31 protein-coding genes (2 of these 31 only partly in view) are annotated in these 57671 nt (G+C 43.5%); 4 read left to right on the forward strand and 27 right to left on the reverse strand.

The window, feature by feature from the left end:
* The 21 genes from BW980_RS06380 to galB form a co-directional block, all read right to left on the reverse strand.
* Positions 1 to 703, reverse strand: the 5' portion of a protein-coding gene (locus BW980_RS06380; protein WP_083690386.1) for a sulfatase family protein. 785 nt of this gene lie to the left of the window's left edge; the window shows 703 of its 1488 coding nt (coding positions 1-703); its start codon is at positions 701 to 703; its stop codon lies beyond the left edge, outside the window.
* A 37-nt stretch (positions 704 to 740) separates the two neighbouring features.
* Positions 741 to 2252: an alpha/beta hydrolase family protein gene (locus BW980_RS06385; protein ID WP_076454102.1), complete on the reverse strand. Its 1512-nt coding sequence runs from the start codon at positions 2250 to 2252 to the stop codon at positions 741 to 743.
* Between the two features lie 21 nt (positions 2253 to 2273).
* The gene (locus BW980_RS06390) at positions 2274 to 3815 is read right to left on the reverse strand and encodes a sulfatase family protein (protein WP_083690387.1); all 1542 of its coding nucleotides are present in this window, start codon (positions 3813 to 3815) and stop codon (positions 2274 to 2276) included.
* Between the two features lie 49 nt (positions 3816 to 3864).
* A complete protein-coding gene (locus BW980_RS06395) occupies positions 3865 to 5475 on the reverse strand; it encodes an arylsulfatase (RefSeq protein ID WP_076454104.1) in 1611 nt (536 codons plus the stop codon).
* Positions 5476 to 7038, reverse strand: coding sequence for a sialate O-acetylesterase (locus BW980_RS06400; RefSeq protein ID WP_076454105.1), 1563 nt, complete (start codon positions 7036 to 7038; stop codon positions 5476 to 5478). It abuts the gene before it with no gap.
* 59 nt (positions 7039 to 7097) lie between these two features.
* Entirely contained in the window at positions 7098 to 9092 is a 1995-nt protein-coding gene (locus tag BW980_RS06405) for a sulfatase family protein (protein WP_083690388.1), read from the reverse strand.
* A 221-nt stretch (positions 9093 to 9313) separates the two neighbouring features.
* Positions 9314 to 10987 carry a T9SS type A sorting domain-containing protein gene (locus BW980_RS06415; protein ID WP_076454106.1) on the reverse strand — a complete coding sequence of 558 codons (1674 nt, stop codon included), beginning with the start codon at positions 10985 to 10987 and terminating at the stop codon, positions 9314 to 9316.
* A gap of 180 nt (positions 10988 to 11167) precedes the next feature.
* Entirely contained in the window at positions 11168 to 13648 is a 2481-nt protein-coding gene (locus BW980_RS06420; protein WP_076454107.1) for a hypothetical protein, read from the reverse strand.
* 47 nt (positions 13649 to 13695) lie between these two features.
* A complete protein-coding gene (locus BW980_RS06425; RefSeq protein WP_076454108.1) occupies positions 13696 to 15228 on the reverse strand; it encodes an alpha-L-fucosidase in 1533 nt (510 codons plus the stop codon).
* A complete protein-coding gene (locus tag BW980_RS06430) occupies positions 15225 to 16883 on the reverse strand; it encodes an apiosidase-like domain-containing protein (protein ID WP_076454732.1) in 1659 nt (552 codons plus the stop codon). The genes BW980_RS06425 and BW980_RS06430 overlap by 4 nt, the downstream gene beginning before the upstream one ends.
* A gap of 20 nt (positions 16884 to 16903) precedes the next feature.
* Positions 16904 to 19558 carry a WD40/YVTN/BNR-like repeat-containing protein gene (locus tag BW980_RS06435; protein WP_076454109.1) on the reverse strand — a complete coding sequence of 885 codons (2655 nt, stop codon included), beginning with the start codon at positions 19556 to 19558 and terminating at the stop codon, positions 16904 to 16906.
* A 37-nt stretch (positions 19559 to 19595) separates the two neighbouring features.
* On the reverse strand, positions 19596 to 20579 hold the full coding sequence (locus tag BW980_RS06440) for a family 43 glycosylhydrolase (protein WP_076454110.1): 984 nt from the start codon (positions 20577 to 20579) through the stop codon (positions 19596 to 19598).
* A 22-nt stretch (positions 20580 to 20601) separates the two neighbouring features.
* A complete protein-coding gene (locus BW980_RS06445) occupies positions 20602 to 23226 on the reverse strand; it encodes a WD40/YVTN/BNR-like repeat-containing protein (RefSeq protein ID WP_076454111.1) in 2625 nt (874 codons plus the stop codon).
* A gap of 33 nt (positions 23227 to 23259) precedes the next feature.
* Positions 23260 to 24531, reverse strand: coding sequence for a family 16 glycosylhydrolase (locus BW980_RS06450; RefSeq protein WP_245799980.1), 1272 nt, complete (start codon positions 24529 to 24531; stop codon positions 23260 to 23262).
* A 60-nt stretch (positions 24532 to 24591) separates the two neighbouring features.
* Positions 24592 to 26400: an alkaline phosphatase D family protein gene (locus BW980_RS06455; protein ID WP_076454113.1), complete on the reverse strand. Its 1809-nt coding sequence runs from the start codon at positions 26398 to 26400 to the stop codon at positions 24592 to 24594.
* Positions 26401 to 26425: 25 nt separating this feature from the next.
* On the reverse strand, positions 26426 to 28048 hold the full coding sequence (locus BW980_RS06460; RefSeq protein ID WP_175609864.1) for a sulfatase-like hydrolase/transferase: 1623 nt from the start codon (positions 28046 to 28048) through the stop codon (positions 26426 to 26428).
* 37 nt (positions 28049 to 28085) lie between these two features.
* The gene (locus tag BW980_RS06465) at positions 28086 to 29654 is read right to left on the reverse strand and encodes a sulfatase family protein (RefSeq protein WP_076454114.1); all 1569 of its coding nucleotides are present in this window, start codon (positions 29652 to 29654) and stop codon (positions 28086 to 28088) included.
* Positions 29655 to 29658: 4 nt separating this feature from the next.
* On the reverse strand, positions 29659 to 31047 hold the full coding sequence (locus tag BW980_RS06470) for a glycoside hydrolase family 28 protein (RefSeq protein WP_076454115.1): 1389 nt from the start codon (positions 31045 to 31047) through the stop codon (positions 29659 to 29661).
* A 1-nt stretch (position 31048) separates the two neighbouring features.
* Positions 31049 to 32452, reverse strand: a complete 1404-nt coding sequence (locus tag BW980_RS06475; RefSeq protein WP_076454116.1) for a glycoside hydrolase family 28 protein — start codon at positions 32450 to 32452, stop codon at positions 31049 to 31051.
* The gene (locus BW980_RS06480) at positions 32449 to 33747 is read right to left on the reverse strand and encodes a sulfatase-like hydrolase/transferase (protein WP_076454117.1); all 1299 of its coding nucleotides are present in this window, start codon (positions 33745 to 33747) and stop codon (positions 32449 to 32451) included. The genes BW980_RS06475 and BW980_RS06480 overlap by 4 nt, the downstream gene beginning before the upstream one ends.
* A gap of 70 nt (positions 33748 to 33817) precedes the next feature.
* Positions 33818 to 36295 (reverse strand): beta-galactosidase GalB, encoded by a 2478-nt coding sequence (galB, locus tag BW980_RS06485; protein ID WP_076454118.1) that lies wholly within the window; start codon positions 36293 to 36295, stop codon positions 33818 to 33820.
* A 363-nt stretch (positions 36296 to 36658) separates the two neighbouring features.
* Here galB and BW980_RS06490 point away from each other — a divergent pair, with 363 nt between their 5' ends.
* The gene (locus BW980_RS06490) at positions 36659 to 38215 is read left to right on the forward strand and encodes an alpha-L-fucosidase (RefSeq protein ID WP_076454119.1); all 1557 of its coding nucleotides are present in this window, start codon (positions 36659 to 36661) and stop codon (positions 38213 to 38215) included.
* 207 nt (positions 38216 to 38422) lie between these two features.
* Here BW980_RS06490 and BW980_RS06495 read toward each other — a convergent pair whose 3' ends face one another.
* Complete coding sequence (locus tag BW980_RS06495; protein ID WP_076454120.1) at positions 38423 to 39940, reverse strand: sulfatase family protein; 1518 nt, start codon at positions 39938 to 39940, stop codon at positions 38423 to 38425.
* A gap of 166 nt (positions 39941 to 40106) precedes the next feature.
* Entirely contained in the window at positions 40107 to 44273 is a 4167-nt protein-coding gene (locus BW980_RS06500) for a two-component regulator propeller domain-containing protein (RefSeq protein ID WP_245799981.1), read from the reverse strand.
* A 620-nt stretch (positions 44274 to 44893) separates the two neighbouring features.
* Here BW980_RS06500 and BW980_RS06510 point away from each other — a divergent pair.
* From BW980_RS06510 to BW980_RS06520, 3 genes are read left to right on the forward strand one after another with little or no spacing between them, the layout of a single operon-like run.
* Entirely contained in the window at positions 44894 to 48028 is a 3135-nt protein-coding gene (locus tag BW980_RS06510) for a SusC/RagA family TonB-linked outer membrane protein (protein ID WP_083690427.1), read from the forward strand.
* Positions 48029 to 48039: 11 nt separating this feature from the next.
* Positions 48040 to 49950 (forward strand): RagB/SusD family nutrient uptake outer membrane protein, encoded by a 1911-nt coding sequence (locus BW980_RS06515; RefSeq protein ID WP_076454124.1) that lies wholly within the window; start codon positions 48040 to 48042, stop codon positions 49948 to 49950.
* Positions 49951 to 49970: 20 nt separating this feature from the next.
* Entirely contained in the window at positions 49971 to 51974 is a 2004-nt protein-coding gene (locus BW980_RS06520; RefSeq protein WP_076454125.1) for a SwmB domain-containing protein, read from the forward strand.
* 538 nt (positions 51975 to 52512) lie between these two features.
* Here the strand turns inward: BW980_RS06520 and BW980_RS06525 are convergent.
* The 4 genes in view from BW980_RS06525 to BW980_RS06540 are tightly spaced (at most 59 nt apart) and all read right to left on the reverse strand, a layout consistent with a single transcriptional unit that may run on beyond the window.
* Positions 52513 to 53616 (reverse strand): aldose epimerase family protein, encoded by a 1104-nt coding sequence (locus tag BW980_RS06525; protein ID WP_083690391.1) that lies wholly within the window; start codon positions 53614 to 53616, stop codon positions 52513 to 52515.
* Between the two features lie 59 nt (positions 53617 to 53675).
* Positions 53676 to 55367: a sulfatase-like hydrolase/transferase gene (locus tag BW980_RS06530; protein ID WP_076454126.1), complete on the reverse strand. Its 1692-nt coding sequence runs from the start codon at positions 55365 to 55367 to the stop codon at positions 53676 to 53678.
* A 33-nt stretch (positions 55368 to 55400) separates the two neighbouring features.
* Positions 55401 to 56792 carry a sulfatase-like hydrolase/transferase gene (locus BW980_RS06535; RefSeq protein ID WP_083690392.1) on the reverse strand — a complete coding sequence of 464 codons (1392 nt, stop codon included), beginning with the start codon at positions 56790 to 56792 and terminating at the stop codon, positions 55401 to 55403.
* 19 nt (positions 56793 to 56811) lie between these two features.
* Positions 56812 to 57671, reverse strand: the 3' portion of a protein-coding gene (locus BW980_RS06540; RefSeq protein ID WP_076454127.1) for an alpha-L-fucosidase. 652 nt of this gene lie beyond the right edge of the window; only the last 860 of its 1512 coding nucleotides appear in the window; the start codon falls outside the window, past its right edge — the gene reads right to left on this strand; the stop codon is at positions 56812 to 56814.

A 57671-nucleotide genomic window follows, 5' to 3' on the forward strand; every position in this document is an offset into this window, starting at 1 on the left:
TGTTGGCCAATATGGGGCCGGCTAAGGAAGGGTTCCAGTGGGAATCACCGATACCGTCGCGATTCCGTATTCTATTATCTTCTTCGTATTCGGTCTGTTCAAAAGGAATGTGTACCAATTGGGAATCGGCTTGTAGTTTCATCCATTCCCCATTTTCATAATAGATATAGGGTTTGTTCTGTATGCCTTGGGGCAATTCTATAGAGTAATCGAAACCGAAGCGCTGGGCGCCTCCCTCGGTCTTTGAATAATCATCGGGGGCGCCGTTCCAAACGCCGCCCAATCCCCATTTTCCGAAGAATGCGGTGTTATAGCCCGCCTTTTTAGCGATACGGGATAGGGTCGTGGCATTATCGCCAATACCGTCGTTGGTCAACGGGGACCATACGCCCCAAGGGCTATTTGTGTTTCTGTACGGGTAATTGCCGGTCATCATTGAATATCGGGTAGGGGCACATAGGGAAGCGGGGGAGTGGGCATCGGAAAACCGCATGCCTTGCCGAATGAGCTTGTCGATATTGGGGGTTGGAACCACGGGGTCTTTGCCCGTTCTTTCTTTGTGGTAAAAACCAATATCGCCAAGACCGATATCATCGGCCATTACGATTACAATATTAGGGTGGTCTTGAGCGTTCAGGAAACCGTTAATTCCCGTAAGGAAAACGAGAAAGCATATGCTTCGTATTAATGTAAATCGATTCATAGTGTTTTATATTTTGAAACAGTGTTTTGGTTTGGTCTTATTTATTTTGACCTAAGTAATCTTGAACGGTAGGTGTCCAAATACGGTTATAAGCCTTTACTTCTCTTTGATTATAGAAGCGGGCCTCACTATCGGAAACTAGGGAATGGGCCAATTTTCTTAGGCTTTCTGGGTCGGTTCTAGGCCAATGGCCAGTTTCTATGCGTTGTACCATAGTTTCAATAGCCGCTAGCCATTCGGACAAACTAAAACTGCAATGTCCCCACCTATTTACATAAACCAAGCGGAAAAAATCAGAGTAACCATTAGCCCTTACTAATTCCTTATAACCTTGGGCCATAGTTGGGTATACTAGTGCATCTCCGCTGGTATTTATTCTCAAAAGGGGCACTTTAGGCTTTCCTAAATGTGTACGACCAGGCGAGCTCCACCATTTTACAGCTTTAGGGTCGGCTTTTATTCGGTCGAATGAATTGATTTTTTTTAAATCTTTCTTTAGGTCTATTTTTGCTTCGTCGTATAATTTATGGACAGCAACTTTGTATAAGGTGTCCCCATTTGCAAATGATTCTTGATAATCTACTCCGGTATTCCATCGTAGTTGACCGGGAGCCGCTTGCTCTAACATGCTGGTACCAAAAGTTTGTTTGGAAGGAAGTAGTTTTAAGAGACTTTGATACATGCTTTCTTGTAAGTCCCTTACATTGTTGGGATCCGGTTCCGGAATAGGTGCTTTTCCCGGACCACCCCAGGCAGGCCACTGTCCAATAGTTATTGCAAGTGCAATGCGCGCCCGTCCTTTGGGTGTTTTTTGGGCCTCTTTAATGGCTTTCTGCCATTGCTTGCCAATATTGGATATTTCAGGTTCTGTGAGCGGAAGGTTCACAATGGGAAGGTCAGGAGCAATAAGGGCTTTCAATACGAATAACCCATCTAAGTGTGTATTGGCCATCCACGGACTGGTAGATGCACACCCCGCAATAGCTCCATCTATGCGGTCTGGATGCATTTCGGCCATGGCCAATGTAACAGTCCCCCCTCCGGAACATCCTAACTGTATGGTCTTCTTTGGTTTACCAAAAACGGATTCAAAAATATCCAAAACGGATATGAGATCATGAATCTCATGGGCGGGGTCATAATTCTTTAATCTTTCGGGTCTTCGTGCGGTTCCTGATAAAGCATATCCTTTTTTTAGCAACAAGAGATTTCTTTGTGAATCTGCCGATCTTCTATAATCCAAATCGTTAAGAAGTATGCCGTTCCAGTTATTGGGAACACGGATTAAAAATTCTGTTCCTCTGATAGGAATACTATCCTTAATCTCTGTATAATCGCCACTAGAAGCATTTTGTAATGGAATATTGGATAGGTCTGGCATATGCCAATTTTGAGCCGGTTGAATCTGAGCATTCATGGTCTGTGACATGGTGATTAATTGTAGAATAACAATGGCCCAAGTGATGATAAGCTTGATATTGGGTAAGGTTTTTATTTGTACAACGTACAAAAGTTTCCTCTCATGTTTTAAGTTATATTGGTTTCTCATAATTCTATTTTTTAAGTTGTTTTATTGTCTCTCTTCAATAGGTTTTAAATGCTCTGTTTCATATCCATTAAAGTAATAAGGGTAGTTGTCCCAAGGTGATTTTCCATGTATTCTAGGGTCGTTTGTCTTTTTTAAATAGGTGAATAAATCCGCTTTCAGCTCAATGCATAGATTTGTGTAAGCTTCGTCTTTGGCTAGGTTATGTAATTGATAGGGGTCTTCCCTTACATTGTAAAGCTCTATTTCAGGGCGTTTTTCAAGGGATAGCCCTGCGTAATATTTTACAGAGTCTTGGTCTTTGTTTGCAATTAAATATTCGCGGGATGGGCTGGCATCGATATCTCCGTAAAAACCTTGGTGGGGAGAGTCAAAATCAGGATTACCGGCGGGCCATCTATCGGGTTCAAAATTTACGATATATAACCAATCTCCTTTTCGTATAGTACGTATAGGGTAGGGCATACCACCAGGGCGGCAGTAAGTGTGGCGTTCCAAAGCTGTAAAGACACGGTCTCTTTTGGGGTCTACTTGCCCGCTTTTATTGGATAGTAAAACATCTAGAAAACTATTTCCCGTAATATCCGTGGGAATGGCAATACCTGCCGCTTCCAATATAGTGGGGGCAAAATCCGTGAAGCTTATAAAATCATCAATGCGGTTGCCTCCTTTAATTTTATTGCCCCAACATATGGCTAAAGGCATATGTGTGCCGTAATCATAACATGTACTTTTAGCTCGGGGGAAAGGCATTCCATTATCCGCTGTAACAATTATAATAGTGTTGTCCAATTCTCCTGCTTTTTCCAAAGCTTTGATCATACGCCCCAAGTGTGAATCAAACCATTCTATTTCGTTGTAATAATCGGCAATATCATTGCGTACTAAATCATTATTGGGTAAAAAACCGGGAACCTCTATTTTAGAAATATCCTTGCCCGCTCTGGCACCGCTTCCCGGATGATATGCACGATGGGCTTCGTGTGAACCATACCAAAAAAAGAACGGTTTATCATCATCTTTTTCAGAGAGAAAAGCCTTGAAGTTTTCGGCGTAGTCTTTATTCGACATGTTTTTCGGAGCATCCATTTTGATGTCGTTAAACTCAGGGGCTAATGGAAGTGTTTGGTAGGGTTCTTTTTTGTTGGCAGGCATATATCCTTTGCCTGAGTGTCCTGTGCTATACCCATTTTGCGATAATAGCGTCGAAAAAGTGGTATATTTTTTTGGTAATCCTCCAAACAATAATCCGCCTTCTTCTAGTTCCCAAATATTACGTCCCGTTAAAATAGCGGCACGTGATGGAGCACAAGAAGACACGTTGGTATAGGCATTGTTGAATACAACACCATTTTTGGCTACTCGGTCAATATTAGGGGTGTAAAGTTCCGCAGTTCCTTGATAAGACGTATGTTTAAACGATTGATCATCAGCAATACAAAAAAGAATGTTCGGTTTTTTATCTGTTTCTTGTTGAAAGCCAAAAACGGGATTCATCGAGGTAATGAAAAACAAAATTAAACTCGAAAGCGATGCAGTGGTTGTTTTTTTATGTGAAGAGATCATAGTATTTTTTTAAAATTGGTTCTTGCAATTCTACATTTAATGGATCATGCTACTTTCTCCTCGTTACTTTTACCCGTCTTGCCCATTCATTCCATCTATTTATCATGGTGTTGAGTCTATTGTGATATTTGCTAGCTAAATCATTCAATTCTGTAGGGTCATTTTTTAAATTATAAAGTTCCCATTTTTTTGCATTTTTATCTTTTGACCATGCTATTTTCCAATTCCCTTTTCTATAAGCTTTATTGGTGCCATGTTCTACGAACCATTCATCTCTATTTAATCTCTTATTATACAACACGGGCATTAAGCTTAGACCTTCCATGGGTTTAATGTTATTTCCTTTATACCTTAAGGGGTACTCGGATCCGGTGACATCTAATATTGTTGGCATTATATCTATAATACTGGCAACATCTTTTTTTATCGGGTTTGTATTTCTCAAACCTTCCGGCCAATGCATAATAAAAGGGGTGGCAACACCACCTTGATGACCTGACTTCTTATACTTTCGATAGGGAGTGTTACTTAGGTTCGCCCAGCCAGGGCCGTAACTCATATATGATGTTGCAGGACCGGGCATACTGTTCTGATTATTTCCAGGGCTTACCTTTTTGCCCTCTAGTGTTACTGAAATTTCTCGCTCGGTCACCCAATTCTCAACACCATCTAAGGTCTCGGCACAACCACCATTGTCAGATAAAAAAAGAATTAGGGTATTGTTCAATATTTCTTCTTTTTCAAGCTTATTTATAATTCTTCCAATGCCTTGGTCCATATTATCAATTTGGGCGGCATAGGTTTTCATCCGCTGCAATTCCCATTCTTTGTTTTTAATGTTTTCCCAAGCGGAAGCACGTGGATCTCGAGGACTCAACTTTGTATTTTCGGGTACAATACCGTTCTTTTTCATTCGCTCCAATCGTTCTTTTCTTAGTACATCCCATCCTTGATCAAAAACGCCATCGTATTTTTTAATGTCTTTTGGTAAAGCATGTAAAGGCCAATGTGGTGCTGTGTAGGCCACATAAAAGAAGAAGGGTACATGCGGTTTTTCTTGAAGATGCCTATCTATGAAAGTAACGGTAGAATCAGAAATAGCATCCGTGTAATAAAAACCGTCCTCTGGTTTGAGTTTTATAGGGTCGTTATTATAACTAAGGGTGTATGGGTCAAAATAACTGCCCACTCCCTTAATGGTACCAAAAAAGGTGTCAAACCCCCTCTGTTTTGGCCAGTTATGAGTATCATCGTTAGTGTTGTTGTCTGCCACATGCCACTTTCCCGTCATATAGGTTGCGTAGCCTTTGGATTGCAATACTTCGCCAATGGTTACGGCATGTTCACTTAAATCTCCATGTCCGTGACCTACCATTCCACCAACTCCGGCCTGATGTGGATAAAGCCCGGTAAGTAGCGCCGCCCTTGTAGGACAGCATCGGGCATTGTTATAAAATTGGGTAAAGCGCACCCCGTTTTGGGCCAATCGGTCTAAATGAGGTGTCTTAATTTCTCCTCCGTAGCAACCAATATCGGAAAATCCCATATCGTCTGCCATAATTAGTATGACGTTTGGTTTGTTCTTTTTAGTTTGCTGGGCAGATAAACGTAAGCTGATACTACATATGAAAGCAGCGACTAAGAGTAGAATTTTTTTCATTTATTTCTTGAATTGATCGTAGTTATATCGTTTTGGTGCCAAATAATTGTCTTCCGAAGAAACGGGCCATGTATCTGTACGGAAACAAGCTACCGGTAAATCATTCTTGTCATAGAGATTGGCAACGGGCATATCTGCCCACGCATAACGAACCGCTACAGGTTTTTCAATTTTATCCGAATACACTTCAACTTTATCTTTTCCTATTATTGTTGCTTCCGCCCAAACAAATTTTTGGTCCACTCCGGCAATTGAAAACCCTTTTACCGTGTTGGAATTGAAAGTATACAGACCTTTGTCAATATGACTAAATGAGATAACTATTTTGTTGTCCTTAATTTTCATCGTTCTGTAACGAGGGGTCTGTCCTTCTATATCGTAACCATATGCTTGGTCCAAAGCCAACCTTGCCAATCTGTTTCCTATTGTTTGTTTATTACGGTAGTGAATGTTGTTTCTTTCGCCTAAATCCATTGAAACCACTTCACCGGTATTAGGAAGTGAAAGCGTTTTGGATTGCCCTTCGCGCAATTGGGCCCAAGAACTTGTTGTTGGTTTTGTATCCTTCTCTTTCATACTGGCTATTTGGATCCAATAGAAAGGAAAATCCCCTTGTTTCCAACGCTTTCTCCATGAGTTGATGAGGATAGGAAATAGTTTGCTATACTGATGCCCTCGGCCTAAATTCCCCTCACCCTGACACCAAATAACACCTTTAATTCCATAACCGATCACTGGGTTAATAACGCCGTTAAAACCATTTCCAGGTCTATTTTGGGCTGTTCTGATGTCTCTGGGAGGCCGCATTTTTTGACCAGGTTTTCCTGCGGCTTCCCATGCTTTGTATTCCTTGGTGTAGTCGTTAAGCATTTGATCTGTAAAGACACTTACTCTCCAGTCCCAATCTTTTAAAAACTCTGGGTGTTCGTAGTTTTCTTCTATGGCTTCTCGAGGAATCCAAGTTTCTAATGATGAAGCGCCCCATGATGCATTGATCAAACCAATAGGTACATTTAATGCTTTGTGCAACTTGCGACCAAAAAAGTATCCTGCAGCTGAAAACTTGGGGATGGTTTTAGGGGAACAGGCCACCCATGTAGAATCTTTTATTTCCGATTGTTTCTCAGGTGAACCTACTAAAGGAATACTAAACAGTCTTATTTCTGGATAATCTGCCGATAGTACTTCTATTTCGGCATCGTTAGAGTTTTCTACGCTCCATTGCATATTAGATTGACCGGTACAGATCCAAACCTCACCAATTAAAATATCTTCAAAAGTAATTTTGTTTTTACCTTGGACGGTCAAGGAATACGGTCCTCCAGCCTTTAGGGCATCTAGTTTTACACGCCAATCTCCATTTTTATCGGCCACCGTTTGATATGAACTACCTGCAAAGGATATGGTAATTTTTTCTCCAACGGATGCAGTACCCCAAATAGGGTTGTTTTGGTTGCGCTGGAGCACCATATGGCTACCAAAAATATGAGCTACTTTAATTTGGCCCTGCATTAAACAGGTACTTGAAAGAAAAATATAGATTAAAATCAAATTTCTGTTCATGGCTTAATTTTGTGAGTTTTGTAAAAATCCTTGACCCTCCAATTTGTTAATCTTGGCGATTACGGCTTTGGGTTCTTTGATTTCTCCAGTTTAGCATCGTAAGCTTTCATTTTGATAATTAATTCCTTTGCTTTTTTCGGGTTTGTGGCTATAAGGTTGTTCTGTTCGGAAGCGTCTTGTTTTATATCGTATAATTTATCTACTAAATCATCACCTTTTAAATTTGCGGCATTCTTTATTCTATGGCCTTTGTATAAAAATTTATAATCACCATAGCGTATACCGTCAATTGTGCTAGTATTGGCGGAGTAGAAGTACATTTCTTTTCTAGGTGATTTGTTGGTCTTTCCACTGAAAAAATGTGACATGTCGTAACCATCAAACACTTTATTTTTAGGTAAGGAAATACCTGCGTAATTCGCTATGGTGGGGAATAGATCCAATGAGGAGACTATCTCGTCACTAGTTGAATTGGCCTCTATTTCTCCCGGAGCCCAGATAATGGCGGGCACACGTTGGCCACCTTCATAGGTAGTAAATTTTCTGCCTTTAAGAGGTCTCGCAGACCCATGTCTGTTTGGGCCGTTGTCTGAGGTGAAAATAACCACCGTATTCTTATCTAAACCGTTCTTTTTTAGGGTGTTTAGAATTTCGCCTACACTCCAGTCAATTTCTTGTAGCGCATCGTAATATGGGGTAGTCCCGCTACTTCCTTTAAATTTGTCACCAACAAAGACGGGCACATGGGGAAATGAATGTGCCAAGTATAGGAAAAATGGTTTTTCTTTATTTTTTTCAATAAATGATATGGCTTCTTTGGTATATCTTTCGGTAAGTGTTGTTTGATTGGTGGGGTATTCAATAATCTCATTGCCTCGCATTAGTGGAGGTTTGTTTTTAAGGTCTTCTTCAGGCACATTTGTTAGGTTTTTTTCTACCCTTCTGATATCTGAAAGCATCTGTTCTTGCGTGTAGTTATCGTTGAATAGTATATCTTTTGAAATATCAATACCTGGGGCAATAGACATATTGTTACTATAGGGTATTCCATAATAACTGTCAAACCCTTGATTTAGGGGCAAATATTCTTTATCATGCCCTAAGTGCCATTTTCCCACTAATGCTGTTTGATACTCCTTTTCTTTTAGTAACTCTGCAATGGTTACCTCATCAGGGGGTAGTCCTCCTTCATTGGGTTTTGGAAATAATACTCGGGGAACACCAACACGTTTAGGCATCCTACCCGTTAATAAAGCGGCTCTTGATGGAGAGCAGACGGATGAGGCCACATAGAAGCTAGTAAGTTTTAGACCTTCTTTGGCCATACGGTCAATATTTGGGGTCTGTAGGTTTCTAGAACCAAAACAGCTTAAATCTTCATACCCTTGATCATCGGTAAAGATGATAATAATGTTTTTTGACTGTGTTTCCATCTGTGTTGAGGAAAATGGGAAAGGAATGTGTGCCAATTTGGAATCGGCTTGTAGTTTCATGCATTCCCGATTTACACAATTGATATGGGGTTTGTTCTTTATGCCCTGGGGCAATTCTATGGAATAATCGAAGCCGAAGCGCTGGGTGACTTCTTCGGTCTTTGAGTAAGCATCGGGGGCACCGTTCCAAACGCCGCCGAACCCCCATTTTCTGAAGGATGTGGTATTATAGTCCGCCTTTTTAGTATTACGGGATAGGGGTGTGGCATTAATGACGATACCGTCGTTGATCAACGGAGACCATACGCCCCAAGGGCTATTTGTGTTTCTGTAGGAGTAATTACCGGGCGTTATTGAATCTCGGGTAGGGGCACATAGGGAAGCGGGGGAGTGGGCATCGGAAAACCACATGCCTTGCCGAATGAGCTTGTTGCTATTGAGGGGTGGATCCAAGGAGGCTTTGCCCCTTCTTTCTTTGCGGTATAGACCAATATCGCCAAGACCGATATCATCGGCCATTGCGATTACAATATCAGGGTGGTCTTCGGCTTTCAGGAAACCGCTAATTCCCGCAAGGAAAACTAGAAAACATAATTTTCGTATTAATGTAAATCGATTCATAGTGTTCTATATTTTGAAACAGTGCTTTGGTCCTTACTATTTTTTGTGTTTCCCCTTCTTAGTAGGTTTTAAATAGTCCTTTTTCAAAACCTTCAATAAAACGTGTAATAGCCCCAAGATTTTTTTTCTTGTATCTTGGGGCATTTGTTTTCCAACACCTTTATTCGCCTAGGCATCTTCTACAATGTCATTGTAATTCGATGTTGTCAACCAACTCTGGATTAGATTTTATTAGAGCGGTCTATGATCAATTTTTGCGATTTTTTATTTCCATGCTTTGTTTTGACTATCAACACGTATATACCTGGGGTAAACTCCCTTACGTCAATGGTTTTATTCGGTATTTTTTCAGATTTTATAACTTTTAGTACTTGTCCTGATACGGTCAGGATTACAACGGAGTAATCGGTAAGTTCCGTAGTAAGGGTTATGGTGTTTTTTGCCGGGTTTGGATAAAACAGTGTTTCTTCGTTAACAACCTCGTTTTTAGAAGCCTTGTTTTCTTCTTCGATAACGATTGGCTTTTGCAACCGAATAGGGGCTTTGTCAAAATTGACATCCAAAATATCAACATTGGTCTTTACAATGTTCTGGCCTGCTTTGATTAGCACATTTCCCGTTCCTTCATCATTTCCACCAAAGGATATTTTTTTAGTGTTTGCATTGCCACCAATAAAATTGTTCAACTTGATTGCACCTCCCTTTTTGACTCCGATTTTTATATTTTCTCCCTCATTGATCGTGATGTACTTTGCAATTTTTGTAGAAGAATTGAAGGTGTTTCCGGCAATGTAGATGTTTCTAGGGCCATATGCATGTACATCTCGTTTACAATCTTTGTTAATGTGCCCTGTTTTCGCACATTTGGTATTCGCCCTCCTTTCATTACTTCCGTATACATTATATGTCCATGTTTTGTACGTATCGGAGGGCCGTGACTGGGTTACCCTTTTATGTCCCTCGGTACCGTTTATATGGATGTAGGTATATGGTCGGGATACCGTATTGGACATGGAGAAGGTATTGTTGTAAATTTCGATGTTCTTGGTAAACTGTTCCATATGAATAGGTTGGCAGCCTCCTCCTGCATCATCCGTCATACCCGCGAATGTATTCCTTCGTATAATCACATCTTTTGTTTGAACCATTGCGATATGAAATTGTTTGCTCTTTTCAAACGTACAATTTTCAATGATCGAGCCGTTTAAGCTTGTGCTTTCGGTATACCTTCTTCCCGTGCCATCACCACTGTCTTCCCTATCGTTTCCATTATCCGATGAAATGGCGGTCTCATAACCTTTCTTAAAGATACAGCCATCAATCAGTACTTTATCAACACTTAAAACGACTTCTCCTCCTCGTTTGTTCGTGTTCCGATTAAAAATTTGGACAGGCATAAATTCTATGTTCGAAAAAATACAGTTTTTTAAAACCAAGCCATCGGTAGCGTAAGCGGTAATCGCAGTAATGGCATTCCAGAGGGAATTGGTGAATTCTACATTTTTAAATTGATGTCCCTTGCTCTTATTAAAGCGAAATATAGTATTGCCCCAACTTTTTTGGTTTTTTCCTCCATCTAGGGTCAGGTCTGATATTTTATAATTATTGCCCTTAGCATCGATTAAGGCCCCTTTTTTAGAGGTGAGTTGAAGTATGGTTTTGTTTTTGCCGCTTCCCTTTAAGATTAATCCATCATTTTCCAAAGTCATGGTTTTGGAAAATTTATACACTCCTTCGGGAAAGATTATTTTTTTTGTTACACCATCATTTCCCCATGCAATAATCTGGTCTATATCGTTAACATCGGCGGTTTCGGTTTGGGCCCAGCCATGATATATATTTCCTAGGAATAATAGTACTGCCGTAGCCAATCTAATTTGTTTTAAATTATGCATAATCTAATTTGTTTTTGAGTTTTGTTAATTACTGTTAGCGATCAAGCACTGTTCCTTGATCATAAATTGTTGAGATTTTTACAGATTCATTTAATTTGGGTTTATAGGTTCATAGATTTGTTTACATGATTCTATCGTAAGTTTTGGGGACTATACTATTATTTGAAATGTTTGTAGAGTTTAACCTTTGTTCGCTGCAAGCTTAGAGAAAGCAATAATCAGTTTCCCTTCCTTTGTTTTTCCAAGGAGTTTTCCTGCAAAATTCATATCCGTAATTCCATTTCCAGAGCCGTCAAATTCCACGATGAGGTCCTTTCCTTTTTTTTTGGTTTTTATAACTTTTGAGCCCTTTCCAAAATCGACTTCCTCTGAAGCGCCGAATCGTAAAGAGGTAAGGTCGATATCGTTTTGGGCGTCAAAATCCGCTTCTGAATGTATCAGGACCCTTATTTTTTTTGTTGATGGGCCTATCTTCTGTTTGTTCAAGAGTTGAATGCGTTTGTGTACGGTAAGGGGAACAATGATGTTTTTTGAACTGTGTTTATCCCTGGCCAAATCATCTGCTTTTGGGACGTCTATTACGGCAAGGGAAAGATGGGGGGCCCTCCCGTATTCATCTTGTAATATATGCGGGCGCTCTAGTTTGTACCAATGGGTTCGCGTACCGTCTTCATAGGAAGTATTGTCAGGCGTATAGGCCGTACCGGGGTTGAATTTCCAATGGATGCCGTCGGGTGAGCGCAGGTAAATGGCGCGATAGTCCCAAAATGCATTGATGATCATATGGTACTGTACTTCATCTTTCCAAAGTACCGGGTCTTCGTAATTGGAGTTTCTATATTTTTCGGGAATAATGGGGTTGTATCGAATCTGGTCGGTCAGTACGGTATAGGGGCCGAGTGGGTCGTCTGTGACACTGCGCATCATTTCCCCGGCCTTGGTTACAAATAGAAAGCGGCCATCTTTTAACTGAACGCCTGACAAGTTGCGGTAATACCGGTATGAAAGTTTTTCGTCTTCATTGCTGCTTTTCCAATCGACGGTCATGGTTCCCAAACGCTTCCATGGGCCGTTCATGGTCTTGGAGGTGAACAGGGTCGCTTCCCAATCTATCAAGGAATACAGCATATATGTGCCGTCGTTCAATAGAATTATATCGGGATTATGGCCTAGTCCATTATGAAAACCATAGGCGGTATCTTCTTTTACTTTGTAGGGTCCGGTCGGTGTTTCGGAGATCACATGGGCCACCGTTGAGTTGGGCCATTCCCAATGGCCTTTGGTTGCGTTTGCGGGCCATCGGGTAACCAGCATATGGTATTTGTTGTCTTGGTCTTTTACCGGTCTGCCGCCCCAATAGCTCCACTCGGGATCTTCTATACCGTTATCAGGGTCACGGGGCAAAACGCCTTCTGCCCCCCAAAGATCGCTTCGTAGGTCTTTATGTATGGGTATAGGTAGAATAAGGTCGCTAAACGAAGTGCCGGATACCGCTTTTACTTTGGCCCTTAGCAGTTGTGAGGCTTTACTCTTATTTCCTGAATGATCGTGGGCGAAGACCACATACGAGTTATAGTCCTCTTTTTTCGGAGTAAAATCAACATATTGGGTACTCGTAAGATCATGGGCAATCTGGCGAAGCTGATTGCCTTCGGAATCTCCTCTGTAAACCGAATAATAGGCCACATCAACATCGATACTTTTGTTCCACTCCAGTTTAATTTCAGTGTCAAGGGCCTTAATTTTTAGGGCAGTTGGAGGTGCGGGTGCGTCACTGTCTATTTTTTTAAGGAGCACTTTGTTAGAACCCGCAGATTCTGAAGTGTCGAGGCGGGTTACGACATAGCTATATGACATACCGTTGATAAGGTCTGTATCGGTAAAACTAAGATCAGCGGTCGTGGTCAGTTTGTTGTACGCTTCGCTTTTTCCTCTGCTTCGGTAAACCGAAAACTTGCTGTCTGAATGCGCTTTTTTATCCGTCCAATCCAAACGGATGCCGTCGGCCACTATTTTTCCCGAAAGGCTAGGACCTTCTTTTTCGGGAGCTTTTACGCTAAGGTTGACATAATCTAGAAAAACTTTAACGTCTTCACTGGAATAAAATACGACCCGAACACGGGGAGGTCCCGCCATTACGTCTTTTTGGGTTATGGTATAGGTGCCTGAAAAATGTTCAACGGTTTTGTCCGACCCTATGAGTTTTACTTTCTCGGCTAAGATGCGCTCTTGTTCACCGAAGAATAGGAGTAAGGAAAGGGAACCCTTGCTGATGTATTCCAAATCGGCCCCAAGGCTCCAGTTCAATTCATCGCCCACCTTTAGGTCTTGATAACCAGGGGTGGTGTTCAAGGGCTTGGAATCGATATAGGCATAATCGAAAGAGCTAAAATAGCGACCGGCGAAAAGACCCATAGAATGTCCTTCTTTTTGAGGTTCCATAGAGGGGGTCCAGAATGGGGATTGCAATCCGAGGCGCCAAGAACCGGACTGTATCAAATTAAAATCACCATCGTTTACATTGGGGTAGGGGGCGTTGTCCCCAAGGAGAACAATTTGTGCCGATAAGCCCAAATGGCAAAAAAGAAGCAAAACAATTGACAGAAAAGTATATGCAGGGGTACTTTTTTCTTTTTTCCGATGGTGATTTAGATGTCTCATTTTCTGTGTTACTATATTAGTGTTCTATTACTTTTGAGCGAGAAAATTTAACGGCGCTCAATTTTTAGCACATAGGCAAAATTGCAGGGTTTTTGTTTCGGAAATTGAACGACAAGCCCTTCCACTTTCTGTTCCCATTTGATGCTTTCATTGCATCCCAACATTGAAATATTTTTGATGTCTCCGGGATAGAGTTTCCCCTTGCTGCCTAATGTTCTAATGGTAATTTGTTTCCCTGGCCATTCCATACAGATAGCGTACAAATTTTTTCCGTTTTGGGTAAACCGAATATCTTCTGAAGTGTATTTAGGAATCAATTCCCCCCGGTTTTTTCCTTGTCCGTGATGGCCGGGATTGGTTACTTCCGTAGGTCCTTCGCCATAAAATATCCAGGGCATGGTGTTGTAGATGGCTTCCCCGTTTATTTTCAACCAATCACCCATGGCATATAGTTCCTTTTTGGTTTCCTCTGGAAAACTACCATCTGCTTTTGGGGGCACGTTTAGAAGCATTCTGCCATTCTTACTGGTCATATCAATTAACATATCAATCAATGTTCCAGCCTCTTTAACCTTGTTTGCCGGATTATAAAACCAAGGACTAGGCCATTCAAAGTGGCGTTGCATATTAATATCCGCCATCCATGGGTCGTATTGCATTCCCAGCAGGTTCCCATCTTCGATATCGCGAATTCCTATTCCCGGTGGAATATCATGGGTCTTATAAAATACTTCTACTTCTTTGCCTAATTCTAGTCCCTTATTGAAATAATCACGGATCAATTTTTGCTGATAACTTTCCGGTACACTGATCAGTTCATTATCACCTTCCGGTAACAGGCGGCCACGGTCTGTGTACTTTTTTAATTCGCCTTTCACGGTTCCCCCAAAGCCGGTATCAAACCAAATCATGTCCGGTTCGTATTTGTTGATAGCTTCTGAAATACGGTCAAACCAAGCCTGGAAAATGACTTCTGCTGTTCGGCCTTTATTTGCAGTGGCGTATTTTGAATTGTCTTCGTAGGGGTCGAGATAAGTTGAGTTTTCCTTGGATAATCGGCCCCACATACGGCTCCAAAAATCACCCGTATGGAAAGAGGATATTATAGGCATATTACGTTTACGGAGTTCTTTTGCCAGGCTTCCGTATATGTCTACTTTAGGTCCTTTATTTAGGGAATTCCAATCGGTAATATCGCTATCCCAATTTACGACCCCGCTACCGTGCCATGCTACGGGCCCGCCGAACTGGGCGCCTGCATCCTGTATCAAATCGACCCATTTTTTAGCATCGAAATTTTCGCCTTTCCAAGCATCAACAGCTTCAAGGACGGTCATTTCGGGGTTTTTTGAAGCTACTTGTACCGTCTGTGGCCCCCAGTGGAAATAGATTCCGAATTTCATTCCATAAAGCCAATCGGGCGTAGTGTGCTTTTGCAAAGACGACCAATCCGCTTGATAGGGTGTAGCGGATTTTTCGTTTTTTTTAGGTGCGTTTTGGGAAAAGCCAATTACCGATGTTACGAAAAAAAGAAGGCAGGTGCATAATTTAAAAGGGAAAGAGGGGGCTAAAGGTTTCATTTGTTTTTCGGTTTTAAGTTGCGAATGATAAGAATGGCATCGGCCTCGTACCGCCAGGGGCGGTAATCCCAAAAACCAAGTTCCTTCATATTGTATTTTTCTTCGGGAGTCAATTCACCCGTAAGGGTATTGAACCATTGTTGGGTGGCGTTTTCGTAGTCGAACTCTTTTGAAATTTGAACCTTGGCCGAGGTGTAGTGATTTTCCTTTGGGGTATATATTAAAATGATGCCATCCTTTTCATTGGTCAAATTGTATCCGCTACCATTGTATCTGGCATTAGGTTCAAAATTCTCGAAAGGTGCGGAATCAAATAGTTTTCGCATGTGGGTGAAATATTCGAAATGGGGTTTTTTAAAATCATCAGGTTGTTCAAAAGGGTTGTGTATTAGTGCGTTCCATGAGGACCCTTGCCAATAATAGGTGGTGTATCCGCCTGCGAACAGACACATATAGTTTCTTCGTAAACATACTTCGGCATTTACGTAAGCTCCCGGAAAGACCACGTAGGGCGATTCTTCATATCCCCCGTGTTCGATATTGAAAATAGGTTTATTGGGGAAGTCGTTTCGGGCATTCAACATATTCTGGTACAGGGTGTGTTGCCAGTTTTGCATCGAAATAAAATCGACTTCATCGGCATGGTTTCTACAGAAGCCATAATCATGGACGGATACCAGCCTATCGTAAGAATCAAGGTTTCTAGTTCGTTCAATACGTTCTGAAATATAGGCGGCAGTGGCCCTTGTTTTGTGCAGGGCTTCCTTTGAAACGTCCCAGATGATATTCGGAAAAGCCTGGTAGCGTTTTATGATATAGTCATAATACCTATTGTCGGCCTCAGATTCCATTTCCGGCCACGATACCAGTTTGTTCCAGACGTAGATCATAAGGTGACTAACGATTTCTTGATCGTGCATTTCCGAGATGACTTTGTCAAAATGTTTAAAAAAGTCAATGTTTAGCGAACTGTAGTCCGGATTGGAATTAGACCCCAGAAAAGGAAAAATATCTTCACGCCCCCCATATTCGTGCTCGGGATGCTCGGCCAGACGTTCGTCTTTTGGCCAAGATACGTCGTATGAATACACGTTCATGACCACCTGATTGAAACGGTATTCGTTTAATAAGGACAAGAGGTGCTTGGTCTTGGCCATGTCTTCTTTCCCGTAATCGAGAGCAAAGAGCCAATCGCATTCAAAAGCCAGGTTAAAGTAATGTGAACCGTCTTCATAGAACAAATGCCGTGGGTTGTCTTTGTTCAGTACAATGCCCCCATGACGCTCGGTTTTTTGATTTTTGACCACGGTAATCTTTCCTTTTTTTCCGTTCAAAGCCTTTAGTTCGGAAGTTATTATATAGGATTTATCGCCCATGATGCCACTGGAGTATCGTAACACCCATGTGCCCTTGCCATTGTAAAATAGGGGAATCTGCTGTGTTTGTTTTCCATCTGTCACTTGGGCGGTGGCCACAAGCTCAAAAGGGGCCTTTGTTTTTTTGTTTACAGGGAAGACCACATCGATAACCTCCCACTGCTGGCATTGTATACCGGTACTTGGTTTTGGGTCGGTATAGGTTTTAGACTGCGATATGCCCGTGATAGGAAGCAGTAACACATAGCAGAAAGCAAAAAGGTTTCTAAATAGCTTCATTTCGATTCTTGTTTTTGTTGTTATTGGGCCCATCCGTCTGTGCTGCCGTTCAAGTAGCTTATGAACCAACCGCTGCCCCATCCGGCACACCAAAGCACATCTTTGTTATAGGGGTCGGGTTTAACATCAACCATCTTGTCAGGTTGGCCCAGACCTTTATTGATTTTTTTCCAGCTTTTACCGTCATCTGTGCTGAGGTAAATACCCGGATTCATGAATTTACCGGACATGCTTACCTGTTGTCCCGCAACACTGAGAACGATAAGTTTCGGATCAAGGGGAGAGGTTTCGGCCTGCCAGACAAAAGGAGCCTTAAATATTTGTTGCCAGGTTTTACCGTTGTCCGTGCTGCGCCAAACTCCGCCTTCTTCATAAGTGCCACTACGTTGTCCGGTAGAAATGAGTATATCTTTGGTATTGCGATCTATGAAAACATTGTTCACCGAATTTATAACGGATGGAATGGTCATCTTTACCCAATTGCTCCCTTTGTCCTTGGAAATATAGAGCCCCCCGTTTTTATCGTTCAGGGCGGCATAAAGGGTTTCCGGTTGATCAGGATGCATAATGATACGCCTAACACTTGCATTTTTATGAAAACCGGTATTGCTCAATTCCCAAGTATGGCCTCCGTCAAAGGATCGATAGAAACCATAGCCGCCTTTGGTGAGTTTTTCAGGTTTTCCTCCGCCTATTTCCGAAATTTTTCGCGAAGTCGAGCAGAAATACATGGTATCGGGGCTATTCGGGTCGATCAATAGGGAGTTCTGCGGGGCCAGACCTTGCCATGAGTTATTGTCGGCTTCAAAAATCGTAGCGATATTCGTCCAAGTTTTTCCGCCATCGGTAGTCTTGCGCAATTTACCGCGGTGTTCTTGGCGCCATGACAAAATGAAAATAGTATTTGGATCATTTGGATGCACGGCTACGGTAGATATGGAGTGGGCCCCATGATTACCGCTATGGTCATGCACCTGTCCTTCAATTTGCTCTACGGCTACGGCTTGCTTATCGGGCCACCCTTCTAAATCCGTAGTTTGCCATAATCCGTGCTCGCCGCTACAGAGCAATCTTCTGTTTTTAATACCTGTTTCTAAAAGCATAAACCTTCCCGGAAGATTACTGCCCCCTCGGCCGATCCATTTGTTACTGCCCGGTGAGGTCTCATAATCATCTATTTGCTGCCAGGTCATGCCCTTGTCCGTTGACCGTAGGGTTTGTTGGTCTATACCGATATAAAGGTTTCCATTAGGGGCTATTGACATCATTCGGTTGCCTGAGGAACCCGCAATCCCGTCCATATAGGTCTGTAGGTGGGCAAACTCGATATTGGTTCCGGTGGGGTTGTTCCTGCTTTTCCAATAGTCCAGATCCTTGTTTCCTTTCCAATACGCACCGTATCTGGCACAGGTAATCCAGGTTTTTCCGCCATCTAAGCTTCGCCATACGTCACCTGGGCCGAAGGTAAAGTCGTGTTTGCGATTGTAGCTTACATAGATTTCGTCTTTGTTCAAGGGGTTGACCACCAATCGATTGAAAACCGGAAGTGTTTTTGAGGGCAAGGTGGTGAACTTTTTCTTCGATTCCGACTTTGAGGTTCCGAACCAGTATCCCATGGTTTTATGGAAACGGTCTACTTCTGCATTGGAGTGGAGGGCGGTCATATCAAAATAGAGATTACCGGTAATATTTTTCCAGCTTTTACCGCCATCGGTACTTTTAAACACGCCTCCTTTTGCGCTTACCGTATTTCCTTTGTCTTCATAAACCGTTTGGTCTACCAAATACAGAACAAATTCATTGGTTCTTGGGTCGTAGTAGGAGGTCAGGTCACGGGGAAGGTTGTTGGGGAGTCCCTTACCACCTTTTTTCCAAGAAAGTCCGCCATCGGTACTGCGCATCAATCCGAAGTTGGTAGCCATAACGATGTGTCGATTGTTCTTCGGGTTTACAATAATTTTTCCCACATCGGTCTTTTCGTGAAGGCCCTTAGTTATTTTTTTCCATGTTCGGCCTTTGTCGGTAGACTTATAGATACAGCCATAGGCTGCGTATTTGAAGAAAATGCCGTTGGGGTTGGCGGCCGATCTGTGGTTGCTCTTTACGTTCCAAAAATCACCTGCGCCCGCATACCAGATATTGTCGTCGGTCGGGTCTACGGCCAGTTCGCTCAAGCGTGTGCCCTCTTGTTCGTAATACCAACCTTTTTCAAATGATTTGGGGTCGTTGGGATCTATGTTCACGTCTTTATGGCTTCCGCCCAATTCCGTAGTCTTTTTCCATGTTCGGCCCCGGTCAAGGGTTTCAAAGACCCAACCGTTCCAATCGATGGCCATACCGTAGTCGGGGTTTTGTAGTGAAAATTCAATGTCGAGGACCCGTTTCATATCGTGGCCCAATCCATCGTGATCTTTTAGCGAATGCCAAGATTTTCCATTGTCCCATGTTCCGTAACTCACATGCATATCGGGGCCCATGAACATCACATTGGCATCGGTGGGGTGGTTCCAGAATTCTTCGCAATAGCCCGACATTCCCGGACCGAAATTCTTCCATTCAACGGAAGGGTCCGATGCTACTTTCTCCGTTTTGATCTGTTGAAAAAAGTCTTTTGTCTGGGCTTGAAGTGCTGTAGTAAGACATGCCAATACTAGAAATAAAGTCGTTTTTTTCATAGTTCAATGCTCTAATTTGCAACTATTTATAGTTCTGTTATTTTTTGATCCATTTCAATTTATCGATACTCACCCCTCTGTAAGGCCATTCAACACTTGATATATACCATTGCCCATCTTCGTCCTGAAAAATCTCGGGGGCATGTGCCTTTAATACGGTGATTTCATTTTCTTGGTCAACCCCAAAATCGGTCAGGTCATTTGACTGGTAGACATAGGCTTTGTGGGTATAGGCGCCTTGAATATCCTTACCGTCCCATCCGCCTTCCCAAGCACAGACAAAGAGGTAAAAGGAATTGTCATGAAATAATAGACTGGGAGACTCAGGGTCGAATTGATTTGTCTTTAGGATGGTTTTGGGCTTACTCCAGTGTATCAAATCCTTAGAAGTCACCATACGGACACTTTTGATGGAACAGTAGGTCAGGTAATAGGTGCCATTGTATAAAAGTATATTTGGGTCACGGGCTCCATCTGGGTCTGAAAAGAGTTCTCCTTTTGGTTCCCAATCATAGAGATTATCGGAAACAGCCAAACGTATGGGGCTATGGCCGTATACCATTTGAAAGCGTCCGTCTTTCTTAACGATATATGGGGCGTGGTTTGCGGGTATTTCACCGGGGCGATCTTTAGGGGTGAGTATCTTGGGAAGGTCGTTATAATGGTTTTCATTTAGGGTTTCCTTGAAATTTGTAGCCCGTGACACGGCGTGAAAGGAAGCATATTCACCTTCATGTATACCCTTGTTGAGCGGTTTGGTTTCCACGAGGGGGTGGGTAATGCCGAATATGTGCCATAAGCCGTCATCGCCCTTTACAAAGGTGTGGTCGTTGGGCACCCATTCGTCGTACCATTTTCCCTCTTTCAGGTTCGGGGTATCGGGACCGAAAAAATAGTCTCCGTCCGCTTTGTACACGCGTACGTATTGATCGGCCTGTTCGGGAACCAAAAGCTCTGTTTGGGCGTTTAGGGTGTACGTTATACCGCATAGGGCCGAGAGTAAAAAGGAAAGGTTTTTCATGCTTCTTGGGTATTTTGCTTAGTTATTGATATATGGTCTTGTTCGGTTTGGGGTGCTGCGCTACGTACCATCCACTACCTCGTGTTGAAGCGTAAAACTTGCCCGGGGTATAGTTGTCTATGGCAATATCGTTGATGCGATCGCTCTGGCCGTTGCCCTTATTTATTTTTGACCATGACTTTCCTCCATCTTGTGAAAGGTAGGTGCCTGCATTTTTTGTGCCGATAGAGACATTGCCCAAGGTAGAGACCAAAATGGTGTTCGGGTTGTAGTAGGCCGTTTCAATTCGGTTGGTCCAAGGGTGGTCAAAAATCCGTTTCCAGTTACGAAGCCCGTCGTTACTGACCCAAAGCCCTCCGGCATTTGGTTTTCCTCTTTTGCTACCTGCGGTAATGTAAGCTTTTCCGTTTCTAGAGAAATGGATGTCGTTAATGCCTTGATCGCCCGATATTTTTTCGGTGGAGGAGACCTTACTCCAATACTTACCCTTGTCAATCGATTTAAAGAGTCCCCCTCCCTTGTTCTGTATGGCTACGTAAAGCGTGTTGGGGTCCTCGGGGTCGAAGGCGATTTTGCTGGCGTCGCGTGAATCGGGCAGGCCTCTATTGGCTTCTTGCCATGTTTTTCCACCGTCGTAAGTTGCGTGTACCCCAAAACCGGTTACCGAGTTCCCCACCCATTCGAGGTCCGTAGAACGCCTAGGTACCACAAAATACATGTTATTGGGATTGTTGGGGTCTATGATAAGATGGTTTTGATGAACGCTTTGATCCCCACTATGGGGTTGTGTTTCCCATTTGGGGATCGCTATGCCATGCTCTTTCCACGTTTTTCCATTGTCAATAGACTTTAGAAATTTACCTTTTGCCGCCTGTCTAAAGAACAAAGCGTAATGGATCATGGTATCTTTAGGGTGTATGGCATACCAGCTTAACGAGGTTTCATTGTCGAGAAAATTATGTGACTCCGCAGCTTGTGCCCCTGGGCGTACCTTAGCTCCTTCGTTGTTGGTAATCCATAGACTGTTTTCGCCGGCCATACAGAATACCTTGTGCTTTATTTCGGGATGTTGGTAAAAACCATGGCCTGGAAGGTTACTGTTTCCCGCACCGACATAACTTTCCGTACCGGGAGTGGTATACTCGTCATCGATATCTACCCAAGTTTCGCCTTTGTCGTAGCTCATAAGCGATATTTTGGCCATTTGGGTGTGAAGTACGGTTCCGTCTGCATTCCACCGTACAAAATTAGAACCTTTACGTTCGTAAAAATCCCGGTCTACCCAATCCTTCAAATAGCGGAGGGAAATATTGGTTTCCATAGGGTTGCCCCGGTCGGTCCAATAGGTGTAGTCTTTAGAACCTTTTTTCCATGCTTTTCCGTTTCGCAGGGCAACATGCCATGTCTTCCCCCCATCTTTGCTGCGCCATAGCTGCCCGGGTTTAAAATTGTTTCGCGAGGCATTGGAATATTCGTTGTTCAGGTAAATGTTGTTGGCATCGTTGGGGTCTACCGCAATGGTGTTGAAGCGAATGGTAATGGCCGAGGGCATCTCAGGATATTTCTTTTTGAATTCGCCGTCTTTCATACCAAAAACATAGGCGGCACAGTGTACATAGCTCTTTTTAATATCGGCACTGTTTTGAAATTGACGCATGTCTAGGGCTAGGTTGCCTTGCAGTTTTTGCCAAGTTTCCCCGCGGTCTACACTCTTGAAGATTCCCCCTTTGTCATCGGTCAATGTCTTCCCGTCGGGTTTCCACATAGGGTTGGAGATAACGTAGAGCGTAAGGGTGTTGGTACTAGGGTCGTAATGGTGTGCCATGGCCCGCATTACGTCATAATCGAAGCCCTTGGTCTTCTGTGTCCAGCTTTTTGCCCCATCGGTACTTTTGTAAAAACCGTAGTTGGTACTGGCGTAGACCATATTCGAATTTTTTGGGTCTACCAATAGGGTTTCGAATTGGGTGTTGGGATGAAACCCCTTGTTCATGAGCTTCCATGTTTTTCCCTTGTCGGTACTTTTCCATAGTTTGTTGAGGCTGGGCTTATGTTCTCTTGAACCGTGGGGTTGGCTGTTCGGAAAGAGCATTCTTCCCAAATGTCGCATTTCGCCACCTCCTGCATACCAAATGGCATCATTTTTCGGGTCTACCGCTACACAGGACACATATTTGCCCTCGAATACCGGATGGTTCAGGTTCTGCCATGATCGCCCGCGGTCATGGGTAACAAAGATGCCCTTGTTCTTATCATCGCTACAAAAACCGAAATCGGGATTTTGACGTGAAAAATCGATACTGAACAACTGCATGGGGCCTCGCTGGCCTTCCCTGTAACCCGTAGCATCTTCATCGAGCATGGTACTGTAGGTTTTTCCTTGGTCGAAAGAAACGTAGGAATTTCCCATATTCGGACTGATATAAAGGGAGTTGGGGTCGGTCGGGTGCCAAAAGGCACATTTGTTGTTACCGCTCATTCCCGGGCCGAATTGCTGCCACACCACCGAAGGGTCGGAGGCTAGGTCTTGGGTCTTTAGGCGTTTAAAAAAGTCCTTGTTTCCATCCGTATTTTGCCCGTAGGTCGATATACCGTATAGAACCGTGAATAACAATGCTATCTTGGGGGCTATCATCTTTTTATTCATGTCATTTGTATTTAAGTGAACAAGCTAGGGGCTTTATTTGGTCAAATGGATATAGACCGTACTTTCGTCAAGGCTACTTTTTTTATTCCCTTTTAGCGGGCGTATATGGGCCGAGAGCCTATAAGGGGAGCCGATCGGTAATTTTTGATCCAATAGCAAGGTGTACTCGAGGTTGGCATACCCGGCATAGGCCGTGAGAACCGCTTCCTCTATTTTTTTTCCTTCGTTGTCAAAGAGTATAAGTGCTATTTCGCGGTCTTCGTTCGCTTGATATGATAGGGGGATTTCTAGGGATTTTGACCGTTTGTGTTCTATGGTCGCACTAGGAAACGTTACGTTTTCATGATATAGTTTTAGGGTCGGGTCTTTTTCTACTTCGGAATTAGGGTCGTTTACATCGACCAATCGGTAGGCCCTGACCCAATCGTAATAAACTATGTTTTTGGTCGGGTCCGCTAGCTCTTCGGCATTAGGAAGTTCGATCCAGGGAAAAGGATAGGTTTCGTTTACCAGACGCATGTACATAGGCTGGTCAAAAGGTTTCTTCTTTACCTTGTCATAGAATTTTTGGTGTTTCGGTGGCCTGTTGTTATAGTAATAGCTAGCGGTGCTTTCATCGCGCCACCATCCTCCATAAACATTAAAGTCTTCTGAGGTAAGCTTGGCGTCTTCGAACTTTACTTGCGGTGCCCTGTGGTCATGTTTTTTTCCGTTACAATCGGTATACCAAAAATGGGCATTGGAATGCATGCCACTGGCAAAATAACTTCCACTGAAATCGCCTTCGCGTCCGATAGATTCATGAATGTCCCATTCCAAACCATAGCGGTCACAATCGTTAGGCCCTTTGAAATTATTGGAGCTGGAAAACCAAAAGGTAGTAGACATCGTTGTGGCCGCGGCTTTGACGCGACATTCGTAATACCCGAATTTCGTTGCTTTTTTTGATACTACTGCGGCACCGGCTATGTTAAAGGTAATGTCTTTGCCGTAGGCATGTACAACAGTATCTTTTTCTAATTTTTTTCCTTCCATTTTTAAAAATCCGTCTCCTACCGAAACCTGTGATGACATAAAAAGACCAGGGGCCCTGCCGATCCAGGTCGGGTGGTGGTCAAGCCATTTGGTAGTGTCGAGTTCGGTACCGTTGAACTCATCGGAAAAGTCGGGGTTTAACACCCATCGCTTGCCCATAGGTGGTTGGGGGGGACCCAGGCGTGTTTCTTGGTTATCGTAGTTGGGGGGCTCTTGCGGGAATACTATGCTGTGTGATAGTAATGCGATTAGAAAAAAACGTCTGATCATTATTAAAGCTTTGTTATTTGGAAAATGTTTTATTCGATTGTAAGTGTTACTATGATCATTCTATAGGGTAACCTTTACTTCTTTTTTATTTTTCTTTTTGGCTTCGATATCGAAAAGGCGTTTCATCTTTTCGCCTTCACCAATTTCGATGGTGTAGCGACCAGGATACATGACCGTTGGTTTATAGGTCGTTCCTTTTATTCTTAAGGAGGAAATCACTTCACTTGTATAATAGTCCTTGACCGTGATTACCTGGTCTGGTATCGATATTTTTAGGGTGGGGAGATAGTAACCGTCCTTAATCAAAAAATTATCGGTCTGGTCGAAGGTTATCGGCCAATCATTATAGGGTTTGCTATCTTTTGCAAACATGTCTACGTTTCTGGGCCAACATTCGTAGGTGATTTTCCGTGTGGTTTTGTTAAATCGGATAATACCGTAGCCTGAGGCCCTGCCATTAAGCAGGTTTTCCGTAGGGGTGTTGTCTTTGTGTGTCGGGTTGGCTATCGCATGTACCGTAATTTTGTTGTGGAAGCCGTCTAGGTATTCGCCTGTATAATCAGAGGCGCCAGGTTTCTGGTTTTTTCCAGGGTGGTCGGGTTTCCACCAGCGTAACCAGAAGTTTGATGAGGCGGGTACGGCAAAAGAGTATCCGGCGTTGTTCCAGTCTTCTATGCCATGCTGAACTACGGAACCCAAATGTTGGTCGCCGGCAATCATACAGGAAAAACTTTTTCGAATGACGCTTAAGGCCCTATTTCTTCCTGCTTGAGGCCAACCATTTGAGTCTACACTATAGCGCTGTTTTTTTTCAAGGGTAGGGGTGTGCGTAGTGACATTGGCAAATATAGTCTGAGAGAGTACAGCCTTCATTTCGGCATCTTTCCAGTCCGTGGTCCAGTCTTCTAAAAAGTCAAGTTGTCTTTGTCCTAAAAGGGTCGCTCCGGGCACATTCATTTCCCGAGTATCTTTAAACCCTCTTCTCTTGAGTATACGATCTGGACCGGATTTAAATTTTCGATCTTCAATAATGGCAAAACTGATGCCGCCCCATTTTAAATCGGTATAGTACACCCCAATGCCTTGCTCTATTGGCGTTGGGTCATAAGGGTCGGGTAAGTGTGCTGTCTGAGCTCTTTCTACTTCTTTTATATAAGCAACGGGCATATAATAGCCCCCTTCGGTACCATCCCTACTATTAATTTTTTTGCCGCCATTGCCCCAAAAATTTCCTTGTCCGATATCGTGGTCATCGGGTATGGTAATCGTAGGGGTATTTCTAATGATATCGCCGAAAACTTCCCCGAATTTCAGCCAATAGCTGTAATGTTGACTGTGGTCGTATACTTGATCTCCGGCAAAGAAAAGTAAATCGGGTTTTAACCTTTCCAAATTTGAAATAATATCATCAGCAGGGCCTTGTCCTCCGTGTCTTTCGTAAATCGACCAACATGAAAATGCGGCCATGATGACTTCATCTTTGTTAATCGGGTTCTGTTGAATGATACCCTTGTAGAAGGATTTGTTGTTATAGGCGATCCTGTATTCCTTTTCTTGGGTATCGTCCCAATTTTCTATACGAAATAGGGCGGTATACCCAGGATATTCAATCCATGATTTTTGAACAGTTTTCCACCCATCGGCTTCACGAATCTGAAGTTCGGCGGAAAAGGGCTCATAATCTTTTATAGGATAAAATTGGGCCGTAAGCTTTAAGGTATTTTCATGAACGGTATAGAGTGCAAAACAAATTTTGCCTTTTTTCGAGCGAATGTTTTTTGACGAGGTCTCGGGCGTCTTTTGTGCCTGTATACCAATCGATAGAAACACAAATTGGCTAAAAATAAATAGATGTAATAGGTTTTTCATTATCAGTGGCCTGTTTTCAATGAGGTTAACGGTTCAATTGGGCTTTGAGCGGGGCTACGGTCCCAATTCCATTTCGTGGGGCATCGTGCTCCGTTTCATGAAGGTCGTATTGGGGAATGATCTGCAATAGTTCATCGCGTTCTTCCCTATGGGCTTGAGATACTTTGCCCCAATCGGTGATTTTTGGAAAACTGATGAGATCTTCGGGCGTTTGGCTCACATCGTACCAAATATCGTTTCCGTCCTTTAGAACAAGATTACCTCTTACGATCTGGGTTTCTTTATGGTATCCGTAAATCCAATTTCTATGCGTTTTTTTATCGGTAGTTAAAAACGGAAGCAAGCTTTCTCCGTTAATTTCGTAGCTGTCGGGTATTTCAACCTCGGCAATGTCGGCAATGGTAGGAAGCATATCTGAGATATTTACCAACACATCTTGCAAGCCTTTCTTGGTCATATTCATACCGGGGGCATAGATGATCAAGGGTATATGCGTTCCTTTTTGTGAAATAGGGGTCGATTTTCCATAACCGCTCGTACCGTTGTCGGCGCAGAAAATGAAAATGGTGTTGTTTTCGATACCTAGCTCCTTGAGTTTGTTCATGTATAGCCAAACTTGATAATCGAGATAGTTGATGTGATGGTGGATACCGCTGTCGGTAACCGTACCATGGGTGTTGTATATTCCCTTATCTCCGGTAATATGGGGTTCGATACGGGAGTATTTGGTGCCGTTCCAGCTAATCTTAGGGGTTCCGGGCCATTTGTTTCCAGAATTAGGATGAAGAAAGTCCCATGCGTCATGTCCCAAGTGGCTGGTGTGGTAAACAAAGAAAGGTTCGCCTTCCTTTTGTTTTCTTTCCATGAACTCAAAGATAAAATCGAGTTCTACATCGGGGCCAAAGGTGTTCAGGCCAAATTCTTTTTTTGCCTTTTTAGTGTTCGGCCACCAAACCAGTTTTTTATTGGTGCCCGGATGGTTCATGAGCTGTACGTGGGGTTTCCAATACCATCCCGATTGCACATAGCTTTTTTTATGGATTTCACGATCGGTATCGGCGTTAAAGATTTTCTTCCTTCCATTTATTTTTCGGGTCTCTAAGCGAAAATCGGTAGTGGGTATGGCCTGGTTGTACGAACCCTCCCCAGGGGTAAAACAGCCTTCGTCAAAAGCAAAACCTTCTATGTTCATTTGGGTTTTTCCCGCCCAAAAAGTGGCATACCCGCCCGCTTTGGCCACATTTGCAATAGAGTGGGGGGAACTGTCGTATAAGTTCCAAGAGCCCCTGCCATCGGGTGCCTTGCCCTTATCCTTGTTATGCCACCATTTGTGTAAGTGGGCATATCTACCGGTCATCATCATGGCCCTACTTGGGCCGCATACCGTGGCTGCCCAAGCGGTTTTTATATAACAGCCTTCTTCGGCCAGTTGGTTTAATACCGGGGTTTTGGCGCGGTATTGAACATCGGAGGTGTTACCCCCTTTCGGAGGACTCCAAACCGTAGAACCGTAAATGGGAAGTTCCCGAGCGCTAATATCATCGGCATACAAAAGGATGATATTCGGTTTTTCTTGGGCCATTGCATTCAAGGAAATGATGACGCTTCCTAGTAAGGCCCATAGGGTTTTATGGTTTGTGATTTTCATTGTTCTGGTTTTGAAATGGTTTTTCATATGACTGAATTCAATAATATTCCCAAAATCCGTATTTCTCTCCCTCAATATTTTCCTTGGTATCACCCAATTCTTTGGCTTTCTCTTTCATTTCCTTACGCATGGTCTTCACCTGATCGGCGTATTCGGGAAAGAAGGAAAGGTCGTAGACTTCCCAAGGGTCGTTTTTTATATTGAACAATTGGGTAACCCGTGAACCCTTTATAGTTTCACCGTTTTTCTTGTCATAATTTTTGGCACGTACGTATTCGATCAGTTTGTAATCCCCTTTTCTATAGGCCCTTTGGAATTGTCTGTAGGCATGGTAGGTATAATCACGAACACTGGCCTTCTCTTTGTTGATAACGGGCAATAGGCTTTTGCCGGTGACGGAGCTTGGGATGTCGACACCGATAAAATCACAGATAGTAGGAAAGATGTCGAAGTTATAGGCCAGGGCATCCCTCTTACTACCTTTATCTTTTATGAGGTTTCCTGAAAAGACAAGAGGGATGTGAACCCCGTCTTCGTCGTAAATATTCTGTTTTCCCATCAGGCCATGGTTGCCTACCGCCAGGCCGCTATCACCGGCAAAAACGATTAGGGTATTTTCATAGGCACCACTTTCTTTTAAAGAGGCAATGACTTTGCCTATTTGGGCATCTAGATGCGTAATAATGGCATAATAATTAGAAAGTTCTTGTTTGGCAACCTCTGGTGTTCGGGGCCATACGGCCAGTTCTTCATCCCTTAAGAACATATGGCCGTTGTCAAAAGGATGTTGTGCCATATAGGAAGGGGGGAGTACGATGTCTTCAACCGGGTACATGTCTTTATATTTTTGTGGTGCCTGTCGTGGATCGTGGGGTGCGTGAAATGCCAGATACATAAAGAAGGGGGCTTTCTTTTTATAGCCCTTGATATAATCGGAAGCGCTTTCTGCATAGATTTCAGAGGTGTGCGGACCGTTTTTTTCCGTACCAAAGGGGCCTCTTTTCTCTTTTTTGGTTATCGGTCTTCGAACGACTTTTCCATTTTTATCATATTCCAATAGGTAGCCGTCTTCAAATTTGTAGTCGCCATCTTTTTTCCAATCCCACAAGGGCATACGAAAATGGTCGACGAGGTAAAGGCCTCTTGACATAAGCCGGTCTCCCGAATCGAAGGAGCGCGCCAAGGAAGCATTGTCTTGGTGCCATTTTCCTACGATATGGGTGTTGTAGTCATTGGCCTGTAAAGCTTCGCCTATGGTGGTATGTTCAGGAGGAATACTGTGTCCTTGTCCCTGTAGGTCGAATACGTTTCTGCCGGTCAATAGCATAGCCCTGCTAGGTACACAGGTAGCTCCGGAAAAAGCGCCCATTAAATAACCCTTGGAAAATGAAATCCCATCGGCGATCAAGGCATCTATATTAGGTGTTTTTACTTGCATTCCACCCAAGGCATGAACACCAGAAAAACGGTGGTCATCGGTATAGATAATGAGTACGTTGGGTTGGTCTTTCTTTTTTATTTTTCGCTTTTGGGCATGGGTGGGAAGGCCCACGAGTGCACTAAAAAAGACTAAAGCGTAAACGGTAAATTGATTTTTGAAGTTCATAACGTTATTCTGATAGGGTTGTATGGGTGTCCACTAAAACGTGAGACTCTCTTTTATCGGTGTCGTTTAAAGTGAACACGAGGTTGTTGGTTTGTAGATTTTCTATATGTCTTGCGTAAAGGCCATAGGCAGGCAGTACTTTGAAGAAGCTGAACTCAGGGTAGCGGGTTTCGTCTTCCGCAACTGTAGCCATTTTATGTTCTTCGGTTCCGCCACCGGGTAATTTCAATTCAATGTTTTCTAGGACGATTTTCCCGATTTTATGGTTGGGGGTACCTGTCAACAATATACCTGAAGGCGGATTTACCCTAGAGCTATCGAGGGCCCGTGCACTGCCTTTTACATTTTTGATGATTACATCGGTAATAGAGCCAACCTCTTGTTTTTCGGCATTGCGGTAGGTACGTAAGCGTTCGCCAAGACGAATAAAAATAGGCATATCTACTCGGTCCATCTGAATACCGTCTATGGTCACATCGTGAATATTGGCCCCATCCACACTTAAGATTTTGATGCCGCCGCCCTTAGTATCGTAAATCTGGCAGTTTTTAATATCGATGTTGTACATGGCTCCCATAGACTCCGTACCGAACTTGATCGAACCCCAGTCGCTTCTGAGCTTGCAATCGCTTACCTGTACGTTATAGGTGGGTTTCGGACTCGTAGTTTTAATGCAAATGGCATCATCGCCCGTATTGATATCGCAGTTTTTAATAATAGCATCGTAACTGGAATCTAAATCAATACCATCATTGTTCTTGTGGGCATGGCTGTAAATAGATACGTTCTCGACCAATATGTCATTCGATTGGTAGAAGTGGCATGTCCATGCGGCCGGTTGGCGTAAGTGCACATCTTGTACCTTAATCTGGAAAGAATTAACAAAGCGCAGAAGAAAGGGGCGGTTTGAACCAAAACCTTCCGTTTGGCTAAGGTTCAGTTCCTTAATTTTAGCCTTTATATTTTTTGCAAGGAAGGCTTCCCCGTTTCCGTCGATAGTCCCTTTTCCCGTTATGGCAATGTTTGTGGCATTTTTTGCGCCGATAAGGCAATTGCCCCGTTTTTGTCCCGTAGCATCGGTAAACGTATCGATGCTACGGTAATCTAAGGGATTGGAGCTTCCTATCAGTTGGGCATCTTCGGCAATATGAAGCGTAACCTTGTCTTTCAGTAGCAGCGTTCCCGAAACATAATCTCCTTTCTCAAGAATTACCGTACCGCCTCCCTCTTCGTTACAAGCGTCAATGGCACGCTGTATAGCCTCGGTATTTACGGTTTTTCCATTGGCAATGGCCCCAAAGTCGGCAACCTTGTAGACGTCTGGTTTAGAGCTGCAACTGACAAAGAGCATACAGGCTATCAATAGACTTGTAAAGAGTAACTTATCGTTCATTTTAGTTGTTTTGAATTTGGTTTTTTCGGAGCTTTTTTTTGTTGAGGTATACCCTGTTTACTTCCCCGTTTTCAACATTCTTCAAGACAATGGGGGCTCTTTGGTCTTCGTTTATCGTCTTAATGCTGAAATTGTCAACGACCAAGCCGTTAATGTGGCGAGCGTAAAGTCCCGAAGCGGGCAGGGTGCCGACCAAGCTGAATTCAGGCCACCAGCCCTTAAGTACCTCTTGGGTGTATTCCTTGATATCTGTTTTTTGGGCATCCTCCGTCGTTCCTCCGCCGGATACCGTGAATTGAACATCTGAAATGGTAATATCTTCTATACGATGTTCTGGAAACCCGGTTAAAAAGAAGGCTGAGTTTTTATCAAGCTTGGAGTTGTCTACCACAATATTACTAAAGCTAAAGTTGTGCATGCTTTTTAGCGGCTCTAATTGGCCTTCCGGTGTATCAACGGAGGCACGTTGCTGGGTGAAGGTCATAAAAATGGGGCGTGGGACATTTTCCATCACTAGGTTACTGAAGACCATATGCTTCATTTCGCCACCTTCACATTGCTGGATTTTGAGTCCCGAATCCTGAATGTCCTTAAAAGTACAATTGGTTACCGTAACCGATTCGATGTTTCCCCGAGATAGGAGTCCGATGCGCATTCCTCCCCATTTGGTGCTAAAATGGCAATTGCTGACCGTAATGTTTTTACAAGGTTTATCAGGTCTTGAGGCCTGCAGGCAGATGCTATCATCACTATTGTCAAAATTGCTGTTGCTTACGCGAACGTTCGTGCATCCGTCAAAATCGAGTCCGTCTCCGTTATTGTTCACTCGACTGATGATAGTGATACCGCTTACCGAAATATTATCGCAGTAGAGCCAAGCCGAGGTCCAGGCTGCGGGGTTGATCAAGGTAATGTCGTTCAAATGGATGTTTTTCACATGAACAAACCGGATCATCATAGGTCTGCCGCCCTTTTTTTTGGTGAAGTTCTTTTGATGTCCGTTCCCGTCAATCGTACCGTAACCCTCAATGGCAATAGAGCGTGCGTCTTTGGCAAAGATTAAGCAACGGTCCATGTGCGGTTCGTTCTTGTACATGTTTTTATGGGTGTCTGTGGCGTAATCGTCGTAATTCGGACTCCCAAGGAGTGTGGCTCCATTCTCAATGCGAAGGGTAACAAAATCCTTTAAGTAAATCGTACCCGTGACCACTGTTTTGCCGGCCGGAATCAAAACTCGGCCTCCTCCATTTTTGGTACAAGCATCAATAGCATCTTGAACCGCTTTGGTGTCTACCGTCACTCCATCTGCCTTAGCTCCATAGTCAAGCACATTAAAATCTGTAGCGGTGACCTGTAAACATAGAAAGCTAAAGAAAACAAGAAAGAAGAATTGTGTTGGTTTCATTTAAAATAGTGGTTGTATGTTTTTTTTAAATCGATTTTATCGCCGGTTTTCTCTTGCCAGTCTACAAGTTCGTCTAAAAGGGTAGAAATGGTTTTTTCCGAAGCCTCGCTACCAGTTAAATTTTTGGTTTCCCAAGGATCGGTTGCTAAATCATAGAGTTCAAGATCTCCCGATTTTGGATAAAGAATGAGTTTTTTGTCTTTGGAAATAATTCCCCTTTGATCATCGAACATAGCTAAATATAAGGAAGACCTAGTCCTTTTGTTTTTTTCGATGATGGGGAGAAGGCTTTTAAAAGAAACTGTTTTTGGTTTTTTAATGTCTAAAAGATCGAGCAGGGTAGGGGTAATGTCTTGTAAGTATACACGTTGATGTAATTTCTTTCCCTGTGCTAAGCCAGGCGCTTTTATAATAAGCGGGGCCGTAACACTCGGTTCATAAAGGCATACTTTACCTGCTACGCCATTTTCGCCAAAGTTAATACCATGGTCTGACATGAATATGATAATCGTTTTGTCATACGTACCAGATGCTTTTAATGCCATAAGAATATCGCCGATACGCTCGTCCATATGGCTTACCATGGCATTATTCTGTTGAACCCGCGATCTCATGGTCTTTTTTCGGAGCGGGGCAGAGGTGTAGTTATAGACAATATTTTTGTTCAGGGGCCCCTCAATAACACTTGGAGGCAGTTTTATTTTGTCCGTGGGATATAAGTCGTAATATCGCTGATCGGTTTGTCGGGGAACATGGGGCGCATTAAAGGCAACGTAAAGAAAAAAGGGCTTTTCATTATCATAGTCTTGAATAAATCTAATAGCTTCTTTCGCCGTAATATCGGTCACATGTCCTTCTTGGGTGTAATACGTTTTTAATTGGCCAGGTTGAATCGTCCCCAAACTGTCGAATAATTGTGTCGGTTTTTTGCCCCAAGCATGCCATTTTCCGGTCATATAGGTGGTATACCCATTTTCTTTTAAAAGTTCAGGGAGCGCTTTGGGGGCGTTTTGGGGCGTAATCTTTTCCGAATCCCATAAATATTTGCCATAGAACAACATGGTTCTACTAGGGACACAGACAGCGGGAGACCAACAGCCCATGTTATAAGCAGAAGTGAACGAAACCCCTTCATGTACCAATTGATCGATATTGGGTGTATTTATCGCAGAATTTCCAAAGGCACCAACGGTTTGATTGCTTTGATCGTCAGATTCTATGAATAAAATATTATACTGTGCCCGAAGAGGAGCGCTGATAATGAGGATAAAAACAAAAATCGATAAGGGTTTCATTGGGCTTTAATGTAAAATGGCTTATTTGCTCAAAGTTTTAAGGGGAGGCTTATGTTGCTTCCCCATGTATTTATTTTGTTCGTATCGTTGTTTTTGCACTATCCAATAAGCTTGAGGTCGCCTTGATGGTAATATTTCCTGCTATTTTAGAGGATTTTACGATCAACAAACATTTTCCGTTGAAAGCCTTGATCTTAGTGTCTTGAAAAGACTCTAAAGAGGCTGGGTTTCCGTTGCCTACGGCAACAAGACTTCCAGCACCTTCAACGCTAAAGTGCACTTGGTTATCGGCTAGTGGTACAAGGTTGCCATCGGCATCCGTAATATCGACCTCGATAAAGGAAAGGTCTTTTCCGTCTGCCGTTATTTCCTTACGGTCTGGTGTTAGGCGGATGTTTGATGCCTTTTTAGCGGTTTTGATGATTTTTTCAGTGACTGCTTTTCCGTCTTTATAACCAATTACTTTTAAGCTTCCGGGTTGGTAAGGGACATTCCAGCTTAATCTGTATTTAGAAGTGTACATCCCTTTTTCGAATCCACGGAATTCTGCCGGGATATCGGTAGTGTCAACCCCTTTTACTTTTCTTCCCATTGATTTTCCGTTAACGATCAGTTCTACTTCATCGCAGTTGGTATAGGCAAATACGGGAATTTCTTGACCTTCCTTTCCTTCCCAATTCCAATGTGGCAATACGTGAACCATAGGTTCTTTTGTCCATTGACTTTGATAGAGGTAGTATCGGTCTTTTGGAAATCCACATAAATCAACAGGAGCGAAGAATGAGGCATGTACGGGCCAATCGGCGTTCCAATAACCATCCGTAGAATTGTCACGGCCGCCATAAGGAGTGGGTTCACCAAGATAATCGAATCCCGTCCACATAAATTCGCCTAAAAAAGAAGGGTTTTCGGCCTGTACGTCAAATTCAACATCTGGAGGATAGGCCCAAGGTGGTCCTACCGTTACATCGTAACTCGATACTTGATGGGTTTCTTTTTGATGTTCATGGGTAATGGGCAAATGATAGGTGCCCCGGCTACTGGTCTGTGATGAGGTTTCGGAACCATAGAGGATCATATCGGGATTTTCCTTTATAGTAGCGGCATAATCATAAGGTTTGTAGTTTAGGCCAACGATGTCTATCTGATAGGCCAATTTGTTTTTAAAAGCCCCACCGTAGTTATTGAAACCGGCCGTGGTAGGTCGGGTATGGTCTTCATCGTGGCAAATGTCGTTCAGCATTTTGGCGACTTTCCAACCGTCTTTTTCGCGTTGCTCTATGATCTCGTTACCAATACTCCACATAATTATGGACGGATGGTTGCGATCTCTTTTGATCATATCCCGCAAATCGCGTTCATGCCATTCGTCAAAGAATTTGTTGTAACCGTTTATGACTTTTGGTATTTTCCATTCGTCAAAGGCTTCATCTATGACTACAATGCCTAGTTTATCGCAAACCTCGAGCATTTCGGGGGAAGGAGGGTTGTGACTGGTTCGTAAGGCATTTACCCCCATACTTTGCATAATTTGCATTTGGCGTTCGGTAGCCCTGTAGTTTACTGCGGCTCCCAATGGACCTAGGTCATGGTGCATGCATACCCCGTTAAGCTCTACAGGCTTTTCGTTAAGGAAGAATCCTTTTTTTGCATCGAAGGAAATGGTACGGATACCTAGGGTACTGTGGTATTCGTCTATTAAGGTGTTGCCTTTTTTGATCTGGGTCACTACCTCGTACAGATACGGATGTTCAATATCCCATCGGCTAGGGGAGTTTACTGTAATTTCTTCTATAACGACTTGCTCGGAAGATTTATCAAGTTTGATTTTTTGGCTGTTCGAGGCTACTTCCTTTTTATGGGCATCTAGAATTGTAGAGGTCATGGTCACCGTTGCTTTTTTGTCAACGGCATTCTTGACGGTCGTTTCTATTTTTACGATGGCCTTTTGATCGGAAACCTCGGGCGTGGTAATGTAGGTGCCCCACTGGGGAACATGAACGGGGCTGTTTATTTTTAGATAGGTATTTCGGTAGATACCTGCTCCGGAGTACCAGCGGGAAGCCAAATCTTCGGGGGCGACCCGAATGGAGATTACGTTTTCTTCCCCGAATTTGATATAGGGCGTTAAATCGACTTCAAACCCCATATAACCAAAAGGGCGTTCACTTACGAAGGTTCCATTGATATAGACCCTGCTATTGTTCATAATACCATCGAAAGCAACCGCTATCTGCTGACCGGCGTATTTTTTGTCGATGGTAAAATGTTTGCGGTACCAGGCGGTACCGTGTACGGGCAAGCCTCCCGTACGAGCGTTATATTTTTTGTCGAACGGACCTTCAATGGCCCAATCATGAGGTAGGTCTAGTTGCCGCCAAGAGGCATCGTTGAACGAACTTTTTTCGGCTCCGGCGGGATCTCCCTTTTGAAAACGCCAATCCTTATTGAAAGATACGTCGCCATAAGCGGCCTCGGTATTCAGTTGGGCGAATGAAAAAGAGAGCTGAAGTAAAAGGACAAAAAGAAAACTGTTTCGTAACATCATTTTTACGTTAATATTTGTTGTGGTGAAATTCTAAAATAATTATTTGGGCAAAGAACACGTACAACCGAAAAAATAGAACAGATGGTTTTTTTTCCGATTACCGGCCCTAAGCGGTTCAAATTCGTCTCAATTAGAGTAGGTATGCCGAGCGTATGGGGAAAACACCGCTGTCAATTTATTGTCAAGTTTTAGACGGCATGGGAAGCCTTGGTTCTAGTAGGGATATCGGCAATAAGGCTTTTAAAATGTCCATTTGTTGTAGCCTTTAAAACATTCGTGGCGCGGCAATCGTCGATAAAAATAGAATTTAGCCGACGTAAACATGACGGTAAAAAATAGCATCGTCAATAACAACCCTTACTTATGAATTTAAAACACTTAGCGGCAATGTCTGTCGCTATTGTCTGTATTGCTTCTTGTGGTAGTTCAGATAAAAAGAATGAGAAGAATACAGCTCAGTTGAGCGCTGCGGATACGGCTAAAGTGTTTCAACCGAATTGGGAGTCTATCAAAAAAAATTATAAAGACCCTAAATGGTTCAGTGACGATAAATTTGGGATTTTTATCCATTGGGGCGCCTATTCGGTACCCGCTTTTGGTTCGGAATGGTATCCTAGACAGATGTATATGGATACCGCAACCTTTTCCGCAACCTTGAAACCCGGTAAGAAAGGACCCAATGCAACCTATACGCATCATAAAAAGACCTGGGGAGACCAGAAGGAGTTTGGTTACAAAGATTTTATTCCCATGTTCAAGGCCGAAAAATTCGATGCCAAGGAATGGATCGAGCTTTTTAAACGGTCGGGAGCCCGTTATGTGGTGCCAGTGGCGGATCACCACGATGGTTTTGCCATGTACAAATCGAATACGACCCGTTGGAATTCTTACGACATGGGCCCTAAAAGGGACGTCTTGGGCGAACTGTTCAAAGAGGGTAGGGCACAAGGCTTAAAGATGGGCGCATCGTCGCACTTTGCTTTTAACTGGTCTTTTTACAATAAGAAAGACAAGTTCGATACGGTCGACCCCGAGTACGCCGATCTATATTCGAGCAAAGGGAAAGACCTTAAGGAACCGGTTTCCGAAAAGTTTAAAGAACGTTGGTGGAAGCGAACCATTGACTTGGTAGACAACTATCAACCCGATATTCTTTATTTTGATTTCTATGTAGATATTGAAGATTTTGCCGATTTACGACCTAAGTTGGCCGCTTACTACTATAACAAGGGTATTGAATGGGGTAAGGAGGTTTTGATCAACGATAAAAACTTCGGACATGAGGCTTTTCCGGAAGGTACCGTAATCTATGACCTTGAAAGGGGGAAACTTCCGGGTATTCGTAAGTTGCCTTGGCAGACCGATACTTCAATAGGTAAAAATTCATGGTCGCACGTTACCAATTGGATTTCAAAAACCCCGAACCAGATTATCGATGATTTAGTAGACATTGTTTCTAAAAATGGAAACCTATTGCTGAACGTAGGCCCGAAATCAGATGGAACCATTCCTGAAGACCAAAAGGAAATCTTGTTGCAGATCGGCGATTGGCTTGCCGTTAACGGTGATGCCATATACGATACCCGATACTGGAAAACCTTTGGAGAAGGCCCTACAGAGGTTAAGAAGGGACATCATTCCGAAGGAAAGAACAAGGGGTTTACAGGACAAGACATTCGATTTACCCAAAAGGGAGATAAGCTCTATGCCATTATGTTGGCTTGGCCGAAGGACGGTAAAATTGATATAGCTTCCCTAGGGAGTGCCAATGCATACGCCGAAGGTTTAGATATCAAGGGTGTAAGACTGTTGGGGAGCGAAGCTAAAATAGATTTTGAGCAAACCAAGGAAGCGCTTACGATTAAGGATTTAGGAGGGAAATCGGGTGAATACGCCCATGTGTTAGAGATTTCGATTTAAGGTAAAGCTCTTTTAAAAGATTGTTTTTTTTGTGTTAGTTTTAAGTGCATCGATGTTTCATGGTCGATGCACTTTTTGTTTATAACACCATAGGTTTACAGGGGATTATGCTATCTGTGATAAGGTCTTGGTACAAGCATAAAAAGTCCGGCCTGTTCATAAATCAATGAACAGGCCGGACTTTTAAGAAACTATGTCAAGCGTAGTTTACTTCTTTTCTTGGTAGTTGTGAAGCACCTTGCTTATGTCTAATGAATCGCCCATATCCTTTTGAAGTTGTATTAACTCGGCGAATAGGGTTTCAACCTTTTCCTTGTAATCGGGGTTGGAGGCCAAGTCGTTCATTTCCTGTGGGTCGGTATTAAGATCGTATAGCAATACCACATCCATTTTCGGATAAACGATCAGTTTGTACCCATCTTTACGTATCATTCGCTGTAAGTCGATATAGCCATTGTAGATGGCATCATAGAAACTTTCTTTACGATTCCCGTTTACGAGGTCTATAACACTGTTAAAGAATACATATTCGGGCTTTTCAACGCCGGCCAGTTCTAAACTTGTAGCCATGGCATCCTGCAAGTAGATATCGGCATCTATTTTTTTGTTTTCGGGTATTTTCGGGCCAACGATCATAAAGGGGGCGCGTATGCTATGGTCAAATTGGCTTTGCTTTCCTATAAGACCGTGTTTTCCCATGGCCAGTCCGTGATCGGCCGTAAAGATGATATAGGTATTGTCCATTTTTCCCGTTTTCTCCAATCCGTCCATAATCTGGCCGATTTGAAAATCAAGATGGGAAATCAGGGCGTAGTACTCTTGGGTATGTTTTTTTATGGCGTATTCCGTTCTGGGGAAAGGTGCCAAGGCCTCATCCCTGAGACTTGGGCCGTTGCCCATTCCATCTTTGTAAGGGTAGAGGGGGAGGAAGCTTTTAGGAAGGCTGATGTTCTCTATAGGATATAGGTCAACGAACTCTTGTGGGGCTTGTCTTGGATCGTGCGGGGCGTTAAAAGCCAAGTACATAAAGAAAGGTTTCTCGCTTGTTTTGGTCTGCTCGATAAAACCAAGGGCATCGTCTTTTAAGACTTCGCTCCAGTGTTTGCCACCTTGCCAGAAACCACCGAACTTTTTATCGGTCGGGTTCCATGTGGTATCGTTCTCGTTCTGGGGCCTGTTATAGCCCACGGGCATAATATCTTCAGGTTTTTTTCCCGATTCCTTGAGTGTTTTGAACTTGGCGCCTATATTTTCCTTGGCCCATGCATCTCCGGGCATTCCGGGGCGTACGTGAACTACATTCTGGAAAACCTTTTGGGCCTTGGCATCAACATGCCATTTTCCGGTCATATAGGTGTCGTATCCCGCACCTTCCATGAGTTTTCCCCAGGTTTTGTCGAATTCTTTACCTTCGCTCCAATTGTGTCGAAACTCGCTGACTTCCCAAAGTTTACGCCCTGAAATGATCATGGCTCTTGAAGCGGCACAGATAGCGCCGTTCCATCCTCCCATGTTAAAGGCATGGGTAAAGGTGGTGCCTTTTTGTACTAATTTATCTAGGTTTGGGGTTTGGATTTCTTTATTGCCCAAGGCGTTGATGGCCGAATAGGTCATATCATCGGCAAAGATGAAAACTACATTGGGTTTTGGACTAGGAACTTCTTTTTTTTCGGTTTTGCATGAAAAGAGCAGTACCGAGATAAGGGCAAGCGTTAATTTTTTCAAAGGATTAAATTTTAGGGTAATTGGTTTGTACTCTGGTTAAAAATGGTGTTGTAAATCTAATGAATCGAAATAGATATTATTCCGTTCGGGACTTTTCTTTAAGTGGTATCCATAGACCGCTATTTGATTTTATGTTAGATTATGGCCTTGTCATGCCAAGATGTGTTTATTCGGTGTTGGCAGATTCTTTCTTCTTGCTGATTTGCTTTACGTATTCGCTGGGTACCACCCCGAACTGTTTTTTAAAACATTTTGAAAAGTACGATGCCGTACTGAAGCCGGTTTTGTACATGATTTCCTTTACCGAAAAGTTGCTTTGGTTGAAGAGTTGTACGGCACGTTTCAAGCGCACACTTCTAATGAATTCACTCGACGATAGGCCAGTGAGTTCTTTAAACTTCAGATAGAGCGTACTTCGGCTCAAGCCCATTTCCTTTACCAACATTTCTACGTTGAAATCGGTATTCATCATGTGTTTCTCGACAATGGCTATAGCCTGGATCAAAAACTTCTCGTCCATGGAGGTGACGACCACTTCGCTCGGTTGTACGGTGATTTTCCTATTGAAACGTTTTCTCAAGGTCTCCCTTCGCTTGATAATATTCGAAAGTTTAAGTTTCAAAAGTTCAAAGTCAAACGGTTTTCGCAAATATTCGTCCACACCCAGTTCAAGACTCTGTAATTCGCTTTCTTGTGAAGACTTAGCGGTAAGGATGATGATGGGGATATGGCTCGTTTCGGGCTGGCTTTTTAAGATGCGGGAGAATTCGATACCGTCCATTACCGGCATAACAATATCGCAAATGACAATGTTCGGCATAACTTTTTTGGCTACTTCAAGTCCCTTTTTACCGTTTTCAGCCTTATAGACGGTGTAGGTCTTGCCCAATACCTTACTGATAAAGGTGCGAATATCGGGGTTGTCGTCAACGACCAAAAGAACGGGCAGTTTAGACCTTGTCTTCGACATACCTTCGTCTATAAGGTCATCGTTCAGGCCGATAGCGAAGGATTCGGTTTCGGAAGACCTTACCAAAAAGTCGTTGTCCGATACATCCTTACAGCTGATTTCGTCGATATCGGTATAGGCTTCTTTGTCTTTTGGCAGGTAGACAACAAATTTGGTGCCTTTTTCGGGCTTGCTATACACTTCTATCTTACCTTGATGGAGCTCTACCAAGTTTTTGGTAAACGACAGTCCTATACCTATACCTTCCGGGTTGATTTTTAGGTTCTTTTCATTTTCCTTTACCGAATTGAAGCGTTCGAATATTTTTGACATTTTATCCTTGGGTATGCCTATTCCCGAATCTTTGACTTTGATTACTACTTTGTTCTTTCCTTTAATGACTTCCTCCGAAATCTTAATCTTTATTTGACCTCCGGCCTCGGTAAATTTGAAGGCGTTGGAAACCAGGTTGTTCATGATTTTTTCAAGGGCCTCATGGTCGAACCAGGTTACCAAAGAAGGGGAATCGGTATCTATTTCAAAATCTATGGATTGTTTATGGGCCATAAATTGAAAAGGTTCGGCTACCTCGCGGATGAAGGTTATGATGTCGCTATTTCGCATTACCAATCTCATTTTACCCTGGGTGATCTTTCTAAAGTCGAGTAGTTGGGTGACCAGGCGCAGCAGATAATTCGTGTTTTTTTGCATTAGGGCGAGTTGCTCCTTTAACGATGTTTGGTCAAGGCTCGATAGGTTGTTCTGAACGTACTCCAATGGCCCCTTGATCAAGGTTAAGGGGGTTCTGAACTCATGCGAGATGTTGGTAAAGAACTCCAGTTTCATTCGTTGTAATTCGGCAGACCTTTCGCGTTCGACCGATTCGAGTTCCAATTGGTGTTTTTCCGAGGTTCTGATGAAGGTATAGCGCCAGAATAGCCAGAGTAGACCTAAGACCAACAGGCCATAGAACACGTATGCGATATTGGTGCGCCACCAGGGGGGGATGATGCGGATATGGATCTTAGTAGGGTTTTGGTTCCAGACCCCATCGTTGTTCGAGGCTTTTACCTTAAAGGTGTAATCACCCGGCTTAAGGTTGGTGTAGGTGGCGTATCTTTTCTTGGCGTCGGTTTGGGTCCAGCCTTGATCAAAGCCTTCTAGCATATAGGCAAATTGATTCTTGGAGGGAGCGGCGTAATGAAGGGCGGCAAACTCAAAGGAAAAGTTATTGTTACTATATTTTAATTGAAGTTCAGAGGTTTTGCTGATGTTTTTGTTGAGAATGATCTTGCCGTTTATTTTTTCGCCAATTCCTACGGATCGGTTCGAAATCAAAAGGTCGGTAATCACGGCTCTTGCGGGATATTTATTTTCTTGGATTTCATCGGGATAGAAGGCGTTGAAACCGTTCACGCCTCCGAAAAGCATTTCGCCGTCGGCCCTTTTTAAGCAAGCAAGTTCCTGAAATTCATTGTCTTGGAGTCCGTCACTTGAATTGTAGTTTTTAAAGGTTTCCTTCTCGGGGTCAAAACGCGAAAGGCCTTTGTTGGTAGAAAGCCACAGGTTTTGTTCGCCATCTTCCAAAATGCCTTTGATCACATTGTTCGGAAGGCCGTTTTGTGAGGTATAGTGTTTAAAGGTTGGCGGTTGTTCGTCGGTACCCGGTATCAGTTTGTTCAGGCCTCCTCCGAAAGTGCCTATCCATATGGTGCCTGAGCTACTTTCGTACAAAGAAAGGCCGTAGTTGTGGCTTATGGAGTTGGGGTCGTTGGGGTTGTTCTTGAATACAGTGAACTTGGGCCGCTTTTTGTAACGTTCCTTGGCCGATAACATGGTAAGGCCGTCTCCTGTGGCGAACCAGATGTTGCCCTTTTGGTCTTCGAGTATACATCGTATAATATTGCTGGGAATGGAATGGGGTTTTCCAGGGTAATAGCTGAACGACTGTTTTTTGAACTGCCCTATGGTATCTGATTTTATCCAACGATGAACCCCTGAATTATAGGTGCCGATCCAGATATTTTCATTGGAATCCACCAAAAGGCTAAATACACCATTATTCAAGTTTGTGCCGGTCAAATCTTCCGTAGATACCTTGTTCGGATCGGAAATGTCTAAAAAATAGAGGCCTGGAAACCCTTCTGACCCGATTAGAAGGGTTTTTTTGTTTCCCACCTTGGTCTCTTCAAGGGCAAATATTTTAGATATGGAACCGAAATGTTTAAAGTTATTGTAGGAACCGCTATCGTTTTCCTTTTTCAACATATTAAGTCCGCCACCTTCGGTGCCGACCCAAAGGGTGCCGTTACTGTCTTCGAACATGGCCCGGATCTTATCGTAGCTTAAGCTCTGCGGGGCGGAGGTATTCCTCACATGTTGGAATTGTTTTCTTTCGGGGTCATATGTATTGATGCCGCCTCCATTTACACCGATCCAAATAATACCCGTATCATCTATAAAGAGCGATCGGACGATGTTCTTGCTCAAGCTGGTCGGGTCTTTGGGGTCGTATCTAAAACGTTTTAAAAAAACGGGCAGCCTATCATCGGTAAAATTCTCGAAATAATAGAGGCCATTGTCGGAGCCGGCCCAAATGTGATTGTCTTTGTCCAATAAAATATTGTTGAAATGCCCTTGTCTAAACCGTTTGAAAGGTTTTTCCGGGTTTTTGGTCTGGTAATAGAGTCCTCTTCCCGTAGCCATAAAAAGGCGTCCAGTGGCGTCTTCCGTTATACTTTTGACATTGGTTTGGGGGAGGCCGATTTCGGTAGTGACGTTAACAAAAAAGTCATTGCCTTTTCCGTCTTTTTTCAGCCGGTGTAGGCCCGCTTTTCCACCGACGTATAGACTACCCTTTGTGTCTTCGTAAATAATGCTTACAAACGAACCGTCAAATTTGGCCATGGTAGCCGAAACCTGTGAATTAAAATGATCAAAGCTTACCTTGTCGCCCGTTGTATTGAGGTCTAATTTGTCAAGACCGTTTTTGGTGCCTACCCATAAGCGTTGTTTGCTATCGATAAAAACATCGGTGATGTGATTGCTCGATATGCTTGTAGGATCATTGGGGTCATTTATGTATTGTGTGAATTTCCCGGTAGTGACATTAAAGAAATTGAGACCGTTGCCCGTGGTGCCGATCCAAAGATTTCCCTCTTTATCGGCAACGATATCAAAAATCAGGTTACTGTTTATGTTATCGGGGTGTTTGTCATCGAGATTGTATACTGTAAACTCATAGCCGTCATATTTGTTGAGGCCGTCATGGGTACCAAACCACATGAAACCATACTTATCTTGATATATGGCGTTGACATCACTTTGTGAGAGGCCGCCTTCCGTAGAAATATGTTGAAATGAAATTTGGTTTTGCCCTGCCACCCTCGTTAGTGAGCCAAGACAAACAAGGACGAGAAACCCATATAAACTTATTCTTTTCGGTACTACAAACATCATTTAGTAAGATGAATTAAAGGTTATGGTCTGTCTAATGATCAATGGTTAATCGTTCTTTTTTACTCGTATGGACTCGTTTTTATGGCCCTATAAAGTGGTTAAGATCGCTTTACCATAGATCATCCAAGTTTGTTAATACAAGGTAAGGTAAAACTAATATTTGAAATGGAGTAAATGGTTTTGATAATGGAACATATGATTAATCGAGCGGCTTTTTAAGCCTACAGGCTCTCTATTAAGATGCTTGTACCTTATAGGTTTTGCTAACATAATATTAACGTTTTGGCCTTGTTCGAGCCTTACTTCCCTTAATCCGTTATAGTGCTTTGTTTGGGGGCTCTTATACCGAATATCTTCTATTAAAAACTTGTTGATTAACCATATACGGCAGATCGAGTTCTTCGATTTAATCATTTGATCTAAGGATCAAATCATATGTCATTAAGGGAATGAAATAAAAAAGACACATTTGTTTAACTAAATTTTAACAACGAGAATGTATGAAAAACGAGCTATTATTAATTAGGAATTCCAAGCTAAGGCTTATGGCACTCATAGTGTGTCTGTGCTTTGGTTTTGCGAATGCGCAATCACAATCCGTTTCCGGAACGGTGTCTGCAGATGGAGCGCCATTACCGGGTGTGAGTGTGGTGGTTAAAGGTACACAAACAGGAACGGTTACCGATTTTGATGGTTTGTACACCATTAAGGCGAAACCGACCGATGTATTGATATTCAGCTATATTGGTTTTGCAACCAAGGAGGTAGCTATTAAGGGCAAGTCGAGCATAAACATTACGTTAGAGGAAGACGCGGCCCAACTCGACGAGGTTATCGTGGTAGGCTATGGTACCCAACGTAAAAAAGAACTTACCGGGGCCGTGGTACAGGTCAAGTCCGAAGACTTGGCCAAGACTACAACGGCCGATATCGGTACGGCCTTGCAAGGGCAGATTGCAGGTGTTAACATTACGGCCAGTTCGGGGCAACCTGGGGAAGAGGCCAATATTCTTATTCGAGGGTTTAGCTCCTTGCTAGATGGGCAAAACGGACCGCTATATGTTGTTGATGGTATACCGTATAATAGTGACCCACAGTTAAGCATTAGTGAAATAGAATCTATAGATGTATTAAAGGATGCCGCTTCGGCATCTATCTACGGAACGCGTGGTGCCGGTGGTGTTATCTTGATTACCACAAAACAAGGTAAGATCGGTAAGATGGATATTCGGGTAAACTCCGAATATGGGGTACAGGACATTACTTCTGGCACACCTTTGATGACATCTTCCCAGATGACTTATATGGAAATGCTCCGTGGGGCGCTGTCGAGCGGTAAGTCGCAAGGGGGAGTGAATGCAGAAATTCACAGGAACAGGGCCTGGTTCACCAATGATACCCAGTTGGAAGATCTGATTTTGAACGATTTGGCCCCGATCCAAAACCACTCGATCAATGTTTCGGGAGGTAAAGATGGCTTGACCTATAATTTCAACGCCAGTTTCTATGATCAATCGGGTATTATGATCAATTCGGATTATAGTAGGTTCAATATTCGTTCTAACACCCAGTTTACCAAGGGTAAATGGAAAATCATGACCGGTCTGACCTTTAAACGCGACGAGAAGACCGTGCCGAACTATGGGGTGTTCAATAAAATTTTAGAGTATAAACCCTTTCAGCCCGATATAGAACTGGGGCAAACGGAATTGACCGATGTAACCGAAGATGATATTGACGAACCCGGAGGTATAGGACCCATCAAAAACCTTGGGGGTGTGGCCAGAAACCTTAATACAAAAGAGGTAAGGGACGGTACCAGTAACGGTGCCAATGTGCAAATCGATTACAAGCTTTCCAAAGCCTTGAAGTTCACGGCCAGGGGAGGTGCCAATTTCTCTCATACCAAAGGAGTCCGCATTATACCTCGTCTTGATGTATACAACACTGCGGGCGATTTGATTCCGCCCAATCCTTGGGATATCTCTTTGATGCAAACCTCGGTGACCGATAACAATAAATTGACCTTCGAAGGTATGTTGAACTATCATAAAAAAATAGGTAAGCACGATGTAACCCTACTTTTGGTGAATTCTCTAGAGCAGACCGAAAACGAATATTTCAGGGCCGAAAAAAGAGATAATGCCGATGCGGCCGTTACGGTTTTTGATGGCTATACTACCGGTGACCTGATTACTTCCGATGGAAGGGACTATAAGCGAACACTTATTGGTTATCTCGGTAGGGTACAGTATAACTATGACGGAAAATACATTTTTAGCGGAAGTATAAGAAGGGATGGTTCGTCTCAGTTTAGCCCTCAAAACCGATGGGGCTGGTTTCCGAGTGCTTCCATAGGGTGGAACGTTTCCGACGAGCCTTTTTGGGAACCGGTAAAGGAAACCGTAAACTCGTTCAAGATTCGGGTCGGATACGGTACTACGGGGAATGATAGGTTTGCTTCCTATAGCAATCAGGCCGTTGTTGATTTAGGACAGGATTATGTATTCGGAAGCGCCGATGTAGACCCTAGCTTAAATTCAACTACCGAAACCCCGGCGCTGGGTACTACCCAAGAAAGATACGCTAACGAAAACGTAAAGTGGGAAACCTCGGTAGAGCGAAACCTCGGGGTCGACCTGGCTTTCTTCAATAACAAATTGACCTTTTCCAATGATGTATATGTAAGTGAGAAGAAAGATTTGTTGTTCGGAGTCGTGAACCCGCCATCAACAGGGGTGTTCGGCGGCAATCGAAATAGCATCCTTAATATTGGCGACATGCGCAATACGGGGCATGAGATGGCTTTGAAATACAATCATCACGGTAAGAAGGGATTTAGTTGGAATGTAGGGGTTACCTACGCCAAGAACGTCAACTTGGTAACCAAAACCAGTCCGAACAATCCCGTAATCTTTCTAGATAACAGTTATATATCGCAACGTGGACCTAAAGAATTGGTCAGTGTGATTAGGGAAGGTTATGAAGCTGCCGCATTCTTCTTACGTGAGACCGATGGTGTCATTAAAACCGAAGAAGAGCTGGAAGCCTATCGTGAAATCGATCCGGCCGCTTCCCTAGGGCAACTGCGCTATGTAGACCAACCTACGGTCGATACCGATGGGGATGGTATACCCGATGCCGGTGATGGTAAGATCGATCAAGATGATAAGGTGTACAAGGGTAGTGGTTCGGAAGATTTTAATATGGGACTGAATATCGGTGCCAATTACAAAGGAGTGGACTTTTCAATGAACTGGTACGGTTCGCAGGGTGCGGAAGTGATGAACGGAAGTAAGGCATATGCCTACCAATCAGGTACCCATGCCGATATTTATTATTCGTGGACCACGGTCAATACATCTTCCGATATCCCCTACTACGATGGATCGCCCAATACCAATTCATATCGAGATGCCTCGGATTACTTTTTAGAGGATGGCTCTTTTATACGACTTCGAAACGTTAGTCTTGGTTATTCCCTCCCTAGAAAAATAATAGATAAGATGAGGCTTGCCAAATTTAGGATTTACGTACAAGCCCAGAATGCACTAACCATTACCAACTACTCAGGTTTTGATCCAGAGGTAGGTAACAATGGTTTTAGTAGTAGGGGAATCGACCAAGGTACCTATCCGGTAACATCACAGTATAAAGTGGGGCTGCAATTACAATTCTAACACAACGAAAGATGAAAAAAACATATAAAACAGATTTGAGAAAGACGAAAGGTCTCTTAAAGAGCGCTATAGTGATATGCCTTTTAATAGGGGGGGCACAGGCATGTAGCGATGACTTTTTAGATCAAACGAACCCCAACTCGCTGACCACCCAGAGTTTTTGGAAAAACAATTCACAGCTGAACCAAGGGTTGAATTCAACCTATAGTGCATTGAAAAACAGTAATGTGCTGGGGATTAGGGATGAGGCCGTACGTACCGATATCGCCGTTCCCAGTGGATACCGACAGGCAACCCGGCCAGATGAAATGTATTTTCAAGATTTTACGGCCAACACCAAATACGTGGAAAATAAATGGAACGCACTCTATTTGGGCATTTTTAGGGCCAATCAGGTCATTGAGAACTACGAGCGCTTGGCGGTCGATTATAATAGCGATGCGGCTAGGGAAGAAGGTCTAAGGGTATATGCCCAGGCCCGTGCCCTGAGAGGCTACTTCTACCACGTATTGAACGTAAGTTTTAATAATGGTAATGTGCCCTTGGTAAGCTCGGTTCCCAAAGATTTTGAGGAATTTCAAAAGGCCTTGTCCCCTTCCGATGCCGTTCAGGCATTTTATCGAGAGGATTTGCAATTTGGAGTCGATAACCTGCCCAAAACCTATGCCGAATGGGAGTCCCTCGGAAGCAATAACCTAGGGCGGATTACCGCCGGGGCGTGTGAAGCCTTATTGGGCAAGAGCTACTTGGCCGAAAACGATTTTCAAAATGCGGAAATACACTTTAGAAATGTAATAGAGAACTATAACTATGCCTTGGTAGAAGATATAGCCACCAATGTGACGGGTATAGCCGAGTTCAATTCCGAATCTATTTTTGAGATCAATTATACCACCAATGTCAATCTTGAAACCAATGGGGAAGAGTCCTTGGCCCAGAACATTACCCATATGATCTTCAATGCGAATATTCAGCCGAGTTCTTGGTTGGTCATGAAGTATAGGGCCGAAAAGCCCGATCCTGCCGATCCTGCCAATATCAATGTAGGGGCGAATGTGTACAACGAGAATGGCGAAGTCATCGGGACCGAAGATCGTATGAGGTTATACAGTAAGCGAATGGGCGATTGTATGGGCCAGGTCGATGATCCCGACTCTCCTATGTACGGCGTAGTCTGTGGAGAGTATGGCAATGCAACGGGCGTTGCGCCGTTTGCTAGAAACCGGGCCAACATGTTTAAAAAGTTCTTGCACTGGAATACGATAGGTGGTGGTGCCGGTGAAGATCGTTCTACGTTGATGAACAACCGTTCCGGTATCAATATTCCCGTAATCCGTTTGGCCGATGTGTACTTGATGTATTCCGAATGTATGATCGAATTGGGCAACCTTTCCGAAGCCTTACGGTACATCAATCGGGTAAGGAAGCGTTCCCATCTTATTTTATTGGGCAAGTCTACCGAGGCCGGTGCCGAGTTCAATAATTTGGAAACGACGTATATGGACGATATCGATTTTGATTCTTCTAACGGTGAACAGCCAGTGACCCTTGATAACTTGATGGAACACCTTCGCTTCACCGAAAGACCTTTGGAAATGGGCTTGGAAGATGATCGTTCGGTAGACCTAAGACGTTGGGGCAAGTTCAAGGAGCAACTGGTACACATGGCTTCCATTTCATACGACTACTGGAATTTTGAAAAAAATATGAATGGCAAACACGGTACCCGATACAAATGCTTCATTACGGTTTCGGGCGAAGAGCCAACGACCTTTACTGGGGTGAAGGTGTTTAATCAGCCTGCGGAGGTTCAAGATGTAACGGTAGGGGCACAAAAGTTCAATGAAAGTATCCATTCGTACCTGCCCATGCCACAGAGTGAGATTGATTCTAACCTGAATTGGGACGAGTTTGTTCAATAATCAAAGCTAAACAAAAGAAGATGAGAGATATAAAATATAGTATTAGGTTTTTGTTTTTGCTGCTGATCATCGTCGGTTGCGAAGACGATGACGCGTATGTGGCACCGAATAGTTTTGTCGATGCCGCGTTTACCACCACTTGGGGTACTGCGGCAGATAAAGATATCGATATCAACAACTATGGGTCCTTTATGGATCTGTCCAACGGTACGGTCAAACATGAGTGGACCATTCCTGAAGGCACGTTTTTCTTAAAAGGTCCCTTGCCTACAAATGCCGATAATTTTGAGAAGTATATCATTGAAGATGCCGGTAAGGTTTCGGAAGAGGGCACGGTACACGTACTGTTTACCAAGGGCGATTCGCTTACACCGATAAAGTTACACAACGAATATGAAGAGTATACCGAATTCGCTTTGCCTACCGGATGGGATACGGAAACCAATTCAACTATAATCGACACCTTGAAAACAGTGAAAAAAGGTTCGGTATGGGTATTGGACTATACACTGATCATAGATGTGTACGATACTATTGTGGCCGATATGGAAATCAGGAATATGGCCGGCAATAAAATCGATTTCAAAAATCAAGATGTTATCGACCTGAAATTTGGTGATCAATTGATTTTCGAAGACCTGAGCCGTAACAATAATACGTCTCGGCCTAACAGTACGGTATGGACAATCCATACCATTGCCGAAAACAAGGAAGACGAAGAAAATATCATCAACGTCAACGAAGAAAAAACGATCGATACCCTTACGTTCAACAAGCGTATAGGACAGTTTAAAGGTCGGTTGATCTCAAAACGCGAGCGAACCGAAACGGTACAGGCCGATGAGGAAACTTATGAAATACCTGTAATTTTCAATGTAGCCGCCCTGGATGAGGCTTTGGAGCAGTCGGGAGAGGTAATGGAACTTGCCGATAATACCATTGTGGTGCCCGTGAGTTCAAAGTTGGCCCCACTGACCGAAGATGTTTCTTCGCACTTTTCGGTAAAGGTCAACGGGGTTAAAAGACCTGTGGCCACGGTAGCCCAAAACCCGACCAATGCCGCGCAGTTGTGGCTTACACTGGCTACTCCCTTAGAAGGGGACGATGCAGTGAATCCGGTTACGGTTTCTTATGACGGCGGAAATGCGACCCTCAAATCAATAGATGAGCGTTTACTTGAGGCTTTTACCGATGTAGTGGTCGAGGTGTACGTGCCTGTACCGGTTCTTCGGGTCGGAACGGCACAAAAGCAAACTGCTGACGATGCTATTTTATTACAGTTCGATCAAGAGTTGGACCCGGCTTCCATTACCGCTTCGGCAGATGCTACTATGGGCTTTTCGGCAACCGTAAATGGAGTAGCCTCAGGAGTTAGTTCTGTTGAGGTCGATGCGACCGACCCGTCTATCTTAAAACTTTACTTGAACGAAGAGTTGTACAGGGATGATGAAATTACCATTTCATATGTGGCCCCGGGCGATATTCGCTCTATCGGCGCGGGCGAGCTGTCCGATTTTGGTCCCGACATGGTCGTGGCCGACGAAGATAATATTCTAGGCGATGTTGGTATGTTCGAGAGTGCCATCGGAAGCGATTGGTTGAATACAGGTTCGACCGGTACGGGAGCGGCAAGTATTACGGCCCCACCGACACCTGATTCTCCTTCGACAGTAGCTCCTTCGGGTAATGTAATGCATCTATCGGCCCCTGACGGAAATAAGCCCAACACCATAACGAGCGGGACTTATCCTTTTGAGGCCGGGGTAGTATACCGGGTGAAGTTCAAGCGTTACTTGGGCAGCACCACTACTACCGCCTTTGCAAAGCATTTTTTTGGAAACCAGCAGGTCAGCGATAATTGGAACGATACCGAAGATGAGTTGGGCAAGTGGCAATCGGTCGAGTTTACCTTTACCGCAGCCTCCACAACTAACGGAACGGTACGCATACAACCCGTACCGGCCGGCATAAGCGATGTGTATTATGATGATTATATCATTCAAGTGGATGATAATAGACCCTAAGTAAAAATTTGTTTGTTTGTAGTGTTTTGATTATTTAGGAAAAACCGCTCCGACTTGGTAAATTGGAGCGGTTTTTATTTGTAGCGGTTTAAGAAAGAATACGATGAAAAGTACAATATTGCCTGAGGGGCCGTCGCCATGGTGGCGAAGGATGTCCTTTAGGGTTGTAATGAAGGGCGAATAAAGGCTTCAAGCATCAATAGGTTTCCTGGGTTCTGGATCACAAACAAATTCGACTCCAAAGAATGCCCCTTCGAGGACAGGAATTGGATAATGTTGAGGTGGAGGGCTAGCAAAAGACAGGTTGGGACTTTAGAACCGACCTGAAATCGAATGCCCATGTTTTTTTACACGGACTGTTATGGGGAGAAAAGGGTAAAATTGGTAGGCGAACCGAAGCTAAGAGCAATTCTTTGGCCAATGAGGCCTTTCACGCGGGTAGATGTCAATACCATTTGAACTTACAATTGAAAAACCTTACCTACTACGATTAAGTAAGGTAATATACCTTCTTGGTGTAGATAAGTAGGGAGCTTTTTTACTCTTCCACCCCAAAATGGAAGAGGGTGGTTTCGTCGTATTTTTCTCCCGGAAGCAATAGTGTGGAAGGAAAATTGGGATGATTGGGCGTGTCGGGAAAATGTTGGGTCTCTAGGCAAAATGCCATATGATCGGAATACCGGAGGTTGTTCTTTCCCGTAAAGGCATCGCCTATGGTATTGCCCGAATAGAATTGCACCCCGGGTTGGGTCGTGGAAACGCTTAGTGTTCTGCCCGATTTGGGCTCTACAACTTCTATTACCTCTTTGAGTTCACCCTTGGCTTTGTTGAAAACATAATTGTAATGGTAGCCGTTGAAATTCAACTTGTGAATGTTCTTTCCTATTGGGGTAGGGCTAGTTAGGTCCCAATCGGTACCTTTTACCGTTGCCAATTTCCCGGTAGGAATAATTTCTTCGTCAATTTCAGTGTAGTTGTCCGCATCGATTTTGATGATGTGGTCGTAAATTTTATCTTTTCCACCATTTAGGTTAAAATAGCTGTGCTGCGTCATGTTGACGTGCGTAGCCTTATCGGTAGTAGCTTCATAATGAACATGAATGGTATTGTCGTCGGTCAGGGTGTAGGTAACGTAAGTATCTAAATTACCGGGAAAGCCCATGGTTCCCTCTTTTGATAGGTGGTGTAACTGAACGGAGGGCCCTAGTTCGTTCGCTACGATTTTCGATTGCCATACCACACGGTCAAATTCGTTGCCGCCGTGCAGGCAATGGCCATTGCTGTTTTGCGCAAGCTGGTAAGAGGTTCCGTCAATTTCGAATGTGGCGTTTCGTATGCGGTTCGCCACGCGTCCAATCGTGGCTCCAAAACAAGGGTGCTCGGCTTTGTACTGTTCTAAATTGTCAAAACCGAGTACCACATCTTCAAAAACCCCTTCTTTATCCGCAACGCTTATGGCGGTTATCGTCCCACCAAAATCGGTGATTTTGACCACCATACCGTTTTCGTTCGTCAGGGTATATAGTAGCACTTCTTTACCTTGGGCCTCTCCCCATTTTTCACTTTTTACGCCCGCATGTTGGGAATTCAACCGACCTATGGTGCAAAGGCATATCAAAACGGCATACATGTAAATTTTCATAGTTTTTTCGTTTCAATCGGGGGCTTAAGTTAAAAAGTGTTTACCTATAAAATTACCTTTTATTTTGGTTCTATGATCACATTTCTCTCGGCTTCGCTATCGGCGGTGTATCTGACCACCTTGGGGAAACCGGTGCCTCGGGCCTTGGTTATCTCTTTTTTCCAGATCTTTCGCATGGCATTCAACTTATCGGCTAAAGAGGTGTCATTGGCTAGGTTGGTCGTTTCCTTGGGGTCTTTTTTAAGGTTAAAAAGCTCTTCGTAAACCGCAGGCTCTCCTTGTAAAGGTCCTTCGGCATAATCGCGGTATAGGGCAATATCGGGATCATGTACCTTATAAAGCATGGAACTTATGTTGATGCCCATCGCTTTGGCCGTGGCGATTTTCTTTAAAGCCGAAAAGTTCTCGTTTTTATAGTAACGGATATACTTCCATTCTTGGTCTTGAACCGATTCGCACCTAGGATTTCCGAATTGGGTAGACCATAAGTTTTCGGTGTATAGGTAAGGGCGTACACTTTCTTGGTTTCCGGCCAAAAGCTGGGTCAGGTCTTTTCCTTGGTAAGTATCGGGTATGGGTATACCGGCCATGGACATCATGGTCGGGGCAATATCGATACTTTGTACCAAGGCATCCGATGTTTTACTGCGCTTTGATTTCTTTGTTAGGGGATCAAAGATGATCATGGGAACGTGCGTGGTCACTTCATAACACAGAGCTTTTCCCCCTAAACCGAATTGACCCATAAATAGACCGTGATCGGAAGTAAATACAATAACGGTATTTTTGTCTAACTTTTGGTCTTTTAGGGTTTTTCTAAGTTGGCCAACAAGGCGGTCGATACCCGTGAGGGCTTCCATTTGCCTTATATAGCGTTCCCTAAAACCTTCGGGCGTATCTACATAGTCATATCCTGCTTGTCGGTCTTCGGCATGTAGGAGTTCAGCGGGAAGCTTGGGCGTTGTGATATCTTTTCGGGCCACGTAATTTTCCGGTAGGGGAATATTTTGGTCGCGATAGAGCGACTTGTAAATTTCATCGTCTGAATCGCGCATTTGCATAGAACCTGTGCCCGCACCATGGGGTAGGTTAAAACAAACGGAAAGCATAAAGGGTTTGTCCGATGGTCTCTGGTCAATAAACTTTAAGGCCCCGCCCAACTTTTGTTCGTTCGATAAAAAATCTTGTACGCCTTCGTCAATCACTTCTACTTGGGTGTCGTATTTGGCATCTTTGAAAATCTTATGGCGATCTTTAGGGTAGAAACCAAGGTGGCCGTGTCCTGCATACCAGTAATCAAAACTCTTTTCCATAAGGCCGCTGGCGTAACCTCCCTTACCTACGGGTACGTGGTTTTTTCCTATCCAGCCCGTATAGTAACCGTTTTTTCGCATCACCATAGGATAGGTGTTGGCCCAGCCTTCTTCAGACATACTGGTGCCGGAATTAAAGTTTATACCGTGCTTTCGTTCAAATTGACTGGTGAGTATACTGGCCCTGCTCGGGGTGCATATGGCGCTGGTTATATGTGCATTGGTGAATAGAACGCCCTCCTTGGCCAATTGGTCTAGGTTGGGGGTCTGAACAATAGTGTTGCCTGTACACCCCATGAGTCCGTATTGTTGGTCATCGGTTAGGATGAATATAAAATTGGGCCGTTCTTGTGACCATCCCGATAACGTAGAGGCCGTATAGACCAAACACACTAGGAGTAAATTTCTAAGAGATCTTATTTTTAAATTCCGTATCATTTTTTCAAATACTTAAAAGTGTTTTTTCCGTTCTTATTTTCCTGTGGGGCCCATGGCTTTTTTTCTGAGGTTTTGAAAGGCTTTTTCCTCCTTGATAACGTTTTCACGATGGGGGTCGATCCAACCTGGCACCAGGTTTTTCGCATCCCAAGCGGTGTAGGCTTTTTCCAATTGGGCAATTACCTCGGGGTGCTTATCGGAAATATCGTTTTGTTCCCATGGGTCGTTTTTTAAATTGAAAAGCAAGGTTTTGCCTTTGTATGCGCTCTTGTAAAGTTTATAATCGCCAATTCTAACGGCGTACTCGAATCCTCCTACGGAACGCCAGAACAGTTTGTCGTGTGGGCTCCCGCTTTTACCCTCTAAAATGTAGGGTAGGAGGGTGGTGCCGTCTAATTGGCTTTCTTTTTTCACTTTACCACCGGCAGCTTCCAAAAAGGTGGGGAAGAGGTCAAGGGAGCTAACCATCTTTTCATAGTGCTGGCCACCTTTTAGTTTTTTGGGCCAAGTGATAAAGAAAGGAACTTTTATCCCGCCTTCGAAAAGCATCCCTTTATGTCCACGATAGGGTCTGTTATCGGCATGTTCACCACGTCCGCCATTGTCGCTCAAAAAGACCAAAATGGTATTTTCTTTCATGCCGTTCGCAACTAGGGTAGAGTCTATTCGACCTACATTGGCATCAACGGCATTTACCATAGCGGCATAGATGCTACGGCCACCATATTCTATATGTTTGGTCTGTTCAAGATATTGTTTGGTGGCCTGGTCGGGGGCATGTGGTGCGTTATAGGCCAGGTACATGAAAAAAGGTTGGTCGTCTTTTTTGGTGATAAAATCTATGGCCTCATCGGTAAAGTCGTCCGTTAGGTACCTGAGTTCACTTTGGGGAACCGGTTTTCCGTTGCGAACGATAGTTTTTATGGGGCCGTCAGGTATTCCCCAGTAATTCATACCGCCTCCCGCAAAACCGAACCAGTGGTCAAAACCTTGGTGGATCGGGTGAAGGCTGGGGTGGTCGCCCAAATGCCATTTACCGATGGCGCTGGTGCGGTAGCCTTGCTCTTTTAAGGCTTCGGAAATCATCTTTTCCGAAAGGGGAGTTCCTACCGTATCATCGTTCTCGGAATCGTAGGGCATATTACAATCATGACCAAAACGAGCCTGATAGCGCCCCGTTAAAAGTCCGGCTCTAGATGGACTACAATACGGATGTGATACATAACCGTTGTCAAAAATAACGCCTTGCGAAGCCAATTTGTCCAAATTTGGAGTGGGTATATCCGTGGCTCCGTTAAAGCCAACATCTGCCCAGCCTTGGTCATCCGTTAAGACCACTATAATATTCGGTTTTTGATTTTGCGCCATACCCGTTAAAGTAGTCATGAGACCTATGGCCAATGTGTAAATGAATTTTTTGCTCATGGTAATATCCTTTCCTTTTCTATTTTAATGTTATTTTGTAAACAAGTGCGGCGTCAGCTTCTGCCGGCATTTTTCTTGGAGCGGTAACCAAAAGGCCTTCCGCTGTTTTTTTCCACTTTATTTTTTGATTACTGCCCAATACGGAAACCGATTTGATTTCCATATCCTTGGCCTTATTTCCAAAAACTTCAAGAACGGTGTTGGCATTCTCACCGGGCCATCCTAATTGAATGGCATAAACGGTTTTGCCTTTTTTGGTGTAACGAATATCCGCCGAATTTAAATCGTATAGACCGGCTTTAATGGCTCCGTAATCATTCCACTCATCTTCCGGGTTTCGTTTCATTTTGGTAGGACCTTGGCCATAGGCAACAAAGGGGCGAGTATTGTAAATACTTTCACCATATAAATTTAACCAAGCCCCAATACCTTCCATAGCCTTGACCTGTTCTTCAGGTATAACCCCTTCTGCCATAGGAGCTGCGGCTAAAATCATTACTCCGTTTTTACTCACCACTTCAGCCAATATCCGAATGGCTTTTTTAGGGTCTAAAGCGGTGCGCTTGTCTTTATTATACCCCCACGAGCTGCCCAATTGAAAATCTGTTACCCAAACTTCAGGGGCAATATCTATGACTGTAGCCCTTTCTAAGTTTACAACAGCCAGGTCCGTTGGAAAAAATGAGCCTTTGGTATTTACTACTACCTCTTTATTCTGCTCTTGTGCCTTATTAAAATAGTTGGCCAAAAATTGCTTGCGGTAGTCTTCTTGAATATAGCCTTGGGCAAAATCCATCCAAATATAATCAGGGGAATAGGCATTGATTACTTCATTTAGTTTTCCTAACCATATATTACATTCTTCTTCGTAGGTGGTAT

The organism is Zobellia uliginosa, from assembly GCF_900156625.1.
Lineage (GTDB): Bacteria > Bacteroidota > Bacteroidia > Flavobacteriales > Flavobacteriaceae > Zobellia > Zobellia uliginosa.

Coding starts and splice junctions, on each gene's coding strand:
- BW980_RS06430 (WP_076454732.1), bottom strand. CDS start 16,883: ATGAAGCTATTTAGAAACCTTTTTGCTTTCTGCTATGTGTTACTGCTT.
- BW980_RS06445 (WP_076454111.1), bottom strand. CDS start 23,226: ATGAATAAAAAGATGATAGCCCCCAAGATAGCATTGTTATTCACGGTT.
- BW980_RS06525 (WP_083690391.1), bottom strand. CDS start 53,616: ATGAAAATTTACATGTATGCCGTTTTGATATGCCTTTGCACCATAGGT.
- BW980_RS06520 (WP_076454125.1), top strand. CDS start 49,971: ATGAGAGATATAAAATATAGTATTAGGTTTTTGTTTTTGCTGCTGATC.
- BW980_RS06385 (WP_076454102.1), bottom strand. CDS start 2,252: ATGAGAAACCAATATAACTTAAAACATGAGAGGAAACTTTTGTACGTT.
- BW980_RS06405 (WP_083690388.1), bottom strand. CDS start 9,092: ATGAATCGATTTACATTAATACGAAAATTATGTTTTCTAGTTTTCCTT.
- BW980_RS06425 (WP_076454108.1), bottom strand. CDS start 15,228: ATGAAACCTTTAGCCCCCTCTTTCCCTTTTAAATTATGCACCTGCCTT.
- BW980_RS06390 (WP_083690387.1), bottom strand. CDS start 3,815: ATGATCTCTTCACATAAAAAAACAACCACTGCATCGCTTTCGAGTTTA.
- BW980_RS06515 (WP_076454124.1), top strand. CDS start 48,040: ATGAAAAAAACATATAAAACAGATTTGAGAAAGACGAAAGGTCTCTTA.
- BW980_RS06470 (WP_076454115.1), bottom strand. CDS start 31,047: ATGAACGATAAGTTACTCTTTACAAGTCTATTGATAGCCTGTATGCTC.
- BW980_RS06510 (WP_083690427.1), top strand. CDS start 44,894: ATGGCACTCATAGTGTGTCTGTGCTTTGGTTTTGCGAATGCGCAATCA.
- galB (WP_076454118.1), bottom strand. CDS start 36,295: ATGATGTTACGAAACAGTTTTCTTTTTGTCCTTTTACTTCAGCTCTCT.
- BW980_RS06400 (WP_076454105.1), bottom strand. CDS start 7,038: ATGAACAGAAATTTGATTTTAATCTATATTTTTCTTTCAAGTACCTGT.
- BW980_RS06530 (WP_076454126.1), bottom strand. CDS start 55,367: ATGATACGGAATTTAAAAATAAGATCTCTTAGAAATTTACTCCTAGTG.
- BW980_RS06395 (WP_076454104.1), bottom strand. CDS start 5,475: ATGAAAAAAATTCTACTCTTAGTCGCTGCTTTCATATGTAGTATCAGC.
- BW980_RS06440 (WP_076454110.1), bottom strand. CDS start 20,579: ATGAAAAACCTTTCCTTTTTACTCTCGGCCCTATGCGGTATAACGTAC.
- BW980_RS06480 (WP_076454117.1), bottom strand. CDS start 33,747: ATGAAACCCTTATCGATTTTTGTTTTTATCCTCATTATCAGCGCTCCT.
- BW980_RS06475 (WP_076454116.1), bottom strand. CDS start 32,452: ATGAAACCAACACAATTCTTCTTTCTTGTTTTCTTTAGCTTTCTATGT.
- BW980_RS06460 (WP_175609864.1), bottom strand. CDS start 28,048: ATGAAAATCACAAACCATAAAACCCTATGGGCCTTACTAGGAAGCGTC.
- BW980_RS06455 (WP_076454113.1), bottom strand. CDS start 26,400: ATGAAAAACCTATTACATCTATTTATTTTTAGCCAATTTGTGTTTCTA.
- BW980_RS06535 (WP_083690392.1), bottom strand. CDS start 56,792: ATGAGCAAAAAATTCATTTACACATTGGCCATAGGTCTCATGACTACT.
- BW980_RS06435 (WP_076454109.1), bottom strand. CDS start 19,558: ATGAAAAAAACGACTTTATTTCTAGTATTGGCATGTCTTACTACAGCA.
- BW980_RS06490 (WP_076454119.1), top strand. CDS start 36,659: ATGAATTTAAAACACTTAGCGGCAATGTCTGTCGCTATTGTCTGTATT.
- BW980_RS06465 (WP_076454114.1), bottom strand. CDS start 29,654: ATGAACTTCAAAAATCAATTTACCGTTTACGCTTTAGTCTTTTTTAGT.
- BW980_RS06420 (WP_076454107.1), bottom strand. CDS start 13,648: ATGAGACATCTAAATCACCATCGGAAAAAAGAAAAAAGTACCCCTGCA.
- BW980_RS06450 (WP_245799980.1), bottom strand. CDS start 24,531: ATGATCAGACGTTTTTTTCTAATCGCATTACTATCACACAGCATAGTA.
- BW980_RS06415 (WP_076454106.1), bottom strand. CDS start 10,987: ATGCATAATTTAAAACAAATTAGATTGGCTACGGCAGTACTATTATTC.